This is a genomic window from Lysobacter sp. Soil_N_23 (assembly GCF_057656135.1).
In genome coordinates, this window is the sequence record NZ_JBDGKY010000016.1 from 57,672 (window position 1) to 100,712 (window position 43,041).

Sequence of the window (43,041 nt, forward strand, 5' to 3'; positions counted from 1 at the left end):
GCGAAAGCCGCGGGCGCGTGCATGGCGCATGCAAGCAGGACGAGACGGATCAGTACGGCTCGCATCAGTTCTCCAGCGCCTGGTTGCGGAGGATTTTGGCTGCGGTGCGCGCCAATGGTAGCGCTACCATTCGTCGACTATAGCCAGCTCCTCTGCAGTTTGTCTTGCCGCGTCGCGCAACTGCGAGCGACTGCTCGCAACCGAAGACGAATCCGCAACCGGGCCAAAGGCGTGGCCGGAGGCCATGCCTCCGACTTCCAACGTTTCCGCTCAACGCACAGCGCGGATCGTCGTGTCGATGAGTTCGGGCTTTCCGCCGGCGAGTGCCGGCGTCGGGCCGCCACCACGCCACGCAGGAATCCAAGGGTGATGGCCCTTGCGGCGTAATCACCGAGCGAGAACTGGCGGCCAGAACGATCTCGCCGCTCTCGTCGCGCTTGCTGGCAACGAAAATCGCCAAGCATCGATTCCGTGCGGATTGAACGCTTGAGCGCGCACAGAGCCAGTCAGCTTGGTGAACAATCTCATGACCGACGAGCGGTCGAGGTAATTCACGACTGCTACACAAACCCTACTCCGAAAATCACCGACCGGTCAGCTCGTTCTGAATCCGTTCAGATAGCTTGACTTGGCGATGTCGGCCAGTCGACGCCGACGTGATGCTTGCGTGCGTAGTGACCCAGGACGGGAGTCGCGTGCATATTCGCTTCTCATCGCAGCGTTGCGTCTGGCGAACTGCAGCAGGAATGCTGCTGCTCTTCATGCTGTGCACCGCCGTTGACGCGCAGGTCTCCAACACAGCGCGCATCGCGACACCCACAGGGATTACCGATAGCAACCCAAGCAACAACACGTCGACGGTTGTCACGCCACTTGCGGGCACTGTAGCCAGCATCAAGTCCGCCAACCCCGCCAGCGGCAGTACAGTGGCTGTCGGTCAGACCATCCAGTACACGCTGACGACAACCGTCGATGGCGCTCCTCTGGCCAACCCGGTCACGCTTACCGACACGCTTGGTGTGGGACTTTCATTCTCTGGTGTTACGAGCGCCGGCAATTTCTCGTGCACTGGAACCGGTCCGGTCAGCTGTACGTTGCCGGCAGGTACTGCGCCTGGAAGCTACAGCGTTACTTACGCCGTGACGGTCACGCAGGCCGCCACGACGTCGGTGAGCAACACCGTAACGCCCAGCGAGGGCACGTGCGTTTCCTGCTCGACCACGCATCCGCTCGTATCGGTGTCCACTTCCAAGACGTCCGATGTCGGCAACGGAACCGCCGTCGAGCGCGGGGCCACCATCGTCTATACCGTTACGGCGCAGGTGAGCGGTGCAGGCACGTTGACGGCACCGCTGGTGCTTACCGATACGCTGAGCAATGGCTTGACCTTCGGCAGCATCGTGAGCGCCGGCAGTTTCTCCTGCGTCGCCGGAAACCCGGTGCGCTGCACCTTGCCGGTGGGCACCGGCGCCGGGACCTACCCGGTGAGCTACAGCGCCGTAGTGAACGAGGCTGCACTGACGTCGGTCAGCAACACCGTGGTACCCGACCAGGGCACCTGCACTACCTGCACCACCACCAATCCGGTGGTCGACATCGCCACCAACAAGACCTCGGACGTGGGCGACGGGACGCAGGTCAGCGCGGGCGCCACGATTGTCTACACGCTGACATCGACGGTAACCGGCGGACCGCTGAGTCGGCCGCTGACCCTCACCGATACCCTGGGCGCGGGGTTGACCTTCACCGCCGTTACCAGCCCCGGCAACTTCACCTGCAACGCGGCCAATCCGGTGGTGTGCACGCTGCCCTCCGGCACGGCGGCCGGAACGTACTCGGTGAGCTACAGCGCTACCGTCAACGCCACCGCGACCGTTGCCGTGCAGAACAGCGTCGTGCCGAGTGATGGCGAGTGCCTGGACTGCACCACGATCAATCCGCTGGTGGCGGTGCTGACGCAGAAGACCTCCGATATCGGCACCGGCACCGGCGTGCAGGTTGGCGACACGATCGTCTACACGGTGACATCGTTCATCAGCGGCGCAGGCACCCTGGCCACACCGCTGATGCTCACCGATACGCTTAGTCCGGGATTGGCCTTCGGGGCGATCACCAGCCCTGGCAGCTTCAGTTGCGCCGGGGCCAATCCGGTGGTCTGCACGTTGCCGGCCGGCACACCGGCGGGCACGTACCCGGTGAGCTACAGCGCGATCGTGCAGGCATCGGCCACCACGTCGGTGAGCAACACGGTGGTGCCCAACCAGGGCGAATGCGTGGATTGCACCACCACCAATCCGTTGCTCTCGTTGAGCACCAGCAAGACTTCCGACGTCGGCAATGGCACGGCGGTACAGCGCGGCCAGCGGATCACCTATACGGTCACTACGGTCATCGGTGGCGCAGGTGCGCTGAGCCAGGTCTTCACGCTCAGCGACACGCTGGGCCCTGGCCTGAGTCTGGATGCGATCACCGCGCCGGGCGCCTACAACTGCACCGTCGGCAACCCGGTGGTGTGCAGCCTGCCGGTGGGGACGGCTGCTGGAACCTACCCTGTGAGCTACACCGCGCTGGTGCTGCAGGACGCGACCACCTCGGTCACCAACACCGTCACGCCCAGCGATGGTTCCTGCACCACCTGCACCACGGTCAATCCGCTGGTCGAGATCGCCACGAACAAGAGCTCCGACGTGGGCGCGGGTACGCCGGTCGCTCGCGGTCAGACGATCACCTACACGCTCACCTCGACCGTCACCGGCGGAGCGTTGACGCGACCGATGACCCTGACGGACACCTTCGGTCCTGGTCTGACGTTCGGCGCGGTGGCCGCGGCCGGCAGCTTCAGCTGCACCGGCAGCGCGCCCCTGGTGTGCACGCTGCCGGCGGGAACGGCCGCCGGCAGCTATCCGGTGAGCTATACGGTCACCGTTGGCGCCACCGCAACCAGCTCCGTCCACAACAGCGTGGTCCCGAGCGACGGTACCTGCGGTGTGTGCCGCATCGACAACCCCTTGACCGATCCGGTGGTGACGTACTCCAAGGCGGTTGCCCTGCCGGCTGGACAGACAGCGGTGAGCAGCGGGGACACGCTGACCTACACGCTGACCACGACCGTGACGGTGGCACCGACCACCGATGTGGTCACGCTCACCGACACGCTTGGTTCCGGTCTGCAGTTCGGTAGCGTCACCTCGGCGACAGGTTTCACTTGCGGCGCGGCCGCGCCTCTGGTGTGCACACTGCCGGCCGGAACCGCGACGGGCACCTATACGGTGAGCTACACCGCACTGGTCACGCCGTCGGCCAGTGGAACGGTGCGCAACGCAGTGGTTGGCACGGGTGGCGACAATCCCTCGTGCACCGTCAACTGCGGCACCGACACGCCGGTGCTCACGCCGGCCGTGAACGTCAACAAGTCGGCCGACCCGAGCAGCGGAACGCAGGTCGAGCGCGGCCAAGTGCTGCAATACACGCTTACTGCCGTGGTGACCAACGCGGCGTTGACATCGCCTTTGGTGCTGACCGACACCCCCGACCCGGGCCTGACCATCGGTACCCTGCCGGCGCAGTGCAGCCCGAACGGGACGCTGATCGTGTGCACTCTGCCTGCGGGCACGCCCGTAGGCGTCTACAACATCACCTACGACGTCACCGTCAACACGGAAGCTGGCAGCATAGTCAACAACACAGTGTCGCCTTCCGGCGGCGGCTCCCAGCTGCCGACCTGCGATACCTGCACGACGACGCATCCTGTGGATGATCCGCTGCTGCGCATCGTCAAGACGGCAGGCGTTCGTGAAGTGCGCATCGGCGATCTGGCGCCCTACACACTGAGGATCGCCAACGTCAGCAATGTCGATCTGATCGACGGCAGTATCGTTGACACCACGCCTGCTGGCTTCTCGTTCGTCGCCGGATCGATGCGGCAGAGCGCGGGCGACCCGTTGACCGTGAGCGGCGCAGGACCGATTCGACTGGGCGGATTGAACCTGCCGGCCGGTGGCTTCATCACCGTGACCTACCTCATGCGGGTGGGCGCGGGCGTGCGGTCCGGCACGCATGTGAACCAGGCCCAGGCCCTGTCTCCGGCCGGTACGCCGATCTCCAACATCGCCACGGCGCAGGTCGTCCTCGGCAGCGACCCCTTGCTGGACGAGAGCCTCATCTTCGGTACCGTCTTTGACGATCGCGACGGCGATGGTTGGCAGGACCGCGCCGACCTGACCGACGTGCGGGTGCAGGGCGGCTTCGCCGACGCCGACTACGTATCGGGATCCACAACCCTCGAGCGCGATGGCGCGACGCAGCCCCAGCCCGATGCCAGTGCACCGATGACACACGGTCTGGCGCTGGGAAGCATCGCCGCACGCGGTTCCGACGCCGACCCCGCGGAATCGCACCAGGTCATCGTGCGGCAACGGCTGCGCCAGGCGCGGTTCACCGACGACTTCGTGCTCACCAGCGCGCAAGGCGTGACGGTGCGCATGGACGCGCAGGGAAAGACCCGCATGGAGCGCAACGGCGAAGCGGCCAAGGGCCTCAATGCCGCCGTTCCGGACGTCGAGCGGGTGGTGAGCGAAACCGCCGATGGTGTGACTGTCGAGTACGTCATACGCAACCAGGGCGTGGACGAGCGCGGCATCCCCGGCGTGCGCATCGCGTCGGTCGAGGGGCTGCTGATGGAGACCGATCAGTTCGGTCGCTATCACCTGGTCGGCATCGATGGTGGAGCATGGGAGCGAGGCAGGAACTTCATCCTCAAGGTCGATCCGGTCACCTTGCCGCCGGGCTCGCAGTTCACCACCGACAATCCTCTGCTGCGCCGGATCACCCCGGGCGTGCCGGTGCGTTTCGACTGGGGCATCCGGTTGCCGGAGGCGACGCTAGAACCCGGAACGCAGGCCGTGGAGGCTGTGCTGGGCAAGGTGATGTTCGCCCCAGGCAGCGCCACGATCGTGCCGAAGTATCTGCCCGCCGTCGAACGCATGGTCGGGCAGCTGCACGGACGCCGTGGCGAGGTGGTGATCGGAGCGGACGGTGATACGCCGGAGCTCGCCTTCGCGCGCGCCACCGCACTCCAGGAAGCGTTGCAGTCGCGGTTGTCGCCCGCAGAGCTCGACGCGCTGCGCATCAGCGTGCGCGAAAAGGCGTCCGATCCGTCCTCGATGGTCGCCGGTCTGGGCAAGGGCAACACCTTGCTGGGGACGCTGCTGTTCGACAACGACAAGGCGACGATCCGGCCCCAGTACCGTCCGCTGCTCGACGGCATCGCCGCGGACCTGGAGCGCAATGGCGGCGGTACTGTCGCCATCATCGGCTATACCGACGTCCACGGTGGCTACGCCTACAACACGCAGCTCGGTCTGCGCCGCGCGCGGGCGGTGTACGACGCCATCGCCGCGCGTCTGAGCCCCGAAACGCGTACCCGCGTGAAGGTCGAGGCGAGCGCCGAAACGCGCGCCCCGGTGGACGTCCCGCCACCGCGGGAGCCACGGCCATGAAGCGCAAGCTGCTGGACTGCACGCTGGTCGGGCTGCTCGCCAGCGGTGCCCCGTGGGCGCAGGCGCAATCGCCCGCGCCGCCTGCCGCTGGCGATACGCCCGCGCAGGACGACCCCCAGCTGCAGTGCGACGCGCAGTCCTGCCGGGGCGACGAAGGCCTGCTGTTCCAGCTGCGCACGCGCAGCTACGACGAGCCGGTGACGCAGGGCACCGACGAACGTTCGTCGGTGGAGCGCCTGCAGCCCGACCGCCGCGTGGAGGTCGTGCGCCAGTCGCCGGGCGAGGCCGTGGCCCACGGGCGCTTCTCGGTGCAGATGCCGGGAGGCGGAGTGGTATGGGCAACGGAAGATCCCAACCTGGGACAGCCGGAACTTGCCATCTCGGCGCCATCGTTCGTCGCGTTCGACGGACAGCATGTCGCCCAGCCCGTGCCCTTCGCCGTTCGCAGCAACTACCCGGCCTTCATTGACCGCATGGAGGTCACGATCTACCGCGGCACCGACACGGACATGGTGGAGCCGGTGGCGCGAGTGCAGATTCCGGTGACGGGCGTCGGGCAGACGCAGTGGGACGGCCGCCTGCCCGATCAGTACCGGTTCCGTGCCGGAGACGACCTGGCCTATGTGCTGCGCGCCTATGCCGCCGATGGCACCTTCGACGAGACCTATCCGGCCCGGATACAGCTGGTGACGCCGGAGGAGGCCGAGCGTGGCAACCGCTCGCTCCGCGAGACCACCGAACGCACGCTCGGCACCGCCTTGAGCAACGAGCAGGCACAGGATCAGCGCCTCGTCGACGATGTGTTCTCTCGCAACGGTTTGCGTCAGCAGAACATCGCCGTCCATGGCTCGCGCATCCGCCTGCAGGGACGGGATCTTCCGGCCGGGCAGACGCTGACCATCGACGATCAACCCTATCCGGTGGATCTGGAGCGCAAGTTCGCGGCCGAATTCCTGATGCCGGTGGGTCGGCATTCGTTCGACATCGCCGTCGCTCCCGCCGGCGGTGCGGCACAGGGGGAGGACGCGCAGCACCGGCGCATCGACATGGAGGTCACCGGTCGCTACTTCTTTGCCGTCGGCCTGGCCGACGTGACCGTCGCGCAGAACGACATCGGCAAATCGACGGCGCTGCTCTCCGTCGACGAGCGCTACAAGGACGACATCATCAGCGACGGCCGTCTCGCCTTCTACCTGAAGGCCAGGGCGCGCGCGAAGTACCTGATCACCGCGCAGGCCGACACCACCGAGCAGGATCTCGGCCATCTGTTTGATGGCTTTACCAGCGCGACTCCGCAGGACATTTTCCGGCGTCTCGATCCGGATCTCTACTACCCAACCTATGGCGACGATTCCACAACCTATCGGGACGTCGATACGATGGGACGCTTCTATCTGCGCGTGGACTGGGACCAGAACCAGGCGTTGTGGGGCAACTACGCAACGGGCCTGACCGGCACCGAGTACGCCCAGTACGTGCGCTCGCTGTACGGTGCCGCGCTGGCCTGGCGTTCGCGGGGCATCAACGCCTGGGGCGATCCACGCAGCGAGGTGCGCGCATTTGGATCACAGGCCGAAACGGCGCCGGGACACAACGAGTTCCTCGGCACCGGCGGCAGCCTGTACTACCTGCGCAACACCGACATCCTGCCGGGCTCCGACAGTGTCGTGCTCGAGATCCGCGACCCGAGCACCGGTCGCGTGGAGAGTCGAGTGCCACTGCTGCGCGGCGCCGATTACGAAATCGACGAGTTGCAGGGCCGGCTCCTGATGACGCGGCCGCTGGCCCAGATCACGCGCGAGAACGTGCCGACCCTGACCCGCGACACACCGCTGGACGGATTCGAACAGCGTTTGGTGGTCGACTACGAGTGGGTGCCGAGTGGCTTCGACGACGACAACATCACCGCCGGTGTGCGCGGCAAACAATGGTTCGGCGATCACGTAGGCGTGGGGCTCACCTACGTCGACGAAAAGCGTGATGGCGCCGATTACACGCTCAGCGGCGCGGACCTGACCCTGCAGGCGGGGAAGGGTACCTATCTGAAGGCCGAGTATGCGCGGACCGAATCGTTCAGTGCGCCGATCCTGTTCTCCGACAACGGCGGCTTCACGTTCGCTCCGATCAACCGGCTCGACGGCCATCGCGAAGGCGATGCCAGGTCCGTCGAAGCGCGCGTCAATTTCAAGGAGCTGGGCTGGACAAAGCTGGACTGGAGTGCGGGTGCCTGGTGGCGCGATACCGAGGCGGGCTATTCCACCGCACGCAGCGATCCCAGCCGTCCGGTCACCGAGTACGGCGCGGAGGTGCTGGGCCAGTTCACGCCGGATGTCAGTGTATACGCGCGCTACAGCAAGGCGGAGGTGGGCGTCGAATCGCTCACTCAGGCGCAGGCCAGTGCCGAGTGGCGCATCGATGATGCGAACACCTTGCGGGGCGAAGTGCGGCGTGTCGAGGAATCCCGGCTGTCCGGCCAAGCCGCGGGCGTGCTGGGCGCCATGGAGTACGCGCACCAGTTCAACAGCAGTCTCACCCTGTATGGCCTGGCGCAGGCGACGCTGGACGATGACGGTGGTCGATACGAAGACAACGACGCGCTGGTGGCTGGCGGAAAGTACCTGTTCGGCGACCAGTCCTCGATCAGCGGCGAGGTCAGTTCCGGCGACCGTGGCGACTCGGCGCTGATCAGCGGCGAGTACCGCCTGACGCCGGAACATTCCTTCTATGCCGGTTACACCTACTCCACGGACACCACGGCGTACGAATCACTGTTCGAACCCAACCGGCAGAACGGTTGGACCGTGGGTCAACGCTGGCGCGTGTCCGAACGGATCAACCTGTTCAACGAGAGCCAGTTCCTGAAGGAGCCCGCCCAGTCCGGACTCGCGCACACCTATGGCATGGATTTCTATCCGGCGGAGGGATGGAACCTGGGGTTCACCTTGCAAAGCGGCGACCTGGAAAAGGCCGGTGGCGCCAACGTCGATCGACGTGCCGCGAGCGTGAGCGGCGGCCACACTTCGCCGACGAGCGATTGGCAGAGCAAGGTCGAATGGCGCCGGGATACCGGTGCGGAGCGCAGGACCCAATGGGTCACGACCAACCGGCTCAGTTGGAAACTCAGTGAAAGCTGGCGCATTGCAGCCCGCATCAACTACTCCGATACGGAAGACGACTACAACCGCCTTGCCGACGCGCGGTTCGTCGAAAGCAATCTCGGCTTCGCGTGGCGTCCGTGGAACAGCCAGCGCTGGTCGCTGTTCGGACGCTACACATACCTGTACGACCTGGCCACGCTGGGCCAGGTCGGTGGCGCGGAGAACGACCAGCGCACCCAGATCCTCTCGCTTGAAGGCATCTACAAACAGGACCAGCACTGGGAATATGCACTCAAGTTGGCCCGGCGCGACGGCGAGGTGCGCGTGGAACGAGGCATCGGACCATGGTTCGACTCGGGTACCAACTTCGCCGCCGCACAGGTGCGTTACGACCTTCGCGCCCAATGGCACGCCCTTGCGGAGTACCGTTGGCTGGCTGTCGACGACGGCGGCACGCAACAGGGCTTCCTGGTCGGCCTTGATCGCGACGTGGGCAACAACTTCCGCGTCGGTGTCGGTTACAACTTCACGGACTTCAGCGATGACTTGACCGAGTTCGATTACAACCACCGTGGGTGGTTCCTGAATCTCACCGGAACCTACTGATGCGTACGATCATGAACGCCTCGAGTCCAGTCCATGCAGTCGCCGTCCACTTGATCGCTCCAGGTGGCGGCGCGACTGTCGTGCGTGCCCGAGGCAGTTCGATCGCGCGCAAGCTGCGGGGCAGCTTCTTCCTGGCATCGCTGGTTTGCGCTTGCCCTGCCTTCGCCCAGGTCGTCGACGTCCAGGTGGCGGTAACCAACACGCCCGACAGCGGCCCAGGCGATCTGGCCGACGACACCTATCGCCCAGGCGATCGGTTCGACTACACGGTTCGAGTGCACAACTCGGGGCCGACTGCGGTGCGCGACGCGCGGGTGATCGTTCCGCTCCCCGACGGCATAGCCAGCGCCAACTGGTCGTGTCGCGGCGATGGCGGCGCCCGTTGCGGTCGCGACTCCGCCCGCGGCGCTGTCGACGATACGGTGACCTTGCCGGTCGACGCCACCGTCACCTATCGCTTCGAGTTCGCGGTTCCGGCGGCGTATCCCAATGCCCATCCGCAGCTGGACGTGGAAGCCAGCGTCCGGCTTCCACCCGGCCTGCGTGCGACCGATCCCGGGCGCCTGGTCGCGCGCGATTCCGATACGGCTCGCGAAGTCGCCGCACTGCCGGCGCCGCTGGGCGAGGCGCCGCGGGGGCAGCCGGCCGCAGCACCACCGACGCCACCGGCCCTGCCGACGCGGGGCGCACGCTCCTCAGGGATGCTGGGCGGACAGTCACGCGGCGGGCTGGGAGCATTGGCCGGCGTGGCCGCGGCGGGTCCGTTTCCCACGTGCGGCCCTGAGATGTTCATCACCCAGGCGCCATCCGGGAACGACAACACCACACTCTCGATCGTTGATACGAGTGTCATTCCCTTCGTACTGAATGCACTCGGCACCGGCAGCGTGCCCTACAACGCCGTGGGCTTCCGTCCAGCCGACAGCTTCCTTTACGGCATCCAGATCGGCACCAACAGGCTGGTGCGGATCCATTCGGACGGTTCGACGGAGCTGTTGAACACGGTGACAGGGTTGCCCGCCACGTTCCCATCCCCGCCGGTGAACAATTCGTACAACTCAGGCGAAATCGGCACTGACGGATTCCTCTACGTCAAGACGCAAAACGTCGTAAGCGCGATCTACCGCATCGATTTGTCGAGCTTGCCAAGTGCGACGGCCACCCGCATCAATCTGACCGGCGGCACGGTGAGCGGCGCGGACTTCGCGTGGATCAACAACCGGCTGTACACGGTCAACCAGAGCGGCACTGTGGCGTGGATCGATCCGGCCACGGGTGCCGTCACCACGCTGCCCGTCGCCAATGGTGCGTTGGGCAATGTGGGTGCGCTGTTCGGGACGCCCTCTGCACTCTACGGCTCCCGCAACGATCCGGGTGGGTTCTATCAGTTCGACCTGGTTACCGGTCGTGCGACGCGACTGTCCGGTTCGCCGGTGGTCGGCAGCAATGACGGCGCGCACTGCGCATCGGCCGCCGTCATCCTGTCCACGGATGTGGGCGTCACCAAGACCAACACACCTGCGCAGGGGCCGAACGATCTCCCCAATGACACCTACGTCCCGGGGACCAACGTCGTCTACAGCATCGTGGTGAGCAACCGCGGCCCGGTAGGCGTGCAGGCGCTTCGTGTGCAGGATGCCTTGCCGCCCGGTATCACCTCGGCCTCCTGGACGTGTGCCATCACGCAGGGGCAGGGGAGGTGCGGAGAGGCCTCTGGAACGGGTGCCATCGACACCACGGTCGATCTGGAGTTTGACGAGACCACGCGCGTGGTGGCTCAGGCCACGTACACCCTCACGGTTGGTGTTCCGTCGGACTATCCGCTGAGTCAGCCGGCGCTCGCCAACACCACCACCATCCAGTTGCCGGTGGGCTACACCGATCTGACTCCTGGCGACAACTCCGCGACCGACACCGATCCCTCCGCGCAGACTGATCTGCGGGTCATCAAGACCACGCCGGCGGCCAGCGTGCGTGTAGGCGAAACCATCACCTACACCCTGACGGCCGACAATCTCGGTCCGATGGATGTGACCAACGCACTGCTGAGCGACACGCCAAACAGTCATCTCGACTGCCTGACGCCCGCCACTCCCCCGACCTGCATGGCCACCGGTGCGGCGCTTTGTCCCACTACGATCAGCCGCTCGCAGCTATTCGGCGTGGGTGTCGTCGTCCCGAATCTGCCCGCCAACAACGGCCAGATTGTGGTGACGGTGACGTGTTCCGTGACGCCATGAGGGTCTGACTTAGAAGCGCCGGATTGCGGCATGAGTCTCGTCGAGTACCGGGCGTCGTCGCCAGCAGCGCCGACCGATCGAGTTGCACGCCGGCAGACTGTCGCGACGATGACGACGAAGATCCTCGATGATCACGCCCCGAGCTGGTGGCAGGTTCGCGCCGCGAACCGTTCGTTCGACGCACCGCGCGTCGTCAAGCGAACGAATCTGTCCGCACGGTCCAGGAGAGTCTCCGCATGGACGCCCTTTTGTCATTCGGGCAACCATTGAGAAGTTCGCCCATGGCGATGCTTGCGGTCGGGTCTTATCGTGGTCCGGTTTCACGCGGTGCACGCATCATCAGGCGTGAAGTTCGACGGACCGCACGGCTCACCCCACTCAAGAAGGACCGTTCCCATGAATTTCCTGATCTATCTCATCGTCGGTGGCATCGCTGGCTGGTTGGCCAGCATCGTGATGCGACGTGACGCATCGCAAGGCATCGTGCTCAACGTGGTGGTTGGCATCCTGGGTGGATTCCTCGGCGGCTGGTTCCTGCCCAAGCTCGGCCTGGCATTCGGTGGCGGCTGGGTGGGCTTCCTGATCACCGCCTTCATCGGCGCTGCGGTCCTGCTGCTGGTCATCAATCTGCTCACGCGCGGCCGCGCGCGCTGATCCCGGGTGCTTCATGCGAACCCGCCACCGATGAGGTGGCGGGCTTCGCCGCTTGCGGACGACTTTGGGATTCGTCCCATGGGCCGGGCATTGCGGAATCGCTACAACGTACTTGTCTGGCATCGGGCACGGCCTGCTACACCAGGCACCCGACAGCCCCAGGAAACCGTCATGTACGAAACCGCCCACGGATCGCTTGATGCCGACGACAGCATCGAGCCCAGCGCACTCAGGGATGCCAGCCTGCGAATGGCGCTTGCCCTCGACGCCGGGCACGGCAAGCAGGTATGGCGTGCCGCATCGGAGGTGGTCAAGGAGTTGTTGAGCTGCGACGAGTTCGCGCATGCCGTTGCGGCGCGGCGGCATGCCGCCGGAAAGGTGCGACGTCGCGACTGGCACCTGATCAGCCGCCGGGTCTGCTCCGGGTCGGACATCGATGGCCTGCCGCCCGGCATCTACGCATGCTCCGAATTCACGGTGACATTCGATGACGAACGGACGGGGCGAGAGGTGGTGTCGTTCAGGCTGGATGAAGACGGTGTCTGGCGCTTCGTCGGCAACCACATCGAGTGCCGCGAAGAGGCCAGGCCTGCTTGAGTCCAGGTGGCCTATGCGGCAATCGCGCCAACGCCGTGCGCGACTTCAAGCTCGGAGGCGTACACGTCCGCAAGCCACCGGCGCGCGCCATTGGTGCCGGTGCATTCGACCATCAGCAACGGCGGGTTGATCCCGGTTACCGGGTACTCGAAGACCACCACTGCCAGCTCGCCTGCTTCCGGCTGGGCATAGGCACGCGCGCGACAGCGGTGGACGCGACTGGCAGGAATGGCCCGCGTGATGCGAACGTGATCGGACTCTGAGATGGGCATGCGGGTGAAGGTATGAACCGGACGACCTGCAGGAACGGTACGTCTGAATGATGACAACGGAAGTGTCGGCCTGAAGGGGATTGACCACCCGCTGTGCCTGTATCGGCAAATTTCGGATGTTTCCCATATATGGATCGCTGCACCTGCGCTACAAAGGCAACGCCGGATATCGGCCCGGCAAGCAGATCGGTTCCTTCTGTTCGGCAAAGCGCACGGTCGTATCTCCACGGCCACGCTGAAGCGCGCTGAACGCTCGCATGATCAGGACCGTCTGAATGAGAAATCCCGCTGGTTCCATCAGCCAACTGCACGTCGGTCGCGATCCTCGGAGCCCTGCTCCCGGCGCTCAGGTCGTATCCCTTGTGCCATCGGAAGGGGAGCCTTCGCCCAAGGTGCGCAGGTCTTCGATCGCCTGCGTCTCCCAGATGGCGTACGGAAGCGGGCCCTGTGACCACGTTGTCGAGATCGGTGGCCAGTCAAAGCAGGAGCTGGCGACTGTTTCCAGTGGTTCGGTCCAGCCGGTTCAAGACTGCGGGTCCCTGGCAGGCGACGTGCTGGTTCTGCGCATCGGCAAGCGAAGCGCCTGGCGATTGGCCGCAATGGGCGCTGTCGTACTCATCGCGATCTGCGCCGCGGGTTCGAAAGCTCCGGCGATCCTCAGCATGATCGGCGCAATCTATCTGGGCATCGCCTGGGCGCATGGCGTGGGCCACCGTGTCCGCGTCGGCATCGGTGGCGTCACTGCGCTGAACCTCTTTGGAAAGTCGCGCCGCCTGCACTGGTCCGACGTCAGGGCCGTGTCGTTTCCCCGGGGAGAGATCGTGATTCACGGCGAGGGGCGCTGCCGGGTGCGGGTGCCGGCCACGTTCGACGGCCACCGTGCTGCCATCCGCCTGCTCCGGATCCGGTTGCCGCGTGAGGCCCTGGATCAGAGTCGCATCGGGCTGGAGACCCACTATCTGTGTCAGTGGGATGACTGCGAATGGTGAGGGCAAGGCGCTGTTCGCTTTTGCGCGCCAAACCAGCACGACGGCACTGATGCCATGCCCGAATCGACCTAGCGGAAGCCCGCCTCGATCTGCTCCAGCGACTTGCCCCTGGTCTCCGGCAGAAGGAATGCGGCGACCAGGAAGTAGACCACCGAACACCCCGCCCACGCGAAGAACATGCTCGCGTAGCCATGGTGGCCGACCACCGGCAGGAACACCGCGGCGATCGTCGTCGACACCAGCTGGTTGATCAGCAGGGCGATGCTCATGCCGTTGGAGCGGATGCGCGTGGGCATCAGTTCCGACAGCGCCAGCCACACGCATACGCCCGGACCCACGGCGAAGAACGCCACGAACACCAGGATGCAGACGGCGACCGCCCAGCCGTGTGCAGCAGAGGGCACCGGGCCAATGCTGGCGCGTTCGATCCGCAGCGGTGCCTGTGCGGCTGCAGCGGGATCCGGGAAGGGATTGAGATGAACCCTGCGGAAGAACGCACCGATCACACCGTCGGCCTGCACGCTTGCATCGCGCCGGATCACCAGTTCATCGGCATCGAGTGCGTCGCTGCGCAGCGAGCGCACGTTGGTGAACCCGCCGTAGGCATAGGAGACGGTCAACTGCTGCGGTTGCCTGACGTCGGCCCCGGCCAGTCGCTGCCAGTTCGCCGCATCGAGCTTCAACGTCAGCGAGTCGCTGCTGACCTGTTGCTGGAGCGCCGGGCGAATGTCGAGGTGGCCACGTTCGGCCTGCAGGAACAGCAGCGCCGCCGACAGCAGCGCAAGCGCGATGCCGCCGCTGCCGAGCATCAGCAGGAACTTGCGTCCCTTGCGATCGACCAGCAGCAGCGCGACCACGGTCATCACCGCATTGAGCAGTTTGATCGCCACGTCCGCGCCGTTGGCCACCGCACCGGGCAGGCCGGCCTGGTGGAGGATGGTGACGGCGTACGCCAGCACCGAGTTGATGCCGGTGGCCTGGGTGCAGGCAAGGATCAGGCATGCGAGCAGGAAGGGCCATGCATAGCGGCGGCTCAGGAGGCTGTCGCGCTTGTCATCGGCATTGGCGGCCGAAGTCGCCGGCACCTGCATCGCTCGCAGGGTCGACTCCACATCGTCGGCCGCAACGGTACGCTGCAACGCCAGTCGCGCCTGCGCGATGCGGCCGCGCTGCGCCAACCAGCGCGGCGACTCGGTCAGCAGCATGACGCCGGCGCTGAACACCAGGCCCGGCAGCAGGCAGCTCCAGAAGATCGTGCGCCAGGCGTGGTCCTTCACTTCGAACAGGACGCGGCGCTGCTCGTCGCTCGCAAGCGTCTGCACCGATGCGGTGGCGGTGTCGACCACATGCGCCTGGTACAGGCCGATCAAGGCCGCCAGTACCAGCCCCACGGTCAACAGCAACTGGAACATCGCCGCGCCGCGGCCGCGTTTCTCCGGGCTGAGCACCTCGGCCAGGTAGAGCGGCACGACGACGCCGATCAACCCGCCGCTGATGCCTTGCAGCAGCCGTCCCAGCAGCAGCGGCACATAGCCCGAGGCGAGCGCCATCACCGGGATGCTCAGGGTGAACAGCACGCCCGCGAGCAGCATCGCCCCGCGGCGACCGACCATGTCGGCGATCGCGCCGGCGAACAGCGACGACAGCACGCTGCCCAGCAGCACCGCCGCGACGACGAAGCTCAGCTGCTGGCTGGTCAGATGCCAGCTCACGCTTGCGGTGGACTCCAGGTAGGGCAGTGCGCCGGCGATGATGCCGATGTCGATGCCGTACAGCAGCCCGCCCATCCCGGCGATGAAAAGCAGGTAGCGGACCTGCCACAGCGGGCTTGCGACGCGGTCTTGCGCGGGCATGGCGGCGGAAACGTCGTTCATCGGGCCGGTCCTGGAGGAGAAGGGAATCGTTGCCGCGCAGTTGCGCCAGCGGTGGTCAGGCGACTTCGATCGCGTCGCCTTCGACGAAGACCTGTCGCACCTGCAGTTGCGCGTCGAGCACCACGATGTCGGCCCAGGCATCAGGTGCCAGGCGACCGCGGTCATGCAGGCCGAGGTAGTCGGCCGGATAGAGCGACAAGCGGTTGGATGCGTCGTCCAGGTCGAGACCGAGCGACACCAGGTTGCGCAGTGCCTGGTCCATGGTCAGCGCGCTGCCGGCAAGCGAGCCGGCGGCCAGCCGCACGCAACCCAGGCACTTGAAGACCCGCTGCGATCCCAATGCGTACTCGCCGTCGGGCATGCCGGTGGCGGCGGTGGCGTCGGTGACGCAGTACAGGCGCGGGATTGCGCGCAGCGCGGTGCGGATCGCACCGGGATGCACGTGCTGCAGGTCCGGGATCAGTTCGGCGTACTGCGCATGCGCGAGCGCCGCGGTGGCGATGCCGGGGTGGTAATGGTCGAATCCGGTCATGCCGTTGAACAGATGGGTGAAGCCGGCGGCACCGGCTTCCAGCGCGGCCACGCCGTCTTCGTAGCTGCCGGCACTGTGGCCGAGCTGCACGCGGATGCCGAGCGCCTTCAATCGCGGAATCAGTGCGCGGTGGTTGCCGATCTCCGGCGCAAGCGTCAGCACGCGGATCGGTGCCAGTGCGTGCAGCCGCTCGACCTGCCCGATCGTCGCTTCGACCACCAGCGGTGGCTGCGCGCCGAGGCGTTCGATGCTGATGAACGGACCTTCCAGGTGCACGCCCAGCACGCGTGCCATGCCGAGGTCGCGCGTTCCGATCGCGCCAGCCAGGCCGTGCAGCGCGTGCACGATGTCGTCTTCGTGCGCGGTCATGGTGGTGCCGAGCAGGGCGGTGGTGCCGTGTCGGGCGTGCGTGCGGGCCACCGTCCGGGCGGCGTCGCCGCCCTGCATGATGTCGACGCCGGCCGCGCCATGGACATGCAGGTCGATGAAGCCGGGAAGGATCAGCGGCAGGTCGCCGTCTGGATTGCGGTCGGGCGTGGCGCGGATGCTGCGCACGCGCTGGTCGAACTCGATTTCCCCCTGCATCCAGCCCGTTGCGGTGAGGATGCGGCCGTGCAGCGTGCGTGGCTGGGTCAAGGCGGTGGCTCGGCGATGATCACCTCGATGCCCAGGCGCTGCAGTCCCTCGCGGTACTCGCTGCTGATGCCGGCGTCGGTGATGACGGTATGGATCTGGTCGAGCCGGCCGATGCGATGCAGGCTGACCCGACCGAACTTGGAGGCGTCGGTCAGCACGACGACCTTGCGCGCGTGCTCGACCATGCGGTGGTTGAGGCTGGCTTCGGCCTCGTGGTGCGTGGTCAGGCCGAACTGCAGGTCCAGGCCATCCACACCCAGGAACAGGGTGTCGAAGCTGTAGGCATTGAGGCTGGCTTCGGCCTGGCTGCCCTGCAGCGACAGCGATTGCTTGCGCAGCAGGCCGCCGGTCAGCAGCAGCTCCACGCCGGGCGCGTTGGCCAGTTCCCAGGCGATGTTGAGGCCGTTGGTCATCACCGTGATGTCGCGGTGCAGGTGCAGGTGCCGCGCCAGCGTCATCGTGGTCGAGCCGGAGTCGATGATGATGTTGTCGCCCGGCCTCACCAGTCGCGCCGCGTTCGCGCCGATCGCATCCTTCAGCGGCAGGTTCAGCGCGTCCTTCTCGTGGATGTTCTGTTCCGGCGGCGGCGTGCGCACCAGCGCGGCGCCGCCGTGGTTGCGCGTGGCCAGCCCCTGCGACTCGATGTGGGTCAGGTCGGCGCGGATCGTCACCGACGACACCCCGAAGCGCTCGACCAGCTCGGCGACCTGCACGTTGCCCTGCAGGACCAGCAGTTGCAGGATCTGTTGCCGGCGTTGGCGGGTGTTTCGCATGGTGGGCCTGTCGGTTCGGTTCGGAAGCGGGAAGCTTATCGTTCCGAAAGGGCAACGGCGGCGGAAGTTTCGTTTCCGACCCGCGGCCCGGCCTGGTTACGGGCGCAGGCGCGGGCGTACTCGGCCAGGCGCAGGGAGACCTTGTGCTGGATCAGCGCATGCGGGTCGGGCGCCAGCCGTCCGGCCACTACTTCGCGGTACTGCTCGGGCATGTACTGGCTCAGCAGGGTCGGGGTTGGCGGATGCCGTTGCAGGTTGTCGACCAGCTGGTCGACCGCATCGCGTACCCGCGGTTCGCCCCAGTAGTACCTGCAGCGGTCGCTGAGCGCGTACTTGCGCAACAGGCGCAGCTGGTGCTCGTTGCCGCTGTAGTGATTGCGCCAGTGGCCAGGGCGCTCGAGCATGCTGTGGTCCAGCGCCTCGGGCAGCCGCGAGAGGTGCTCGCCGTGCGGCATCAACTCGTCTTCGATGGCCGCCAGCGCGAACAGCGCCTCGCGCAGCGCGAACGTCGCGGCCGGACCGACCTTGAGGATCGCGAAATGGTCGCGCACGAGTGCGTGCAGCGACGCTTCGGTCTGGTAGTCGGTGGAGTGCGCCTCGAACACGATGCGCGGCTGCGCTTCGATGAAGTCCGACAGGGCGGCTGCGGCCTGGCGGTCGTAGTGGTGCACCTCGCTGTGGTCGAAGTCGACGCCGGGCTGCACCACCATCGCGATCACGCGCTCCCACGCCGACGCCAGGTCGGGCGTGGCGAAGGCCTGGCGATGGATTTCGAGCGTGCGCGCGGCGGCCTGCGGACGAGTCACCTCCAATCCGGCAGCCAGTGAGGCTTCGCCGCCGGGCACCGGCACTTCGGTGCCGATCACGTACACAGGGGCCGGCAGGCCAGCGTCGCGGGCCGTACGCTCTGCGATCCGCGCCAGTTCCGCCGACCGGGCGGCGACAGTCTCGTCGGCCAGCGGCGTCGGGTCGTCGGCGCAGGACATGCTGCAGTCGAGATGGATCTTCTGGAATCCGGCGGCGACGTAGGTGGCGATCAACTCGCGCGCGTGCGCCATTGCCTCGGCCGCCGGCTGCTTCTGCCACGTATTCGGGCCGAGATGGTCGCCACCCAGTACCAGTCGCTCTATCGGGAACCCTTGCGTGTGCGCCAGGCGCAGCACGTAGTCGCGGAACTGCGACGGGTTCATGCCGGCGTAACCGCCGAACTGGTCGACCTGGTTGGAGGTCGCTTCGATCAGCAGCAGGGTGTCGTAGCGCAGTGCGACCTGCATCGCCGCCAGCAGCACCTGCTCGTGGCTGCAGCAGACGCTGTAGATGCCTGTGCTTTCGCCGCGGCGATGGGCGGCGAGCAGGGCAGTGATCGGAGAGGCGGGTACGGACATCGGCATGGGTTTCCGGTCGGGGGTCACTGGTCGCTGCTGCGCTGGCGGGCCAGCAGCGCGGCGCCGCGCGCACCGCCGGCATCGCCGAAACTCGGCGGCAGGATCGGCGGCACCCGCACGCCCTTGAACAGGTGCGGGGCCATGGCAGTCGGGAGGTCGCGGTAGAGCTGCTCGAACTTGGACAGGCCGCCACCCAGCACGATTACGTGCGGATCAAAGGCAAGCACCACGCCGGCGAGGCCATGGCCGAGCAGGTCGAGATGGATTTGCAACGCCTGCAACGCGATGGCATCGCCGGATCGTGCACGGGCGACGACGTCGCTGGCCTCGAGGTGATCGCCGCCGGCATGGCGGTGGATCAGCGCCATGCCGCTGCCGGAGACGTAGCGCTCCAGGCAGCCGCGCAGGCCGCAGGCGCAGTCGAGAATCGGCAACGAATGCCGTGCCAGCAGCGTCGCCGGCACCGACCAGTGTCCCCACTCTCCGGCGATGCCGTTGTAGCCGGCGACCAGGCGACCTTCCACGCAGTAGCCCCCGCCGGCGCCGGTGCCGAGGATGACGCCGAACATGCTGGCGTAGCCGGCCGCCGCACCGCCGTGGGCTTCCGACAAGGCGAAGCACTGCAGGTCGTTGCCCAGGTGCAGCGGGCGGGCCAGCAGTCGCTGCAGGTCCGCGCCGACCTGGCGGCCGGTGAGGGCAGGCACGTTGGCGCTGAGCTGGCGGCCGCTGGCGCGGTCGACCACGCCCGGCACACCGACGCCGATGGCATCGCACGGCCGGCCAAGGTCGGCATCGGCGTCGTGCACCAGCGCGGTGATCGCCTGCAGGAAAGCGTCGTAATCCTGGGTCGGCGTGTTGACGCGGCGCCGGTAGCCGACCTCGAGATCGTGGCCGCACGCGACCAGCTCGATCTTGGTACCGCCGATGTCGATGCCGTAGTAGGTCTGCATGGTCGCGCGCTCAACCGGCGCGGTGGATGGTCACGCCCTGCACGACGCGATTGACCGTGCCGTCCGGGAAAGGGTTGTCGGGGGTGAGTCCGAGCGCAGCCGAGCGCATCAACGCATAGCGTTGCGGCAGGGTCAGCCACAGCGGCGCAAGCCAGGCATCGGGCAGGGCAGGCACGTCCAGCGCGAAATCGCCGGCGTCGCCGTGGTCGGCCTGCGGGCCGACCGACACGATGCGACCGGCGATGCCGTCGCGGCGAAGTTCGTCGAGCAGGTCCTGCTCGTAACGACGCGCCAGCGGCTGCACGCTGCGCAGCACCACCACCAGCGTGTCGCCATCGACGGTGGACTTGGGGCCGTGGCGGAAACCCAGCGGCGTGTTGGCCAGCGCCAGCACCCGGCCCGCGGTCAGTTCCAGCACTTTCAATGCGCACTCGCGCGCGAGCGATTCGAGGGGGCCGCTGCCCAGGTAGATCACGCGCGCGTAGGTGTTGCCTGCCAGTTCCGCGGCGGCGGGTTGCCATTGCGTCAGTGCCCGCTGGCCCAGTGCGGCGATCGTGCGAAGTTGCTGCAGGCGTTGCGACCACGGCGCCGCATCGAAAGTCGCCAGCGCCGCCAGCAGCATGCAGCTCAGGCTGCTGGTCATGGCGAAGGCCTTGTCGCAACTGGCGGCAGGCATCAGCAGCGTGAACGTGTCGGTGCGACCACGACCGCGCTGTGCCAGTTCGCCGTCGGCGTTGCAGGTGATGTCGAGAAAACGCGCGTGAGTCACGCGCTCGCGCACCAGTTCGACAGCGGCGACGCTCTCCGGGCTGGAACCGCTGCGGCCGAACGACACCAGCAAGGTCGGGCGGTCGCGATCGAGGTAAAGCTCGGGATGGGTCAGCAGGCTGGTGGTGTGGATCGCACGCACTTCGGCCGGCCACTGTGCGTTGATCTGGTCGGCGGCCATTTCGGCGATGAAGCCCGAGCTGCCGGCGCCGGTCAGGATCACCCGCTGCGAGGGCTGGTGCAGGCCGTCACCCAGGAAGCGGTCGAGGTCGCCGTGCACCTGTTCGAGCGAGTCCGCCAGCGCGTCCCACAGCACGGGTTGCTGCGCGATCTCCTGCGCGGTATGGCCGCCGCCGAGGCGCTGCCAGGTGGACAAGTCGGGAGGCGAAGTGGCGTCCATTCGTGATTCCTGTTGGGCGAGCGCACGATCTGCGTTTTCTTTCGAAATGTCAAATATCGAAAGTTAAGCAAAAGTTTGTCAGTACGAAGGTTTCGGGTCCTGCCGGGGCGCGGTGCCGGGTGTCTGCGATATCGAACCGGCCCTGGCCTTTGCTGATTGCACGTTTTGAGGATTCATCTGAGTGATAGGAAAGTGGTGCTTTGCACAATGTTTCGATTTGAAGAAAAATACCTTCTATTTTCTTTGCAATTCGTTGACACGTTTCGATCCGCTGCCCTAGAGTCGGCCGCAATGGTTTCGGATTCCCGCCAATCGCGGGCTTGGGGGCAAGTTGAAGATCCGCCGACGACAGCATGTAGGCCTGGCCATCGCGATGGCGTCTGCGTGGCTGGTGGTGTCCGAGCCTGCCCTGGCCGAGTCCCTGGGCAACCTTCGCCAGATCGCCCCGGCCACCGGCAAGGATGGCGAAGCGGGCTGGAACCTCACCACCGACAACGGCGCGCGCCTGCGCATCGATCTGCTGCGCCCCGATGTTGTGCGCGTCCAGGCAGGTCGCAACGGCAAGCTGCTGCCGGCCGGTGACAAAGCCGCGCCGATCGTTCTGCCTCAGCCGGTGACGGCGGTGCCCTTCACCTTCGAGGAAGGCGCTGGCGAAGTCCGCATCCGCACCGATGCCATGGTGCTGCAGATCCAGCGCCAGCCGTTGCGCCTGTCGCTCGGGCGCATCGAAGCCGGCAAGACCCTACCGCTGTGGCAGGAACTGCAGCCGTTGGACCTCGATGCGGCGCAGAGCGTGCAGACTCTGTCCAGCCAGGCAGACGAACACTTCTACGGTGGCGGCCAGCAGAACGGCCGCTTCGAGTTCAAGGGCCGTGAACTGGAGATCTCGTATTCCGGTGGCTGGGAGGAGGGCGATCGCCCGAGCCCTGCACCGGTCCTGTTGAGCTCGCGCGGCTGGGGCATGCTGCGCAACACCTGGAGCGACGGCAGCTACGACCTGCGCCTGTCCGACCAGGCCACGCTGATGCACCGCGAAGATCGCTTCGATGCGTACTACTTCGTCGGCGCCAACCTGCACGCGCTGCTCGACCGCTATACCGCGCTGACCGGTCGCGCCGGACTGCTGCCGCGCTGGGCGCTGTCGTACGGCGATGCCGACTGTTACAACGACGGCGACAACGGCAAGAAGCCCGGGACGGTGCCCGAGGGCTGGAGCGATGGCCCCACCGGCACCACGCCCGACGTGGTCGACAGCGTCGCGCGCCAATACCGCGAGCACGACATGCCCGGCGGCTGGATCCTGCCCAACGACGGCTACGGTTGCGGCTACAAGGACCTGCCGAAGGTTTCGCAGGGCCTGGCGCGCTACGGATTCAAGACCGGACTGTGGACCGAGAACGGCGTCGACAAGATCGCCTGGGAAGTCGGCAAGGCCGGCAGCCGCGTGCAGAAGCTCGATGTTGCCTGGACCGGCAAGGGCTACCAGTTCGCGATGGATGCCAACCAGCAGGCGTTCAACGGCATCCTCCACAATTCCGACTCGCGTCCGTTCCTGTGGACGGTCATGGGCTGGGCCGGCATCCAGCGCTACGCGGTGGCCTGGACCGGCGACCAGAGCAGCAGCTGGGACTACATCCGCTGGCACATCCCGACACTGATCGGCTCGGGTCTGTCGGGCATGGCCTACGCCAGCGGCGACGTCGACGCGATCTTCGGCGGCAGCGCCGAAACCTTTACCCGCGACCTGCAGTGGAAAAGCTTCACGCCGGTGCTGATGGGCATGTCGGGCTGGTCGTCGGCCGCGCGCAAGCACCCCTGGTGGTACGACGAACCCTATCGCAGCATCAATCGCGACTATCTCAAGTTGAAGATGCGCCTGACCCCGTACATGTACGGACTGGCGCGCGACGCGGCAGTCAGCGGCGCGCCGATCGTGCGGCCGCTGCTGTGGGATTTCCCCGGCGATCCGCAGGCCTGGACCGAAGCGCACAAGTACCAGTTCCTGCTCGGCCGCGAACTGCTGGTCGCGCCGGTGTATCGCAGCCAGGCCGCCAGCCGCGGCTGGCGTCGCGACATCCACCTGCCGCAGGGTGGATGGATCGACTACTGGGACGGTCGCAGGATCACCGCCGGCGCGCAGGGACGGCAGCTCGACCGCAAGGTGGAACTGGCGACGCTGCCGGTGTTCGTGCGTGCCGGTGCGATCGTGCCGATGTACCCGGCGATGCTGTTCGACGGCGAGAAGCCGCTCGACGAGCTCACGCTCGACCTGTACCCGCAAGGGCAGTCGACGTACACGCTGTATGAGGACGACGGTTCGACGCGTCGCCACGAGCAGGGAGAATTTGCCGAACAGGCCATTGCCATGCAGGCGCCGGAGCGGGGCAGTGGCGATGTGCACGTGCGCATCGACGCCGTCCGCGGCCAGTACGCGGGCCAGTTGCCGCAGCGCCGATATGCCCTGCGCGTGTTGAGTCGCCAGCGGCCGCAGTCGGTCGAGCTCGATGGGCGCGCGCTGCCGGCGTTGCCCGATCGCGCGGCCTACGAGGCCGCTGCGGAGGGCTGGTTCTTCGATGAGGCAGAGCGTCGCGGCACGTTGCACGTGCGCACCGCGCCACTCGATATTCGCCGCGCCGTGGAGCTGCGCCTGGCCATTGCCACGGCCGCCCCGCTGCCCGACGACGAATTCCCCGCCGCACCCGAGCTGGGTCGTGCATTGCCTTCCGACAGCCTGCTGGTGGTCGGTCGCCCGGCCGAGGAACCCGGCCACGCGCTCGAGAATGCCTTCGACGACGATCCGGCGACCTGGTTCCGCACCGTGCGCAACCAGGCCGTGCGCACCGGTGCGCACGAATGGGTGCTGGGCTTCAGCGAGCGCCGCCTGATCGACGGCATCGAGCTGGCGCCGCGCAACGACAAGAACTGGAAGCACGGGCAGATCCGCGACTACGAGATCTACCTGGCCGACAGCAATGGCGAGTGGGGCGAGCCGGTCAAGCGCGGTCGCCTGACGCTGCAGGAAGGAATGCAACGCATCGACTTCCCGGCCCGTGCCGCCCGCCTGCTGCGCTTCCGCGTGCTGAGCACGCAGAATCCCGATGGGGACGGCGCGAGCAGCACAGACCCCATGGTGTCGGCCGCGCAGGGCGGTGCTGCACGCGCGTTCGATGCGCTGCAACCGCGCGATGTCGGCCCGATCACGCTGTCCACGTTCCGTGTGCTCGAACACCAGTCGGCCGAGCGGCCGGCGCAGCAGCTGTACCTGTCGGAGCTGAAGTGGCCGGCCGGCGGCGACGTCGCACTCGATCGCGCCCACGGCGGCGACGCGGGCATGGGCATCAACGGCATGCGCATGAACGGATTGCGCTTCCGCCGCGGTCTCGGCGTCGGCGTCGACAGCCGCATCGACCTGCAACTGCAGGGCGACTGGCGCCTGCTGCGCGCCGACCTGGGCATCGACGATCGCTGCCGCGATGCCGGCGGAATGCAGTTCCAGGTCTGGGGCGACGATCGCCTGCTCTACGACAGTGGCCTCGTACGCGCGCCGGGCGTGGTCAAGCCCGAGCTCGACATTCGTGGCCTGCACCGGCTGAGCCTGCGCACCCTCGGTGCACAGGGCGCGCGGCCGGCGCAGGTCTGCGGCAACTGGGCCAATGCCGCACTGATCGGACAGGAGGGCGACGCCGCCACGATCGCATCGCCCTGACGTAGCGCCCTCGAGATCCCCGATGTCTTCGACTGCGGCCAGGTGGCCGCGGCCCGGGAGCGCTGTTGCCAGAAACACCGCAATCCCCGCTTCCCCACGTCTTAGCCACGCCATCCGCCCGCAGCGCCGTTCGCTGCTGACCGAACAAGGAGCCACAGATGTTGCCTGCACGCCGTCGTCGCATCCCCGCTACCACCTTGTCCATCGCCCTGGCTGCCGTGCTGGCCGCTGGCCCGCTGTCGGCACAGACTGCTCAGCCCGCCGCAGATGCCGCGGCCGCGCCGCAACAGGCCGGGGATGACAAGACGACCGACATCGACCGCGTCGAAGTCACCGGTTCGAGCATCAAGCGCATCGACGGCGAAACCGCGTCGCCGCTGCAGATCATCACCAAGCAGGACATCGAGAACATGGGCGCCCGGACCTTGCTCCAGGTGCTCAACAACCTGCCTGCGAACCGACCCGGGCAGGTGGATTCCACGTCGCTGTTCACCGGCTCCGACGGCGCTTCGCAGGCCAACCTGCGCGGCATCGGTGCGCAGGGCACGCTGGTGCTGTTGAACGGCCGTCGCCTGTCGTACTACGGCGCGCCGGCGGGCTTCCAGACCCAGTTCGTCAACATCGACTCCATCCCGGCCGCGGCGATCGAACGCATGGAGGTGCTGACCGACGGCGCCTCGGCCGTGTACGGTACCGACGCGGTGGCCGGCGTGATCAACGTGATCACCAGGCGGGAGTACAAGGGGCTCGAGGTCACCGCGACCACCGACATGTCATCGCGCATCGACAGCTACGGCGAGCACCAGGCCAGCATCACCGGCGGCTTCGGCGACCTCGACGAGGACCGCTACAACGTCTACGGCACAGTCAACATGTACCGGCGCGACGCGATTCCGCTGAGCGACTTGTACGACAGGAAGCCGAACCAGTACTACGTCAACAACCCGAACTACATCAACAATCTTCGCCTCGACACTGGCAGCGCGCCGGGCGTGTTCAACCCCGGCAGCTATTTCGCGTTCGATCCGGTCACCGGCGCGCGCGTGCAGGAAGCAGCGCCGACCTGCAACAACGTGATCACCGAAGCCGCCGGACCGCGCTGCGTCTGGCAGACCTGGCTCAACAACGAGATCGACGGTGGCGCCGAGTCGGAGCGCATCACCGCCTACGTCAACGGCCACTTCCTGATTGGTGAGACCACCGAAGGCTTCGCAGAGGCGACCTACACCGACATCGACCTGCGCGCCAACGGCGGCACGCCGCGTGCTTTCGGCACCACCACCGGTAACCCGACCAGTTGGTTCTCGCGCAACACCGGCAACAACGTCAACCAGTTCTTCTACCCGTACATGGGTCCGAACAACGTCTACAACCATGCCAGCCCCGAGCTGAGAGCGTTGATGGGCGGCGTGGTTGGCTTGCAATACCTGTTGCAGGACGTGGGTGACGACTACTTCGGGCAGCGCAACACCGACAAGAGCTATCGTGCGCTGGCCGGACTGCGCGGCAGCATCGGCGACTGGAACTGGGAAACCGCGTTCGCCACCGCCGGCTCGCATTCGACCACCTACCAGACCATCAACGTCAACCTGGACGGCTTCGAGAAGGCATTCGGCCCGTTCACCACGGACCCGGGCACGGGCCGCGTGATCATCTCCGACAACCCGGCGTACCAGTTCGGCGTGATCAGCGAGGCCAATGCGGCACTGCTGCGCGAGGCCTACCCGACCTTCGACATCCAGTCCTGGACCCGGCTGCACACCCTGGACGGAAAGGTCGATGGGACGGTCTACACCTTGCCGGCCGGCGAAGTGCGCGCGGCGTTCGGCTTCAACGTGAGCCGCGAGACCTTCTACACCCCGGGCAACGAGGACGCGGCCAACGGCCTGATCACCCAGCAGGGCGGTTCGTGGTTTGACGGCGCGCGCAACACCTACGCGCTGTTCGCCGAGGCCGTCGCCCCGATCACAGGGAAGCTGGAGCTGGAAACGGCGCTGCGCCTGGACAAGTATCCGAACTTCGATGCGAACATTGCCCCGAAGATCGGCCTCAAGTACCAGGCGCTGTCGCAGCTGCTGTTGCGCGGCACCTATTCGCAGGGATTCCGCGCTCCCAGCCTGGCCGAGTCCGGCACCGGCGGCGTGTTCGCCCAGCTCGGCGGCTTTCGCGACGAGACCCGCTGCAACGAAACCAACGCGATCGCCGACCTGCTGTTGCAGTCGAGCCGCGCGGGCGACGTGGACCTGGGCAATACGCTGCTCAACTCCGATTGCGGCCGCACCGTGGCACGCATGACCCAGCCCAACCAGGACCTGAAGCCGGAGACGGCCGATATCGCCACGCTGGGCTTTGTGTACGAACCGACCAGCTGGTTGTCGGTGTCGGCCGACTATTGGTACATCAGCCGCCGCGACGAGATTGTCGCGCCGGACTTCAGCAGGCAGGAAGACATCCTGTCGCTGGGCCGCTTCCCGATCACCGATTCCGACCGCGCCAACGAGGCCGCGCTGGCCGCGATGTGCGCCGACCCGGCCAGCGGCGTGGCCTGCCCTGGCACGCTGCCGACCTATACCGTGGGCAACGTCTCCAGCGTCATCGGCCAGTACAAGAACAGGGGCCGCACCCTGGTCGATGGCTTCGATGTCGATGCCCGCGGCCGTTTCGACCTGGGCGAATGGGGCGGCCTGAACATCGGCGTGGCCGCGACCATTGCGAATCGCAACATGTACAACTCCGACGATGGCAGCGGCTGGTACTACGGCAACCTCGTTGGCTACTACGGCAACCCGCGCCTGCGCGCCACCTTCAACACGGACTGGAGCCTCAAGAACTGGACCACCAGCTTGTACGTCAACTACGTCGGCAAGACCAGGTGGGCCCTGGAGCAGATCGATGCGCAGGACAACAATACGGAAACCTGCACCGGAGGCTTCGTGGACGTGTCCCCAAGCCAGTGCGACGGCGCGCCGTCGTGGTGGACGACCAACCTGGGCGTGAGCTGGAGGCCGACGGAGAAGCTGACGGTGGGCGTCACGGTGAAGAACGTGTTCAACCGCCTTCCGTTCTACGATCCGAACGACTTCATGAGCTTCTCCTCCGCCTACGCGAACAATTTCGGACGAATCTACAGCCTTACCGCCGGTTACAAGTTCTGACGGTTCCATCGCGCCGGCACCTGCCGGCGCCTCGACTGAAGAGAATCAGCAATGAAGCGTAGAGATTTCATCCTTGCAGGCGCCGCACTGGGTGCGGCCAGCCTGCTGCCGTCCATGCCGGCCTGGGCCGCAGGGCGCCGCATCCGCCTGGGCCTGATCGGCACCGGCATGCGTGGCCAGGTGTTGTTGACGGAGCTGTTGCGCCGCGACGATGTCGAGGTCGTGGCACTGTGCGACATCGAGCCGATCATGCTCGGCAAGGCCATGGAGATGGCGGCCAAGGCCGGCAAGACCGCGCCGAAACCGTACGGGCAGGACGGCGATGTGCACGCCTACCGCCGCCTGCTGCAGCAGCGAGGCCTGGACGCGGTGATCATCGCCACGCCGTGGGAGTGGCACGCGCCGATGGCGATCGAGGCCATGGAGGCCAAGATCGCGGTAGGTTGCGAAGTGGTGGCCGGCATCAGCCTGCAGGACCACTGGGACGTGCTGTCCACGCAACTGCGCACCGGCACCCCGTACATGCTGCTGGAAAACGTCTGCTACCGGCGCGACGTGATGGCCGCGCTGCAGATGGTGCGTGCGGGCCTGTTCGGCGAACTCATCCACCTGCAGGGCGGTTACCAGCACGACCTGCGCGCGGTGAAGTTCAATTCCGGCGATCCGTCGCAGCCGTACGGCAGCGGCGTCGAGTTCGGCCCAACGGCCTGGTCGGAGGCGCGCTGGCGCACGCAGCACTCGGTCGAGCGCAACGGCGAGCTGTACCCCAGCCACGGCATCGGCCCGTGCGCGATGTACACCGGCATCAACCGTGGCAACCGCTTCACCCACATCAACAGCTTCGCCAGCAAGGCCCGTGGCCTGCACGAGTACACCGTGGCGAAGAGCGGCGGCACCACGCACCCGAGTACGAAGGTCAAGTTCAAGCTCGGCGACGTCGTTACCACCACCCTGGCCTGCGAGAACGGCGAGACCATCATCCTGCAGCACGACACTTCGTTGCCCAGGCCCTATTCGCTGGGTTTTCGCGTGCAGGGCACGCATGGCTTGTGGATGGACCTGAACCAGTCGATTCATATCGAAGGCCGCAGTCCGGCGCACAAGTGGGAACCGTTCCAGGCCTACCAGGACGAGTTCGACCACCCGCTATGGCGCAAGTACGCCGACGATGCCGCCGGTGCCGGTCACGGTGGCATGGATTACTTCGTCATCCACGCCTTCGTCGAGGCGGTGAAGGCGCGCGCGCCGATGCCGATCGATATCTTCGATGCGGTCACCTGGAGCGCGATCACGCCGCTGTCTGAGCAGTCGATCGCGGAAGGCTTCAAGACGCTGGAGTTCCCCGACTTCACCAAGGGCCTGTGGCAGTCGCGCAAGCCGATCTTCGCATTCGACGCGAAGTACTGACGGCTCAAGTGCCTGGGGGGCGCGGCAATCGCCGCGCGCCCCGTTTCCGGTAGCCAGGTGCGCCGGCTCAGCCGCGGAAGAATGCCAGCAGGTCGCGATTGATCTCCTCGCCATGGGTCGTGCACATGCCGTGCGGATAGCCCTTGTAAACCTTGAGCGTGGCATTGCGCAGCAACTTGGACGAGAGCAATGCCGAGTCGGCGATCGGCACGATCTGGTCGTCGTCGCCGTGCATCACCAGCGTCGGTACCTCGATGCTCTTGAGGTCTTCGGTGAAGTCGGTTTCGGAGAAGGCTGCGATCGAGTCGTACTGCGCCTTGGCGCCGCCCATCATCGCCTGGCGCCACCAGTTGGCGCGCACCGCTTCGGAGAGCGGCGTGCCCGGCCGGTTGTAGCCGTAGAACGGCACCGGGAAGTCCCAGTAGTAGCCGGCGCGGTTGGCGGCAAGGTCCTTGCGGATGCCGTCGAACAGCTCGCGCGGCAGGCCATCCGGGTTGGCATCGGTCTTGACCATGATCGGCGGCACCGCACCGATCAGGACCAGCTTGGCGACGCGACCTGCGCCATGCCGCGCGACGTAACGCGTGGCCTCGCCACCGCCGGTGGAATGGCCGACATGGATGGCATCGCGCAGGTCCAGGTGCGCGACCAGTTCGGCCACATCGGCGGCATAGGTGTCCATGTTGTTGCCGGTGGCGGTCTGGGTGGAGCGGCCGTGGCCGCGGCGGTCATGGGCGATGACGCGATAGCCCTGGGCGAGGAAGAACAGCATCTGCCCGTCCCAGTCGTCGCCGCTCAACGGCCAGCCGTGATGGAAGACGATCGGTTGACCGGTTCCCCAGTCCTTGTAGGAGATCTCGGTGCCGTCTTTCGTGGTGATCGATTGCATGTCGTGGTTCCTCGTGGGGGGTAAGGCAGCGCATTCGCGGCTGTCGCAGCCATCATGGAAATCGCGCGGGCCCGGCGGTAGGCCCGCAGGCGGGTGCACGATGTTGACTGCGGCGCACCAATGTCCGGCAAGAAAAATGTCCGGCAAGGGATTGGTTCCGCGCAGGCAACACGGTGAGGCCGGTGCCGGTGCTACCGGTTGCAGCAGGGCGCGCGTAGGTTGGCGCCATGGTCAACCGCTGGACTGAAGCCGTGACGACGTCGAACGACACCACTGCAACCACGAAAGCGTCCTCGTCGCTGCCAACGCGCCTGGTTGCAGGCGTGCCGATGCCCGACACGCCGCTGGTCGCTCGCGCCATCGAGTTCGCCCGCGCGCATTGCGATCCGTACCTCTTCAACCACGTCATGCGGTCGTGGTTGTTCGCCACGTGCATCGCGCAGAAGAAGGGCGAGCCGTACGACGCCGAGGTCCTGGCGGTGTCGGCGCTGTTGCACGACATCGGCCTGACGCCGCTGGTCAGCGGTGTCCTCCGTTTCGAAGTGGAAGGGGCGAACGCGGCGCGGGCCTTCGTTCGCGACCTCGGCGTCGACGAGCGCCGCTCCCAGCTGGTCTGGGACAGCATCGCGCTCAACTCCACGCCGTCCATCTGCCTGCACAAGGAGGCCGAAGCCGCGCTGTGCGTGCTGGGCGTGGCCCTGGACTGGGGCGGATGGGGCTTCGACAGCATCCCGGCAGAACAGATCGCCCGGATCGTGGCGGAGTTCCCGCGCCTGCAGATGAAGCAGCGCTTCACCCAGGCCGTCTGCGGCATCTGCGAGCGTCACCCGGAAACCACCTACGACAATTTTGCCCGCGACTTCGGCGAGCGTTTCGTGCCCGGTTATCGGGCGCCGTCGATGGTCGACGTTCTGCAGGGCGCTCCGTTCGAGGAGTAGTCGCGTAATTCCGTCATTCCCGCGAAGGCGGGAACCCGGTGACTTGAACGGCGACGACACTGGGTCCCCGCCTACGCGGGGATGACGGCAGTCCTTTCCTCGTCATCCCGGCGAAAGCCGGGATCCATGCCCCTAGCTGAGCTTCGATGTCTGGTTGGCGGCGATCCGGCGGAGCTTCTCTGGATTGCGCTGCACGTAGATCTGCGTGATGTGCTCGCCGTCGGTGTCGTAAGACTGCGCCGACTCCAGGTTGCCGTCGATGTAGCGCAGCACGCCGAGCCGGCCATTGATCGAGGTGAGCCGGATCTCCAGTGTGTCCTTTCCGCGCAGCGTGCTGGCAAAAAGAAGTTGTGCGATGCGCTGTCCGCCGACCATCGGTTTCGGGAAACTGGTGACGATGCCGCCGCCGTCGCCGACGAGTGTGGCCGATTCGGCCATCATCTCCTTCATGGCCTGGAAGTCGGCGCTGTTCCACGCGTCGGTGAAGCGTCGCATCAGGCGCTGGTGTGCTTCGGCCGACACCACGTAACGCGGGCGCTCCTCGCGCAGTTGCGCCTTGGCCCGGTGCACGATCTGCCGGCACGCCGCCTCGCTCTTGTCGAGTGCCACGGCGATGTCGCTGTAGTCGGCATCGAACACTTCGCGCAGGAGGAATGCCGCACGCGCCTCGGGTGAAAGCCGCTCCAGCACCGTGAGGAAGGCAATGGACAGGTCGCTCGAGGCTTCCTGTATTTCCTCGGGCGTGGACGGGCCGTCGGTAAGGACGGGCTCGGGCAACCAGATGCCGACGTAGTGCTCGCGTTCGGTACGCGCCTTGCGCAGGCGATCGATCGAGCGACGCGTGGTGGTGGTGATCAGCCAGGCCTCGGGGTCGGCGACCGCGGCGGAGTCGGCGTTGTGCCAGCCCAGCCAGACATCCTGGACGACGTCCTCGGCTTCGGCCAGCGAGCCGAGCATGCGGTAGGCCACGCCAAGCAGGCGTGGCTGCAACCGGGTGAAGATGTCGGTGGCGTCTTGCATGCGGCCCGGGGCGCGGCAGAAGACGGGATTGTGGCGGCAAAAGCGTTCGCCGGGCGTGGAGACCGGCGAACGCCATCCGCTTCCGGCAGGACCGGCAAAGGCCGGCCGCTCCAGGCTGGCCGGTCAGGGGACCGGAATCAGTGCCGGCTTGTCCGCATGCTTGAGCAGGAACACCACGAACTTCGCGGGCTTGTCCTTGCTGGCGTTGCGCCCGACGGTGTGGATGTCCGCCGGACCCTCGTGGAAGGCCTGGCCGGGCTTCAACGTGACTTCCTTGCCGCCCTTCACGCCCATCACGATCGAGCCTTCGAGCACGTAGACGAATCCGTGCGCATCGTGGCGGTGGATCGGGTCGGCGCCACCGGGCGGATACTCCACGGTGATCATCAGCATTTCCTTGCCGGGGTACTCGGGCAATGCCTGGGTCATGACCGGCGTGACGACGGGGGGAGGGGCGTCGTTACCGTGCAGGCCATGGGCCCCGACACTGCCCGAGAACAACAGTGCGGCCACGCTCAGACAGTGGTGAATGCGCATCGCATGACTCCTGTGTGTGGTGTGCTTCTGGCCGCTCACGAGCCGGGGATCACCGCCGGCTTGCCGGCGTCCTTGAGCATGAACACGACGAACTTCGCGGGCTTGTCGTTGCTTGCATTGCGACTGACCGTGTGGATATCGCCGGGCGCTTCGCTCCAGCTCTGTCCGGCCGTCAGCGTGACCTCGTTTCCGCCCTGCACGGCCATCACCACGGAGCCTTCGATCACATAGACGAAGGCGTGGGCATCGTGGTGATGGAGCGGCGAGGAGCCACCTGGCGGATAGTCGACCGTGAGGATCAGTCCTTCCTTGCCCGGATACTCGGGCAGGGCCTTGGTCATGACCGGCTTGACCAACGGGCCCGGCGCGCCGTGGCCGGCGTGCTTGTCCTGGGCCAGGGCAGGGCCCGAAAGCAGCAGCGCGGCCAGCGCCAGGGAATGGTGAATGCGCATCGTGGTTCTCCTCTCGAATCTGCCTGGACCCGGCATGGCGGGCCCAGCGCAGCGCGGCTTATGACAACCCGGCCTTGTCGAGGCCGAACGCCTTGTCGGCCGTGCCCGGCTCGGTGCGGAAGGCGACGTTGACCCGGTTCCAGGCGTTGATGGCCATGACGTCGTAGCTCAGGTCGACGATCTCCTTCTCCGACAGCTGCGTGCGCACGCGCTCATAGATGTCGTCCGGCACGCCCAGCGGTGACAGCTGGGTCAGTGCTTCGGTCCAGGCCAGCGCGGCGCGTTCACGCGGCGCAAACAACTGCGACTCGCGCCAGCTGGCCACGTGATGCAGGCGCAGCGGGCGCTCGCCGTGGATGATGGCCTCCTTGATGTGCATGTCGAGGCAGAAGGCGCAGCCGTTGAGCTGCGAGGCGCGGATGTTGACCAGGTCGTGGATCGGCTGCTCGATCGACGATTTCTGGGTCAGCATGCTGAATTCGACGAACTTCTTGAACAGTTCGGGGGATTGCTTCTGGTAGTCGAGGCGTTGGCTCACGGCGGACTCTCCGATGTTGAATGGGGGAGGGCTGGTCGGCGGGTGCCGTCCTGCTTGGCGGCCAATCTAGGCACCGCGGCCGTGCGCCGGTAGATCGCCCGCCGGACGCGCGGTGTTGAGCGCAGCGCACCAATGGGCTGTCACAAACCACGATGAGCCCGCAGCAGTGCGCCTTCGCCAGGCGTGCTGTCACAGATGTGCCCGCTGGCGCGACCTTGATGCATGACGACAGCCAAAGGAAACCCAATCCATGCCTACGAAGGCTGATCGGGTCTGGTCCGAGTTCCTGGTCGCACTGGATGCGATGGCGCCGGATATTCGCGCCGCATACCTGCTGCACGAAATATTCGAGGCCAGTTACGACGAGATCGCATGGCTGATCGGAGAGCCCGCAGACCTCTGCCGGGCCCACGTCGAGTGCGCCCGCGAACACGCGCTGGCGCACATGCAGCCATTGACCGGAAAAGAGGCGCCACTGAAATGAACGCAGCTCCGCGGATCGCCGCCCAGACCACCCCCGACCGGCCGGACCCGTTGTCGTCCACCTTCTCGGCCAGCTACGCCGGCGTGGTGGCTTTCATCACGGTAGCCACCGAGGGCAGCTTCGCGCGGGCAGCCGACCGCCTCGGCGTCGGGCGTTCGGCGGTCAGCCGCAGCGTGCAGAAGCTGGAGGGCCAACTGGGTGCGCGCCTGTTCTCGCGCACGACGCGCTCGACGACGCTCACCGCCGAAGGCGAGTTGTTCTACGAGAACTGCCGTCCCGGCGTCGATCGCATCATGCAGGCGCTGGAAGAGATGCGCGACCTGCGCGATGGTCCGCCGCGCGGACAGCTGCGGATCAGTGCCACGCACGGGTTTGGCCGCAAGGTCATCGCGCCGCTGATGAGCGAGTTCCACATGCGCTACCCCGGCATCGGCATCGAACTGCTGCTCGATGAGCGAACTCCGGACCTTGCCGTGGACCGGGTCGATGTCGCCTTCCGCGAAGGCCGCCTGGACGACAGCCAGGTCATCGCCAAGCAGCTCATCCCGATGCAGATGCTGGTCTGCGCCTCGCCCGACTATGCGCGCAGGCATGGGCTGCCGGCATCGGTCGAGGAGCTGGAGAAGCACGCGTGCATCAACCGGCGGATGCCGAACGGACGCCTGCGCAGCTGGGATTTCAAGGTCGACGGCCACGCGCGCAGCGTCACGCCGCAGGCCGACATCGTGCTCAACGACGATGACCTGATGCTGCATGCGTTGCTCAACGGCCAGGGCCTGGCGCAGCTGCCCGCCTTCGAGGTCCGCGACGAGCTGCGCAAAGGCACGCTGGTGACCTGCCTGGCCCAGTACGCGCCCGATGATCGCGGCCATTACCTGTGCTACCTCAGCCGGCGCCAGTTGCCCAAGCGCATCCGCGCCTTCATCGACTTCATCACCGCCCAGGTGCGCGCCCTGGACCTGGACTGCGCCACCACGGACCCACGGATCCATCCTGACGCGGCGCTTGCGGACCACCTGCCTGCAAAGCACGCGCCGCCTGGCGACGTGCATCGCGACAACGCCACCGTCGCCCGCGCCTGAGCCGGCACGATTGGTGCGCCCGGGGAAACATCGTGCATCCGGTCGGAGGGCTACTGCCGACCGGGTCACCCTCCTAGCATCGCAACACACAACGAATCCGTGCACGGCAGGCATGCCTGTCGGCAGTGAATACAAGACGGCGGCCAGCGCGGTTGCCCACGCAGGGACGAGGCACGAAGGACGGATCTGCTTCGTGCATGACGACAACGACAGGGACACCCGCATCCATGACCCAGTTGAAGCCACCGCCGGCAAGCCTGCTGGACAAGTACTACGGAGAAGACGCGCAGACCATCTACACAGGACGCGTACGTGTCACCGGTGGCGAGGCGGCGCACGGCCGCGCGTCGGGCGTGGTCTGCTCCGACGACGGTGCCCTCCAGGTCAGCCTGCGTCTGCCCGTGGAGCTTGACGGGCCCGGCGGCGGAAGCAACCCCGAGCAGCTGCTGGCGGCCGGCTACGGCGCCTGCTTCCACGGCGTGCTCAAGCTGCTGGCGAGCCGGGCAGGCGTGGAGCTCACCGATGCAACGGTGGACACCGCGGTGACGTTCGCGCGCGATCCGGTGGATGGGTTGTTCCTGTTGTCGGCGGAGATCCGCGTCGTGCTGCCCGGCGTCGAACGTGCGCTCGCTGCCGAGCTGGTGCGCAACGCCGAACGCATCTGCCCCTACGCAAAGATGTTCAGGAGCGGCATCGATCACGTGGTGGCACTTGCCTGCGAACACGAGTCGCCGTCCGGCGACGCTGACTGACCGCCACGCGCGACAAGGTACTGCCATGGCACTGAAGATCGTCCGCATCTATCCGAAGAACCCGCTCCTGGCCTGGGTCGAGGACCGCTTGCCGGTGATCTCGTTCGTGGCTGCACACACCAGCCACTATTACGCGCCGAAGAACCTCAACATCTGGTACCTGTTCGGCGCGCTGGCCGGGCTGACGCTGGTCAACCAGCTCGTCACCGGCATCTTCCTGGCGATGCACTTCAAGCCGTCCGCGGCCGAAGCGTTCTCGTCGGTCGAATACATCATGCGCGACGTCGAGTGGGGCTGGCTGATCCGCTACATGCACTCCACCGGCGCATCGCTGTTCTTCGTGGTCGTCTACCTGCACATGTTCCGCGCGCTGCTGTACGGATCGTACAAACGGCCACGCGAGCTGGTGTGGATCCTGGGCATGCTGATCTACGTGGTGCTGATGGCCGAAGCCTTCATGGGCTACGTGCTGCCGTGGGGGCAGATGTCGTTCTGGGGCGCCAAGGTCATCATCTCGCTCTTCGGCGCGATCCCGGTGGTCGGCGAAAGCCTGCAGCATTGGGTGATGGGCGACTACGTGCCCGCCGACGCGACCCTCAACCGGTTCTTCTCGCTGCACGTGATCGCGTTGCCGATCATCCTTCTGCTGCTGGTCACGGTGCATATCCTGGCGTTGCACGAGGTCAGTTCCAACAATCCCGACGGAATCGAGATCCACGACAACGAAGGGCCCGACGGCCTGCCGCTGGACGGTATCCCGTTCCATCCCTACTACTCGGTCGAAGACGTGCTGAGCGCGGCGGTATTCGTGCTGGTCGCCGCGTTCCTGATCTTCTTCGTGCCGACCGTCGGCGGCCTGTTCCTGGAGCACGACAACTTCACCGAAGCCAATCCGCTGGTGACGCCCGAGCACATCAAGCCGGTGTGGTACTTCACCCCCTACTACGCGATGTTGCGCGTGATCCCGCACAAGCTCAGCGGCGTGATCGTGATGGGCCTGGCGATCTTCGTGCTGTTCCTGATGCCGTGGCTGGACCGCGGCAAGGTCCGGTCGATCCGCTACCGCGGTGGCGCCTACAAGATCGCGCTGGGGCTGTTCGCCGTCGCGTTCGTGGTGCTCGGCTTCATCGGCATCGGTGCGATGGCGCAGCTGCTGCCGCGCCTGCTCGGCGCCGGCATCGACGTCAACGCCATCGAGAACTGGATCGGCCGCGTGCTGGTGGCGATCTACTTCGGCTTCTTCGCATTCACCTGGGTGTACACCCGGTTCGGCTTCGAACGCACCCGTCCGCTGCCGGAACGGCTGACGTAGTCGCACTCATCCCACGCGCGGTCCTCGCGCTCGTCCGCCTGGCGAGGCATTGAGTCATCCCCCCACTGGAGACAGACATGAAGATCGTAGTCATCGGCGGCACCGGCCTGATCGGCACCAAGCTGTGCAACAACCTGCGCGAGCTCGGCCACGAGGCCATTGCCGCGTCGCCCAACACCGGCGTCAACACCATTACCGGCGAAGGCCTGAAAGAGGCGCTGCAGGGCGCCGACGTGGTCGTCGACGTGGCCAACTCGCCGTCGTTCGAGGAGAAGGCGGTGCTGGAGTTCTTCGAAACCTCCGGCCGCAACCTGCTCGCGGCCGAAGCAGCGGCGGGCGTCAAGCACCACGTCGCGCTGTCGGTGGTCGGCAGCGACCGCAAGCCGGGCAACGCCTACTTCCGCGCCAAGCTGGCGCAGGAGAAGCTGATCCGCGAATCGGGAATGCCGTACTCGATCCTGCGCGCCACGCAGTTCTTCGAATTCCTGAACGCCATTGCCCACGACGGCGCCAAGGACGAGGCGATTCATATCTCCACCGCCGCGTTCCAGCCGCTGGCGGCGACCGACGTGGCGGCGGCCCTTTCCCAGGTGACCGTGGCCGAGCCGAAGAACCAGACGGTCGAAGTGGCCGGACCCGAGCGCCGGCCAATGGTGGACTTCGTCCAGGACTACCTGAAGTTCTACAAGGAATCGCGCGAGGTGATCGCCGATGCGAACGCGGAGTACTTCGGTGCGCCGATCGATGACAACTCGCTGACGCCCGGTGAGAACCCGATGCTGGGCTCGATCCGGTTCGAGCAGTGGCTGCAGACCTCGCCGCCGCCGCCGCGCTGATCGCGCCGGCGCACGACCTTCCACGGCAATGGCGATGTGGCCTGCAGCGCACCGCGTGAATGCGCTGTACATACGGGCAAATGTAATCAGACGAGTCTGATGGTGGGGGCAGCACGCGGCGACTAACCTGCGCGCCGCGTTGCTACTTTATCCCCAGTGCTCACATGACCAAGCCGGCGGCACCCTCCAGCGCGCGCGGTGGTAAGCGTGGATTGCTGCGGCGGCTGGCGCATGTAGCCCGGTTTTTGGCCGTGTTCGCACTGGCCCTGCTCGCCTCGTCGCTGGCCGCATCGGCACAGCAGCCGGCGGTGCAGCTGACCCGCGAGGAGGCCGCATGGCGCGATTCCCATCGCGGCGTGCGCGTGGGCGTGTTCGCCGGCGACCACCTGCCCGGGGAGACCTGGGCGGCCGGCCGACCGGAAGGCTTCGGCGTCGACTACGCCCGGTTGCTGATCGCGCGTGTGGGGATGCAGGCCGATTTCCGGCCCTATGTCGACTGGGAACAGGTGGCCCATGGCCCGCCCGGCGAGCACCTGCCGTACGACCTGTTGCTGGGCCAGTCACCCCACGCAGGCGAGCCGGACCGGTTCGGGTTCCTGAAGCCCTACGACGCCGGTAGATTCATGCTGGTCGCCCGGCGCGACGACTCGCGCATGGCCAGCAGCCAGAACCTCGTCGCCGCGCGCCTGGTGATCGAGCGCCGGTTCCACGACCTTGCCGTCCGACTGTCGGAGCGGTTTCCAAGCGCGAAGCTGCTTTACAGCGACGATGGGCGCGCCGCGATGGAGATGGTTGCCGCCGGCCAGGCCGATGCCTACGTCGGCGCCACCTCGGTGCGCACGCGCATGCTGATGCAACAGCGCAACGCCGATGACCTGGTGATGCTCGGCGAGGTCGACATCCCGCGGGCGCCGGTCAGCCTGGCCGTGCCGGACGACCGGCCGATGCTGATGGCCATCCTGCGCAAGGCCGAAGCCACCCTGGCCGTCGACGAGGTCGAGCGCTTGCGCAAGCGCTGGGGCCTGGTCCAGGAGGCGCCGGCGGAACCGCCGCGTGCGACCGGTCTGAACAGCCACGAGCGCGCCTGGCTGGAAGCGCTGCGGCCGCTGCGTGTCGGATTCGAGATCGATCGTGCGCCGTACTCCTACGCCGACAGCGACGGCCATTTCGACGGTGTCGCGGCCGACTATGTCGACCTGCTCGGCCGCGAGCTCGGGCTGCGCCTGGAACTGGTGCCGGCGCAGGACTGGGCCAGCCTGCAGAAGATGGTGCGTGCGCGCGAGATCGACATCGTGGCGGCGACGTTGCCGCAGGATTTCGATGCCCGCGACCTGCTGGTCAGTCGCCCTTACGCGCACTTTCCGGGCGTCATCGTCACGCGCCAGCACGGCACGGCGATCGTCGGCCCCGAAGACCTGGTCGGCCGGACCGTGGCCGTGCGCCAGGAGGTCGGCGTGATCCACGCCCTGAGGGCCGCACTGCCGCGCTCGCGCCTGGTCCCGGTCGGCAGCAACGAAGCCGGACTCGACCTGGTCACCGCCGGCGACGTCGACGCCTACGTGGGCACCCTGCCGGCCATCGACACGCTGCTGCGCAACCGCTACGCGGCAAAGTTGCGCATCGCCGGTCCCGTCGGTGTCGACCAGGAATTCGCCATCGGCATCACGCCCGAGCATGCCCGGCTGCTGCCGCTGCTGAACCGCGTGCTGGCGAAGGTGACCGAGGCCGAGCACCAGTCCATCCGCAGCCGCTGGTTGACCACCGAGTACCGCTATGGGGTGCCGTGGCCATGGGTGATGGCCGGGCTAGTGACGGTGGTGGTGCTCCTGCTGATTGGCGCGGTGGCGTATGCGCGGCTGCGCAGCGCCTGGCGCGCCCAGGCCAGGGCGGAGTCGGAACTGGCCGCGCAGCTCCGCTTCCAGCAAAGCCTGCTGGAGACCATTCCGCACCCGGTGTTCTTCAAGGACGTCGAGGGTCGCTACCAGGCGGTGAACCAGGCCTACGAGTCGATGTTCGCCGTACCGCGGACGCAGCTTCTCAACCGCACGCTCGCGCAGACGCACCACCTGCAACCGGTCGACGAGGAGGAGGCGCAACGGCTCGACATCGGCGTGCTGGTCAGCGGCCGCCGGCGGCGTCTGGAGATGCGGCTGCCGCCACTGCAAGCGCGGGGCAAGCCGCGCGACGTCATCCTCTGGCTGCATCGCTTCAATATCGCTCCGGACCAGGTCGGCGGCCTGCTCGGCACGTTCGTCGATGTCAGCGACATCCGCGAGGCCGAGGCGCGTGCGCGTGCCTCCGAGCAGCGGCTGATCGACACCAACGATCGCTTGCCGGGCGTGATCGTGCGCATCAGCGTGCAGCCCGGTGGCAGGATCGTCTACGACTACGTCGCCGGGCAGACCCAGGCGCTGTTCGGTCGCTCGCGCTCGGAACTGCTCAGGTCGGGACGGCGCTTGCACGCGATTGCCGCGGGCGAGTCCGATCCGGACGAGAAAGACCTTGGCCAGGACGAGCACGACCATGTGCTCGCCGCCATCAACGAGATCGTTGCAAGCGGCACCCGTCACGAGGTCGAGTTCTGCATGCGCGTGAAGGGCGAGGTGCGCTGGACGCGCGCATCCAGCGGCACGCCGCGGCGCGAGGCCGACGGCAACGTCGTGTGGTGCATCTACTTCGCCGACATCACCGACGAGAAGCAGCAGGCGCAGGCGTTGGTCGAGGCGACTGCTGCCGCGCGGGCGGCGGTGTCGGCGCGGAGCAGTTTCCTGGCGATGATGAGCCACGAGATCCGCACGCCGATGGCCGGCGTACTGGGCCTGGTCGAGCTGATGGCGCACACGCCGATGGACCGCGAGCAGGCGCGCATGCTCGGCATGGTCCAGGACTCGGCCGGGTCGCTGCTGCAGATCCTCGACGACGTGCTCGACTTCTCGCGTATCGAATCCGGGCGCCTGGACCTGGACCTGCGCGCGTTCGACCTGCGCGCGGTCGCCGACAACGTCATGGGCCTGTTCTCGGCGCGGGCCCATGAGAAGAACGTGCGCCTGTACGCGACCATCGACTGGCGCCTGTCCGGCACGCACCAGGGCGATGCGGTGCGCATCCGCCAGGTCATCACCAACCTGGTCAGCAACGCGCTCAAGTTCACCGAAGCCGGCCACGTCGAACTGCGCATCGAGCTGGCCGGCGAGGAGCACGGCGTCCAGCGCATCCGCATCAACGTCACCGACACCGGCATCGGCATCGAACCGCGGCAACTGGCGCGATTGTTCCAGCCGTTCGTGCAGGCAGAGGATTCGATCAGCCGCCGTTTCGGCGGCACCGGGCTGGGCCTGTCGATCTGCCAGCGGTTGGCGCAGATGATGGGCGGCGAGGTCCGTGTCAGCAGCACGCGCGGGCAGGGCACGACCTCGACGCTGGAGTTGCCGCTGCCGGTCGTCAGCGAGGTCGAGCCGCACGAGCAGATCGCCGGAAAGACGGCGCTGTTGTGCACGCGCGATCCCATGTTCGAGCGGGAGCTGGCCAATACGTTGTCGACGCTCGGCTTCAACCTGATGGAGGTTGGGCCGGAGGAGCTGCGCGAGGCCGCGGCCAATGACGCCGACCTGTTCGTGGTCGACGTCGAGCTTGTGCGCGAAGGCTCCCTGCCCGCGGGCGCGCGCTACCTGTGCCTGGTCGACTCGGTCGATGTGCGCGGCTTCCAGGTCGACGAGGGCGAGGTGTCGTTGAGCGGCAGCCCGCTGCTGACGGTGGCCGCTGCCGAAGCCTGCTGCGCCGCGCTGGGCCTGGAGCCGCCCCGGTCTGCATCGCCGCTGCCCGGGGTCCATGCGCCGCGCGCGGCACGCATCCTGGTCGCCGAGGACCACATGACCAACCGCGCGGTCATCGCCCGCCAGCTCGAGCGCCTGGGCTACGCGCACACACTGGTCGAGGACGGCGAGCAGGCGCTGGAGGCGCTGGCGCTGCAGCACTACGATCTGCTGATAAGCGATTGCCACATGCCGGTACTGGACGGCTTCGCGTTGACGCGGCGGATACGCGAGCAGGAAGCCGGCACGGGGCGCCATCTGCCCATCGTCGCGCTGTCGGCCAGTGCATTGCCCGAGGAGGTGCGCCGCTGCCACGACGCGGGCATGGACGACTTCCTGGCCAAACCGGTGCAGTTGCTCGATCTCGACAGGAAGCTGGCGACCCACCTGCAGCACACGCTGCCGACACCTGTCCCCGAAGTCACGGCGATATCGCCGCGGACCAGCCGCAAGCTGACACGGCTGACCGAGCTGTTCGGCGGCGAAGCGTCGCTGCGCGAAGTGCTGGAGGGCCTGCTGGATTCGAGCCGTCGCGACATGGCGGAGCTGGACATCGCTTTCGAGACGGGAGACAAGGAACTGCAGCGCGACATCCTGCACCGCATCGACGGCGCGCTGCTGCTGCTGGCCGAAGGCGACCGCGAACCGATCTCGCAGCTGGATCACGAGGTGAGGCGATCGGTACTGCTGACGCGGATCGCCAATCTGGAAACGGTGATCGGCACGCTGGACCCTGGACGCGCCCAGGTGGATGAGAGCCAGACAGATGAGAGCCTGTCGTCCCGAACGCAGTGAGCAACTGTGTTTCTCGTCAAGCGGTTTGTTCACGATGGGCGTTCCAGCGGACAC

The 43,041-nt window shown here is 66.7% G+C and carries 30 protein-coding genes and 1 pseudogene (1 of these 31 cut by a window edge); 18 read left to right on the top strand and 13 right to left on the bottom strand.

What is annotated here, in order from left to right; genetic code table 11:
• Positions 1-65, bottom strand: the beginning of a protein-coding gene (locus tag AC3A3X_RS12895) for a glycosyl hydrolase 115 family protein (RefSeq protein WP_487583426.1). 2,548 nt of this gene lie to the left of the window's left edge; 65 of the gene's 2,613 nt are visible here — the first part of the coding sequence; the start codon lies at positions 63-65; the stop codon falls past the left edge of the window.
• Positions 66-761: 696 nt separating this feature from the next.
• Here AC3A3X_RS12895 and AC3A3X_RS12900 point away from each other — a divergent pair.
• The 7 genes and pseudogenes from AC3A3X_RS12900 to AC3A3X_RS12930 all read left to right on the top strand — a co-directional run.
• Positions 762-1,133: pseudogene (locus tag AC3A3X_RS12900) on the top strand (DUF7927 domain-containing protein); the annotation flags it as partial.
• 105 nt (positions 1,134-1,238) lie between these two features.
• Positions 1,239-5,498: an OmpA family protein gene (locus AC3A3X_RS12905; protein WP_487583454.1), complete on the top strand. Its 4,260-nt coding sequence runs from the start codon at positions 1,239-1,241 to the stop codon at positions 5,496-5,498.
• Entirely contained in the window at positions 5,495-9,202 is a 3,708-nt protein-coding gene (locus tag AC3A3X_RS12910; protein ID WP_487583427.1) for a TonB-dependent receptor, read from the top strand. Before AC3A3X_RS12905 ends, AC3A3X_RS12910 begins: the two co-directional genes overlap by 4 nt.
• On the top strand, positions 9,202-11,442 hold the full coding sequence (locus tag AC3A3X_RS12915) for a DUF6923 family protein (RefSeq protein WP_487583428.1): 2,241 nt from the start codon (positions 9,202-9,204) through the stop codon (positions 11,440-11,442). Before AC3A3X_RS12910 ends, AC3A3X_RS12915 begins: the two co-directional genes overlap by 1 nt.
• Before the next feature lie 30 nt (positions 11,443-11,472).
• On the top strand, positions 11,473-11,712 hold the full coding sequence (locus AC3A3X_RS12920; RefSeq protein ID WP_487583429.1) for a hypothetical protein: 240 nt from the start codon (positions 11,473-11,475) through the stop codon (positions 11,710-11,712).
• A 126-nt stretch (positions 11,713-11,838) separates the two neighbouring features.
• Positions 11,839-12,096, top strand: coding sequence for a GlsB/YeaQ/YmgE family stress response membrane protein (locus AC3A3X_RS12925; RefSeq protein WP_487583430.1), 258 nt, complete (start codon positions 11,839-11,841; stop codon positions 12,094-12,096).
• A gap of 171 nt (positions 12,097-12,267) precedes the next feature.
• Complete coding sequence (locus tag AC3A3X_RS12930; RefSeq protein ID WP_487583431.1) at positions 12,268-12,693, top strand: DUF4019 domain-containing protein; 426 nt, start codon at positions 12,268-12,270, stop codon at positions 12,691-12,693.
• Positions 12,694-12,704: 11 nt separating this feature from the next.
• On the opposite strand, the gene AC3A3X_RS12935 is transcribed toward AC3A3X_RS12930, so the two are convergent.
• The gene (locus AC3A3X_RS12935) at positions 12,705-12,965 is read right to left on the bottom strand and encodes a hypothetical protein (RefSeq protein ID WP_487583432.1); all 261 of its coding nucleotides are present in this window, start codon (positions 12,963-12,965) and stop codon (positions 12,705-12,707) included.
• Positions 12,966-13,516: 551 nt separating this feature from the next.
• Here AC3A3X_RS12935 and AC3A3X_RS12940 point away from each other — a divergent pair.
• Positions 13,517-13,954, top strand: coding sequence for a PH domain-containing protein (locus AC3A3X_RS12940; protein ID WP_487583433.1), 438 nt, complete (start codon positions 13,517-13,519; stop codon positions 13,952-13,954).
• Positions 13,955-14,022: 68 nt separating this feature from the next.
• Here AC3A3X_RS12940 and AC3A3X_RS12945 read toward each other — a convergent pair whose 3' ends face one another.
• Genes AC3A3X_RS12945 through AC3A3X_RS12970 form a run of 6 tightly spaced genes read right to left on the bottom strand, consistent with a single transcriptional unit; the run spans position 14,023 to position 21,272 of the window.
• Positions 14,023-15,828: an MFS transporter gene (locus AC3A3X_RS12945; protein WP_487583434.1), complete on the bottom strand. Its 1,806-nt coding sequence runs from the start codon at positions 15,826-15,828 to the stop codon at positions 14,023-14,025.
• A 55-nt stretch (positions 15,829-15,883) separates the two neighbouring features.
• Positions 15,884-16,996 (bottom strand): N-acetylglucosamine-6-phosphate deacetylase, encoded by a 1,113-nt coding sequence (locus AC3A3X_RS12950; RefSeq protein WP_487583435.1) that lies wholly within the window; start codon positions 16,994-16,996, stop codon positions 15,884-15,886.
• Positions 16,993-17,769: a DeoR family transcriptional regulator gene (locus AC3A3X_RS12955; protein WP_487583436.1), complete on the bottom strand. Its 777-nt coding sequence runs from the start codon at positions 17,767-17,769 to the stop codon at positions 16,993-16,995. Before AC3A3X_RS12955 ends, AC3A3X_RS12950 begins: the two co-directional genes overlap by 4 nt.
• A gap of 35 nt (positions 17,770-17,804) precedes the next feature.
• Positions 17,805-19,154: a D-tagatose-bisphosphate aldolase, class II, non-catalytic subunit gene (locus AC3A3X_RS12960; protein WP_487583437.1), complete on the bottom strand. Its 1,350-nt coding sequence runs from the start codon at positions 19,152-19,154 to the stop codon at positions 17,805-17,807.
• A gap of 23 nt (positions 19,155-19,177) precedes the next feature.
• Positions 19,178-20,104, bottom strand: coding sequence for an ROK family protein (locus tag AC3A3X_RS12965; RefSeq protein ID WP_487583438.1), 927 nt, complete (start codon positions 20,102-20,104; stop codon positions 19,178-19,180).
• Positions 20,105-20,114: 10 nt separating this feature from the next.
• On the bottom strand, positions 20,115-21,272 hold the full coding sequence (locus AC3A3X_RS12970) for an SIS domain-containing protein (protein ID WP_487583439.1): 1,158 nt from the start codon (positions 21,270-21,272) through the stop codon (positions 20,115-20,117).
• 373 nt (positions 21,273-21,645) lie between these two features.
• On the opposite strand from AC3A3X_RS12970, the gene AC3A3X_RS12975 reads away from it, so the two are divergent.
• From AC3A3X_RS12975 to AC3A3X_RS12985, 3 genes are all read left to right on the top strand, one after another.
• The gene (locus AC3A3X_RS12975) at positions 21,646-24,978 is read left to right on the top strand and encodes a TIM-barrel domain-containing protein (protein WP_487583455.1); all 3,333 of its coding nucleotides are present in this window, start codon (positions 21,646-21,648) and stop codon (positions 24,976-24,978) included.
• A gap of 158 nt (positions 24,979-25,136) precedes the next feature.
• On the top strand, positions 25,137-28,133 hold the full coding sequence (locus tag AC3A3X_RS12980; RefSeq protein ID WP_487583440.1) for a TonB-dependent receptor domain-containing protein: 2,997 nt from the start codon (positions 25,137-25,139) through the stop codon (positions 28,131-28,133).
• A gap of 51 nt (positions 28,134-28,184) precedes the next feature.
• Positions 28,185-29,540 (top strand): Gfo/Idh/MocA family protein, encoded by a 1,356-nt coding sequence (locus AC3A3X_RS12985; RefSeq protein ID WP_487583441.1) that lies wholly within the window; start codon positions 28,185-28,187, stop codon positions 29,538-29,540.
• A gap of 67 nt (positions 29,541-29,607) precedes the next feature.
• Here AC3A3X_RS12985 and AC3A3X_RS12990 read toward each other — a convergent pair whose 3' ends face one another.
• Positions 29,608-30,429 carry an alpha/beta fold hydrolase gene (locus AC3A3X_RS12990; protein ID WP_487583442.1) on the bottom strand — a complete coding sequence of 274 codons (822 nt, stop codon included), beginning with the start codon at positions 30,427-30,429 and terminating at the stop codon, positions 29,608-29,610.
• A 227-nt stretch (positions 30,430-30,656) separates the two neighbouring features.
• On the opposite strand from AC3A3X_RS12990, the gene AC3A3X_RS12995 reads away from it, so the two are divergent.
• The gene (locus tag AC3A3X_RS12995) at positions 30,657-31,367 is read left to right on the top strand and encodes an HD domain-containing protein (RefSeq protein ID WP_487583443.1); all 711 of its coding nucleotides are present in this window, start codon (positions 30,657-30,659) and stop codon (positions 31,365-31,367) included.
• Positions 31,368-31,499: 132 nt separating this feature from the next.
• Here the strand turns inward: AC3A3X_RS12995 and AC3A3X_RS13000 are convergent, their stop codons facing one another.
• The 4 genes from AC3A3X_RS13000 to AC3A3X_RS13015 form a co-directional block, all read right to left on the bottom strand.
• Positions 31,500-32,387 carry an RNA polymerase sigma-70 factor gene (locus AC3A3X_RS13000; protein WP_487583444.1) on the bottom strand — a complete coding sequence of 296 codons (888 nt, stop codon included), beginning with the start codon at positions 32,385-32,387 and terminating at the stop codon, positions 31,500-31,502.
• Positions 32,388-32,510: 123 nt separating this feature from the next.
• On the bottom strand, positions 32,511-32,924 hold the full coding sequence (locus AC3A3X_RS13005; protein WP_487583445.1) for a cupin domain-containing protein: 414 nt from the start codon (positions 32,922-32,924) through the stop codon (positions 32,511-32,513).
• A gap of 35 nt (positions 32,925-32,959) precedes the next feature.
• Positions 32,960-33,376 (bottom strand): cupin domain-containing protein, encoded by a 417-nt coding sequence (locus tag AC3A3X_RS13010; protein ID WP_487583446.1) that lies wholly within the window; start codon positions 33,374-33,376, stop codon positions 32,960-32,962.
• Positions 33,377-33,434: 58 nt separating this feature from the next.
• Positions 33,435-33,914, bottom strand: a complete 480-nt coding sequence (locus tag AC3A3X_RS13015; RefSeq protein ID WP_487583447.1) for a carboxymuconolactone decarboxylase family protein — start codon at positions 33,912-33,914, stop codon at positions 33,435-33,437.
• A 250-nt stretch (positions 33,915-34,164) separates the two neighbouring features.
• Here AC3A3X_RS13015 and AC3A3X_RS13020 point away from each other — a divergent pair, with 250 nt between their 5' ends.
• From AC3A3X_RS13020 to AC3A3X_RS13045, 6 genes are all read left to right on the top strand, one after another.
• Positions 34,165-34,398: a hypothetical protein gene (locus AC3A3X_RS13020; RefSeq protein WP_487583448.1), complete on the top strand. Its 234-nt coding sequence runs from the start codon at positions 34,165-34,167 to the stop codon at positions 34,396-34,398.
• Positions 34,395-35,480, top strand: coding sequence for a LysR family transcriptional regulator (locus AC3A3X_RS13025; protein WP_487583449.1), 1,086 nt, complete (start codon positions 34,395-34,397; stop codon positions 35,478-35,480). The genes AC3A3X_RS13020 and AC3A3X_RS13025 overlap by 4 nt, the downstream gene beginning before the upstream one ends.
• Before the next feature lie 227 nt (positions 35,481-35,707).
• Positions 35,708-36,232, top strand: a complete 525-nt coding sequence (locus AC3A3X_RS13030; protein WP_487583450.1) for an Ohr family peroxiredoxin — start codon at positions 35,708-35,710, stop codon at positions 36,230-36,232.
• A gap of 31 nt (positions 36,233-36,263) precedes the next feature.
• Complete coding sequence (locus AC3A3X_RS13035) at positions 36,264-37,544, top strand: cytochrome b (RefSeq protein WP_487583456.1); 1,281 nt, start codon at positions 36,264-36,266, stop codon at positions 37,542-37,544.
• A gap of 77 nt (positions 37,545-37,621) precedes the next feature.
• Complete coding sequence (locus tag AC3A3X_RS13040; protein WP_487583451.1) at positions 37,622-38,380, top strand: SDR family oxidoreductase; 759 nt, start codon at positions 37,622-37,624, stop codon at positions 38,378-38,380.
• A gap of 164 nt (positions 38,381-38,544) precedes the next feature.
• On the top strand, positions 38,545-42,987 hold the full coding sequence (locus AC3A3X_RS13045; RefSeq protein ID WP_487583452.1) for an ATP-binding protein: 4,443 nt from the start codon (positions 38,545-38,547) through the stop codon (positions 42,985-42,987).
• Positions 42,988-43,041 lie beyond the last annotated feature (54 nt).

What these genes read in the sequence shown, in the direction of transcription:
- AC3A3X_RS13040 (WP_487583451.1), top strand. Translation starts at nt 37,622, where the DNA reads ATGAAGATCGTAGTCATCGGCGGCACCGGCCTGATCGGCACCAAGCTG.
- AC3A3X_RS12925 (WP_487583430.1), top strand. Translation starts at nt 11,839, where the DNA reads ATGAATTTCCTGATCTATCTCATCGTCGGTGGCATCGCTGGCTGGTTG.
- AC3A3X_RS12920 (WP_487583429.1), top strand. Translation starts at nt 11,473, where the DNA reads ATGAGTCTCGTCGAGTACCGGGCGTCGTCGCCAGCAGCGCCGACCGAT.
- AC3A3X_RS13005 (WP_487583445.1), bottom strand. Translation starts at nt 32,924, where the DNA reads ATGCGCATTCACCACTGTCTGAGCGTGGCCGCACTGTTGTTCTCGGGC.
- AC3A3X_RS13030 (WP_487583450.1), top strand. Translation starts at nt 35,708, where the DNA reads ATGACCCAGTTGAAGCCACCGCCGGCAAGCCTGCTGGACAAGTACTAC.
- AC3A3X_RS12960 (WP_487583437.1), bottom strand. Translation starts at nt 19,154, where the DNA reads ATGTCCGTACCCGCCTCTCCGATCACTGCCCTGCTCGCCGCCCATCGC.
- AC3A3X_RS12945 (WP_487583434.1), bottom strand. Translation starts at nt 15,828, where the DNA reads ATGAACGACGTTTCCGCCGCCATGCCCGCGCAAGACCGCGTCGCAAGC.
- AC3A3X_RS13000 (WP_487583444.1), bottom strand. Translation starts at nt 32,387, where the DNA reads ATGCAAGACGCCACCGACATCTTCACCCGGTTGCAGCCACGCCTGCTT.
- AC3A3X_RS12975 (WP_487583455.1), top strand. Translation starts at nt 21,646, where the DNA reads ATGGCGTCTGCGTGGCTGGTGGTGTCCGAGCCTGCCCTGGCCGAGTCC.
- AC3A3X_RS13010 (WP_487583446.1), bottom strand. Translation starts at nt 33,376, where the DNA reads ATGCGCATTCACCATTCCCTGGCGCTGGCCGCGCTGCTGCTTTCGGGC.
- AC3A3X_RS12965 (WP_487583438.1), bottom strand. Translation starts at nt 20,104, where the DNA reads ATGCAGACCTACTACGGCATCGACATCGGCGGTACCAAGATCGAGCTG.
- AC3A3X_RS12985 (WP_487583441.1), top strand. Translation starts at nt 28,185, where the DNA reads ATGAAGCGTAGAGATTTCATCCTTGCAGGCGCCGCACTGGGTGCGGCC.
- AC3A3X_RS12910 (WP_487583427.1), top strand. Translation starts at nt 5,495, where the DNA reads ATGAAGCGCAAGCTGCTGGACTGCACGCTGGTCGGGCTGCTCGCCAGC.
- AC3A3X_RS12970 (WP_487583439.1), bottom strand. Translation starts at nt 21,272, where the DNA reads ATGGACGCCACTTCGCCTCCCGACTTGTCCACCTGGCAGCGCCTCGGC.
- AC3A3X_RS12915 (WP_487583428.1), top strand. Translation starts at nt 9,202, where the DNA reads ATGCGTACGATCATGAACGCCTCGAGTCCAGTCCATGCAGTCGCCGTC.
- AC3A3X_RS13020 (WP_487583448.1), top strand. Translation starts at nt 34,165, where the DNA reads ATGCCTACGAAGGCTGATCGGGTCTGGTCCGAGTTCCTGGTCGCACTG.
- AC3A3X_RS12930 (WP_487583431.1), top strand. Translation starts at nt 12,268, where the DNA reads ATGTACGAAACCGCCCACGGATCGCTTGATGCCGACGACAGCATCGAG.
- AC3A3X_RS12980 (WP_487583440.1), top strand. Translation starts at nt 25,137, where the DNA reads ATGTTGCCTGCACGCCGTCGTCGCATCCCCGCTACCACCTTGTCCATC.
- AC3A3X_RS12935 (WP_487583432.1), bottom strand. Translation starts at nt 12,965, where the DNA reads ATGCCCATCTCAGAGTCCGATCACGTTCGCATCACGCGGGCCATTCCT.
- AC3A3X_RS13025 (WP_487583449.1), top strand. Translation starts at nt 34,395, where the DNA reads ATGAACGCAGCTCCGCGGATCGCCGCCCAGACCACCCCCGACCGGCCG.
- AC3A3X_RS12990 (WP_487583442.1), bottom strand. Translation starts at nt 30,429, where the DNA reads ATGCAATCGATCACCACGAAAGACGGCACCGAGATCTCCTACAAGGAC.
- AC3A3X_RS12995 (WP_487583443.1), top strand. Translation starts at nt 30,657, where the DNA reads ATGGTCAACCGCTGGACTGAAGCCGTGACGACGTCGAACGACACCACT.
- AC3A3X_RS13045 (WP_487583452.1), top strand. Translation starts at nt 38,545, where the DNA reads ATGACCAAGCCGGCGGCACCCTCCAGCGCGCGCGGTGGTAAGCGTGGA.
- AC3A3X_RS12955 (WP_487583436.1), bottom strand. Translation starts at nt 17,769, where the DNA reads ATGCGAAACACCCGCCAACGCCGGCAACAGATCCTGCAACTGCTGGTC.